We start from the raw sequence: 57,671 nt of genomic DNA on the forward strand, positions 1-57,671 counted from the left end.
CCGCGATTCACCAGAGCCAATGAGTCAGAATACAGTCACAACTGTCCATACCACATTATCCGGATACTGTAGGGTCCCGGGCGGTGCCAACCCGTTCAACACGGATCCGGCTTGGTATCAGACCGAGTTAATGACTTCCTACGACTGACTGCAGTGTCCTGTACTCGACCATACTGACCAACTAGACTGCGCGGGCATCTACTCCCGAGGTAGGAGGTTCTTACCACCATCCTATATTGATAACTTAAGTTAAGCTAACTGCCTCCAAGTATCTCTAATTGGTAAATAAAACAGGGCAAACTTACTTCGACTGGTAGCATCAGTAAATACGGGACCTCCACCAGCGGTGAGTGTGATGAATACCGAATCGGAGCAAAGTAATGAGTTACTAACGGAAGAAGCGGAGGGAGAAAAAGATCGGAACAAACCACTAGACGGGGACCGACAAGGTACGATTAACCGCAGGGAATATCTCAGAGCTGGTGCTGTCACGGTCGCCGCGCTCGTTGGTGCGAACAGCGTTACTGCAACCGAATCGTCACAGCAGACGCAGTATATGACTGATTTCAGTGAGTACGCGCTATGACTGAAGACATAACCGAACACGGTGCGGTAGCGAACCCAGACGACCCCTCGTTCGACGCGGCGAAACGTAACTGGAAAGCAGTGCTTGACGCGGCAAATGCCACCGGGGACGGCGGCGAGATTTATGTCCCTGAGGGAACGTTCTACTTCGCCCGTGATAGTCGGTCTTCGTTCTTTGAGTTCGGCGGGCAAGAACCCGCTGGGATCTCGATCACCGGTGCTGGTCCAGAGCGCTCAGCGTTAGGGGTGAGCAGACACACTGACTCGTCATCCCACCCAATACAGACAGGGTTCTACTACGACGATGGTGTCGATCACGGCACGGTCACGATCCGTGATATACGGCTGGACGGAAACTACGAGAACCTACCAGACCTTCGCAGTGCTGGTGGGGGTTCTCGATGTATGAATATCGCTGGTAGTGGAGATGTACACTTCTCGAATGCACATATCCGTGGCTGGTATCAAGAGGCAATCCTTGGCCGGGACGTGCTACGGACCGTTGACCGGTGTACGTTTGAAGAGAACGCCATAGCGGACCACAATTATTCGGGCGGCGGACACATCGGCCACCACATCACTACCCATGCAAGCGAGGGTAACCCCCTCAAGGTGACGAACTCACATTTCATCGACTGTTCAGGGAGCGCAATAGATGTTCGGTTTAACACCGGCGAGATACGCATGCAGGACTGTTACGTGACAGGGACCGGTGCCAACCTGTGTAAATTGAGTGCTTCCTCGCTGTTCGATGTCCGACGTGTCTATCATCGTGCCAACACCCCATCACTCGAATCGAAGCTCGACGAAAAGACGGGTGAGAACTTCTATGGCCGATGTTTCATCAATAGGCTGTCCGATCGCACTGGTGGCGTGCCGACAGTGTATCTTGAGGATGTCGAAACCAGAGACCACATGGGATACGCTATCCAGGCTGCCGAAGGGCAACTGAACCTTCAGGGAGACAACTTTGCAATCCACAACGCAACGTTCGAACTAGCTGATGAAGTGTTCCGTGACCGTGACGGAGCACACTTCTCCGATGTGGCTCTCGACCGCGTGTCAGTGCACAATTGCGAGCAAGCATTGTTCGGCACGCAGGACTCGGACGGGGCTATCAAAACGCTCGCGCGTGATGGGAACGGCGGTCTTGGCGATACCGGCGCGATCACAATAGAGGCTGACGAGCAGGGTGCCAGCCCGCTCACACCCAATGTTCCGGCTGCATCTGATGTCGGTATCAACTCAGCGTCCGATGACTCTGGGGGGGACACGACCACTACCTCCGAGCCACCGTTGTTCGATCACTGGACACCGCAGTGGTTCAGTTCCACGAGCGATTGGGGCGTTGATACCGGGTCGGAGTTCGCGGGAGAATCTGCCCTCGCTTTCGAGAACACTGACGGGAATCGCACTAGATATGCCATATCCGCGGACGATGTCGGCCAACCGGGCGACGTTGAGGTACTGGATAAGTTTCGAGTCCCCTCGTTCGCCACGAACGCGGAATACGGGTTCCACGCTCGGGTGTATCTCCGTGCCTCCACGGTCAACCGAAGGGCCAACGGCTACTGGATAGAGATAGAAGATCGTGCAGACTCGTTCCGCCTCGGCAAATACACCGACGGGAATACAACAACGATAGCTCGGTTCGGCACGCCACAGGAGAATGAGTACTTCTACAGACGGTTCCGTGTGGAGGGGTCTGAGCTGAAAGCCAAAGTGTGGCCCGCTGGGACTGACGAACCCACTGAGTGGGACGTTGTCGAGACCGACAGCGACCACACTGACGGCTGGGTCGGACTGGGATCGTTCGACCCGCAGCGCGTCGAAACGGACGTCTTCAGCGCTGTGACTGGCGGTGCCACCGCTCAATTCCCAGACTCCGAGACGACAGAGACGGCACCGTCCGTCTCCTGGGCAACGCCGACCGACGGTGAAGTAACAAGTGGCGAAGTGACGTTACAGATCGCAGCGAGCGACGAGGAGGATACTGCAGACGCATTGACCGTAGAACACCGTATCGGCGATGCGAGCTGGAATGTGGCCACTTACAACGCTGAGACGGGATATCACGAGAGCACGTGGGACACGACGGGAGTTGATGGGGGCGACTACCAACTCGAAGCGCGTGTAACAGACTCTGCTGGAAACAGCGCTACGGCCTCAGTCACCGTAACCGTAGACAACGGGACGGCTTCGAACCCCCCGAAGATCGAGACGATGGATGTGACCCGGACCGATATTGATGACTGGTCACGATTCGATGTCGACTGGACCGTAACGGACGCCGATGGGGACCTCGATATGGTCGTCACGACGCTCCTCTCTCAGGGAACAGTGGTGGCTGCCGATAGCACCCGTGTCAGCGGGGACCGGGTCAGTTACACGCACCGATTGCGAGACCGCGGTCAGGTCGACGAACTTCGGATCACGGTCAACGATGTCGAGAACCAAGTGGATAGTCTGAGCGAAACGCTGTAGTCCACCTCCCGTTGTATTTAGCTCCCCGTTTGCGGGGCGAAGTTGCAGTGTATATCCTCAAACGGTTCGTCACTCTTTGTAGCCGAGTTTGCGGAGTTGGAGTCGGACGTTCTCGGAAATCTCGCCATCAGTAGCAGCAACTTCGGCGTTTGTCACCGACTGCACGTGGTCGTCCAGAGCGCCAGCTAGCCTGTCGTAGGCGATAGACTCAGTCTCGTCTGGTTGGTTGATTTTCTCTGGTTCGGAGTTGCGCCTACAAAAGAGGTCCTCGCCCGTCTCCAGATCCCTGATGAGCTTATACTCTCCATCAGTTCCCATTAGTCCGCCGTCTTCGTGATCGTAGCTCTCAGTGAAAACAATCCTGTCACTGGTAGCGTCAAAGTCGTACCCGGCGATATCGCGCCCGTCAACTGACTTGGGTGCCTCGATACCGGCTCTGTTCAATATCGTCGGGACAAGGTCGATATGTGAAACCGGGCTTTCTATCTCGCCACCACTGATGTCGGGTCCATCTATCATCATCGGAACACGAATATTCTCCTCATAAAGAGCGCTTCCCGGATGAAAAACACGTCCCTTCTCGTTGAACGCTTCGCCATGGTCCGACGTGAACACAAGGAGTGTCTCCTCTGAACCGATCGTCTCGTCGAGTCGCTCAAGCAGGTTACCAAGTTGCCGGTCGAAATACTCGATTTCACCACGATACAGACGCTCAAGGGTGTCTATATCGCCCTCGGCGGCCTCGGACCGTTGTTCGTTGACTTTATGAAACAGTTTTACCGCCCGCCTCCGGCTGATTCCCTCACTGACTGTCCCTTCATGTGGATAGTACGGATTGTGCACATCCATATAATGAGCCCAGATAAACACGGGCTTAGACTGCCGTTGGGTCCAGTTGACGATATGTTGATTCAACTCTTCGGCCGGCTTGTAGAGGTTACTACCAAGCTGAATCCCTAACCGTTTACCGGCGTTCTGGTAAGTCCAGTAGATGAGATCTGAGAGTTCCTCGGTAGCGACAGCCCGTTCCACAGCCGTATTAAACAGTGATGTGAGCCGGGACTCTGTGTCTCCATCGTCTCCACTGTCCCGACCCAGATAATAGTCGAACCCTCTATCGTAGTTGTATGTCGGGCTCAGATATGTGTTCGAGTGGAAGCCACCCGTGGCGTACCCCTCTTCAGACAATCGCTCCGCAATATGCACTCGGTCCGGGTCAAATCCTGTCTCCGCTGATTCGAACGTCCAGGGATAGCTCCCGCTCAGAATTGAGAGAAACGACTGCTTCGTGTATGGTGCGTTTGCGTACGCAGTGGAGCAAGTGAGCCACTCTTCAGTCATCCGTGGAAGCGTTTCGAGCGAGGCAGGAGCTTTCGGGCCAGAAACATAGTCAGCACGCAGCGAATCGACAGTAATGAAAACGATATTTTTCATTGCTATCGCCTCCACTGGGGGGAGCTGTATCCCTCGAATCGAATCCGTTCACCCTTCGATAAATAGTCCTCCGTGTTGCCCCAATATGGATCCAGCATGAGCGACTTAACAACTTTTAAGAAAATAATTATATGTTTCCTAACCGAGTTAAACTTCTGCTTCGGTGCTATGTCTATCTGATAATACTGTAGATCGGTAGCTCCTCTTACTCTTCAGTCGTATACACCGTATTTACTGGTTCAGTGTGGAGTCAGTTCGGACCCGTTGTTGCTCTGTCAGTCGCGGTGGCATTAACGAGGTACTGCGTATAATCTCCGTTATCATACAGTCGGTTGACCGTCTGGTCCCGTTCAAGTTGATCGAAATCACCAGGTGTGTATCGCCACCGGTCGCGGTAACCCGGGAACAGCTCTGGATACGTGATGCGGCCCTTGCGCGTGATTGTAAGGTAGTGGTCGGACTCGTAACTACTCCCGAGATACTGTCGCGTGGTGTAGTTGAAATGACTCGGCGGTGTCCCTTCGTCGAAATTGTCCGGTGTCTGAACACCGTTCCGATAGTCGTGGTGTCGGTGAAAAGTGATTCCGAAGCGGTCTAGATTTTCGGTGGCCTCTCCATGACCCATCAGCCACGCGCTCCCCTCAAGTTCCATCTCGGTTACCTGTGGATTCCGTTCAGAACTGAGCGGTGATTTATACACGCTAAACGTAGAAAGACTTGCGAGCAGTAGGAGAATCACCACAGCTGCCGGCCAGAACCCTCCAGTCCGTCCGATCCGTCTCTCGCTCCAGTCGATCTTTCTCCATCCGACATACAACAGCTGCCCGACCAAGATGATAGCGCCGATCTTCGCGATCTGGAAGGGTCGGTTTGGCGGGACGATGAGGTCTGAGACTAAAAATAATAACCCTCCGAAACTGAATACGACCACCGTCCCGATAAGCATCCCAAGGTGTGGTGTAGGGGTATATCGGCTTTTCCAGACCAGAAACGCTGCAGCGACTGTGAATGCGAACCCGAGACCGAACAGCATGAACTCCACGCCGTACTTGAATGTTATCACCCGGAGGATATCAATGAGGGCCGGCGACGACTCTTGAATGGTGCTCTGATAAGCGGCCACTGGCGGTTCTCCTTGGTTGACACCGAACAGGGTAGCGTAGATTCGCTTGAAGCGCAAAAGGATACCCGCGTACTGCGTGTACCACACTGCAAACAATGCCACTGAGAGCGAAAAGAGGTTTTTTGTTGTGGGGAGGGTGCCGTCCATACTCGGAATGTGATTGCTGCCGCGATAGAGGACAAATACTCCAATGACAAAAAGCGCAGTTAGCGGGTGATAGAAGGTCTGTGCGAAGAGTGCGATCACGAATGCGGCTCGGGTGACAGGTGTTGCGCTTTGATCGCTCTTGAAGAGAAGATACAACGAGAACGGTATCAGCATGATACTCAGTGCGAAGGGGCGGAACCCGAGATGTGCGAATCGAAGCACAGGGAGCATGACGAACGGGAGTCCGAAGAGCATCTGTCGTCGGGAATCGAACACGGTCCGCAACAGATAGAACATCGCTCCGTAGTACAGCAGAGAAAACATGGGTGACAGAACCATCACGACCGTCGTCCAGTCGAGACCCGTTGCATTGGAGACAGTAACGGCCAGAACGTGGGCCGGCGGGTAGATATTGGCGCCAATTTCGCCGGTGACGACAAAATCACGCATGTACCCGAGATGCGACATCGGGTCTTCCCGCCCATACATCTGATACCCACGCAGGAACGGCATGAGAAAGAGGATCAAATTAGAGAGGACCATGAGCACGAGCGCCGGTCGCCACGTCGTATCCGCAGGTTCAGCTGCGCTCAAGAGTATGACGAGACCGCCCACGAACAATGCCCCAACAATCGAGACCCAAAAATACGACGGGAGCGTTCCGTAGATAGATATTTCATACTTGGTTGCCGATGGCATCGCAGAAACGACTGCGACTGCGATCATGAGCAGCCCCGTCCCAAGGAGCGTAAGCAATTCGAGGTGCCGGGCTCGACTCATTGATGTCGCTCCATGGAACATCGCTGGAAGAGCCACATCGTCGGGCGAGAGGAATCTCCTTGATCAAGAGCATCAGATGATCCTTTACTTGATCGTGCTTGCATATGTTCCACTTTCCGAATTGCATACATTGTTATGCGATCATTTAGATGTCTCCACAGGGCCGCCTGAAGAATACGAGGTCCGACCCGCGAGGGATTCCGCTCACGTCCAGCGTGCTTATTTGATGATGCTTGAACCCACGGACTGAAGCCCTGACTGCTTCTGCGTGTCTGTCTATCCACGGACAGGAGGATGCCGCTCCGCCGCAAAGTACCAGTTTCGAATCAACGGATAGGTGATTACTGAAGCTACGTGAATCAATCAGAGCATGATTCTCCGTAATATACCGTTATCAACCGATGTCCCATATGGAAACAGACGATCAGCGCTGGTAGATGGGATGCTAGCGACGAACGTCCTCAACGGCAGAGCATGGACGACAAAAACTTGCTGGCAGATCACATCGCATCCTCCGTCGAACTCCAAGAGCAACGGATTACAGTTATTCTGTGCGAAGCCATTCCGTCTGCATCACTGACTGTGACCTGGTCTGTATCGCCATCTCTCCAGGTCTGAAATGAAAACGATAGCAGCGGTTCAGTTGATAGGATGGCGCAGTGTCCGGTTTCCTGACAGTGTGTATTCGCTGCCATATGGCAGTCGTGAGCATTCAGGTACCGGAAGCAGGACCGTTGGTTACCTGCTGTCGGAGGGAGGCAATCGATTCATAAGACCACTTCCCACCCAGCGACGCGAACAAATGTGGATACACTGGCCAGTACAAAGGGTTTGCCAGCGCGGATAATAAAAAATACTTCCTGGCTTCCTTGTAGCGGTCGGCTCTAACTGCAGACCGTGCCAGCGAGCGGCGCATTGTGGCTTTGAACATCCGCTCGTAGTAAATTCCGTACTCCGCCGCAACCCAGTCGTGCTTCGAGATGAGCATTGGATACGCCACATCTCGCTTCTGTTCATATTTTTTTGTAATGCTGCCAGGGAGTCCAGTCTGACGGTACGTCAGCGTCTCCCGAACTGGCCGGAAGTGTGTGTGCTGTGCAAGGCGGAAGAACCACTCACGATCTTGCCAGGCAGGCAACCTCTCGTCGGGTAATCCTGCAGTTTCTATGACTGTTGTGTCGACCATAACCGAGGAAAACTGACCAAAGTTCGTGCCGGTCAGGAGATCCTTCATTACGTCGCCCGATGCAACTGGTGTCGACACTGTTGTGCCCTCCGGCCCGTCCTTCCGAACGCCAGTGTACACAACACCGGTCTCCGAGTCAGACTCCTGAAATGCTTGAACCTGCTTTGTGATCTTCGTCTCGTCCCACTGGTCGTCATCGTCCAAAAATGCGACATATCGGCCGTCAGACGCTCTAATTCCCGTATTTCTAGCAGCGTTCGCTCCTTGGTTCTCGTCATGGCGAAGGATACGAAACGAGTTTTCCACCGTCGGATCGAATGAGTCCAGCGTTTCCCTAACAGGGGTCGGAGATGCGTCATCGACGACGAACAACTCAATGTTGTCATACGTCTGCTCTAGAACACTCTGGATGGCGCTCGATAACCTTTCGTTCCGGCCGTACGTCGGTATGATTGCGCTCACGAGCGGTGTTGTCGCTTCGTCAGTGTCCACGGACTCATTCATGTGGCTTCAGTATCGGTGGTCGAGACCGACGGTGTTCACTATTCGGCGCCTACTATTGCCGTCAAACGGGAAGACACTGTTTGGAGATCTCGCTAGTACCGGCCGATAAATCTCACCTGCTGGAGAAGCACCCCCGGAATCAAGAAAAAGGTCCTAACCGAATATTACGCACACGCCTGAAAGCGATACCGATACTGGAGTTGACGAGGCCGTTAGATGTGTTCCGTCTGATGAAGAATGCTACTCCCATCATCGGATGTAAAATGGGGTTAAGAAGGGAATAACAATGCTGTCAATCACGGCATATGCGAGTATGCTTACTAGGACCGTATCAAGTGATGTGCTCTCCGCTGGTACATAACTTGGTCTACACGTGCAAAAACAATGACTGATGACTCAGGGTTGGCGTCGCAGATCGGCCGACGGAAACTCCTTGCCCTCCTTGGATCAGCTGCGGTCACTGGCGGTGTCGTCCATGAAGTGTTTGGGAGTCGGTTTACTGGGCCCAGTGAGGAGCCGCTGGTCAGCGTGGAGGGGACGCCGGAGACAAAACCAGATGGAGAAAATGCGCCAGAACCGAATGGGGAAAACATCAGGGATCACGGTGCGAAACCGAATCCGACTGATCCGGGCATTGAGGCCGCAGAGCGGAATCTGAATTCCCTCCAAGCTGCTGCTCAAGCGGCTGGTGCTCACGGGTCGATCTACGTTCCAGAGGGAACGTACTATATTGGCCGTAGAGGAGCGCAGTACGAACCATTTAATCGGATCGGTGCCGACGGGGATATGCCACCCGGCATCTCAATTTATGGGGCCGGCCCACAAGCCTCGGAACTCGCTATTACCGAACGACTTCAGGCCGGGTCGCACCCGGTTCAAACGGCCTTCCGTTATATGGATGATGTGAACCACGGGACGGTCGTTATTAGGGATATACAGCTCAACGGGAACTATGAGAATCTCCCAAATCTTCGCGATTCCGGGGGCGGATCCAGGTGTATAAAAGTCGGTGGCAACGGGGACCTCCACATATCGAACACCCACATCCGCGGCTGGTATCAAGAGGCTATCCTTGGCCGTGATGTGCTACGGACTGTCAACCGGTGTACCTTTGAGGACAATGCCATTGCCGATCACAATTATTCCGGTGGCAGACACATCGGTCACCACATCACCACGCACGCGAGCAATGGTAATCCACTCAAAGTGACAAACTCCCGTTTCATCGACTGTTCCGGGAGCGCAATAGATGTCCGGTTTAATGCTGGCGAGATTTCTGTCAGAAACTGCTATGTGACTGGCACTGGTGCGAATTTTTGTAAGCTGAGTGCCGCATCTCTACTGGATGTCCGCCGTGTCTACCACCGCGCAAACACGCCCTCGCTTGAGGCCAAGCTTGATGATACCCCCGGACATGAATTTGATGGCCGACAGTTCATTCAGCGTATATCCGCCAGAGCGGACACTCCACCGACGGTACGTCTTAATGATGTCATTACAACAAATATGACAGACTATGCGCTCCAGTGTCGGATTGACGAGATGACCATCGAGGGAGATATGATAGCAATCGCTAAAACGAACATGCGGGAGGACAATGAGGTTATTAGAGACCGGGGCCCTGGATTGTTCTCGGATATCGATATCGGCCGGCTCTCAGTCCATGAGTGTAATGGCATGGTGTTCGACCTGAACTCATCAAGTGGCACTATCCGGACATTGGCGCGGAACAATAATCAGGGAGGACTCGGCAACACAGCTGATCTCACGGTCGAAACGGATGCAAAGGGACAAGAGCCGTTCAAGCCATCAGTGCCGTCGCCATCGGCTGTCGGAATCAACACTGCGTCACACTCAGTTGTCTGGAGGTGAATTAGTATGACCGGACACAGACTCACCGCCAGTCACCGAACAGATACCGTCCATAATTATCAGACAACACGATCATGAATGGGTCAGACACCGGGATCAAAGGCTTGACGCTCGCATCACCAAAATCGGACACGGAGCCTCGGCTCCGCCGTTTTCTGCTGATTTATGTCATCGTACTCATATTGCTTTCGCTGGCGATGTGGTGGGTCGGATTCACGACGTTCAGTGTCTACTATGTCCTCGCCTTCCTGTGGTTTCTGGTCCTGAGCGTAATCCTGATTTCACCGGAGGCCGATATGAAATGGACCCACGGTCTTCGATGGGCCAAGTGGATCGGTTGGGTACTGCTCATGTATGTACTCTTTAGACGTGTAATGCCCATTCTGGGATGATTCAACCCCTTTTTTATAGGGGGAGAATCGGCTCGAAATCCAAAATAAACAGCTGGCTCAAGACGTACATAGTTTTATTTGTTATTGTCTATCTTCTAATCCGTACATCGAAGAAAGTCCGAGTACCGGATGCATACTTAATGAGACCCATTGCCAGTTAGCATTCATGTACGATGCGGTCATAAGCGCGATGAACCACCCAGACCCCTTTAATCCCTACATGGGGTTGTTCAACTTCCGTTCCATCAAGGCGCTCAGTACGACAGACGCCAGTCTGGATGTCGTTACTCCTCGTCCGAGAGCGCCCCCGGTGGGCCCCTATTCAGAGTTCAGTGATATACCGAGTCGACATGATTACAGTTCTCACGAGGTCCATTATCCTAGATTCCTCTACTTATTACCACAGAAGATATTTAAATACACGCTGTCATCTCGTTCGTTTTCGGAAATGCTTCCGAAATATATTTCAACGAACTTTGAGACACCAGATATCTGCCATGCTGGCCACATTCATTACGATGGTTACGGGTTGATTCCGTATTGTAGGACAAACGACATCCCACTAACAGTCATGGGGCGTGGGAAGATTTTGAATAATTTCTATGACCTCTCACAATTAAGTCGGAAGAAGATCAGAGAGACTCTCAATTACGCGGATGGCATCTTTTGTGTGAGTAAATCACTTGCACGTATCGCTAACAATATCACGGAAGCTCCGAAAGCGACTGTACTCCCCAATGGGGCGAATCCATCGCGGTATCCAACAGATAACGAGGCAGCGATTCGGCGGGAACTGGGAATCGATCAAGAGACTACGCTCATCATGTTCTGTGGCGGGTATACGGAACGGAAAGGGATCAATGAAATTTGTGACGCTCTGGATAGCATTCGTAACGACGACATAGCCTTCGTTTTCGTCGGTCATTACGGTGATCTTCGGACAGACCTCATCGGCGAACTCAAGGCTAGTCACCACGAGAATTATCGGGTCCTCTGGGAAGTCCCGCCACTGGGTCTCCGCCGTTGGTTCGCTGCCGCCGATATTTTCATGCTCCCAAGCCACGCAGAAGGCCGACCGAACACGATATACGAGTCGATGGCCAGCGAAACCGCGGTAGTAGCCTCTGCTGTGTCCGGTATCCCAGAACAGGTTGTGGACGGAGAAACAGGTCTCTTGATCCCGGAGAAAGACTCCAACGCACTTACTACTGCTCTGAACAGCCTCATTGACGATTCAAAGGAGCGAGAACGAATGGGGACAAACGGTAAGCAGCGGTTGATATCGAAGGGCTGGACGTGGGAGGCGCACGGTCAACGACTTGCGACTCTCCACGAATCAATCATCAATGACGGCCAGCTTCCCGCGTCCGAAGTCCTGGGCTAGTACATAACAGGTAGTGCTGTTAAGATGTGAAGACGTGCTCTTCTAAGAACTGCTCGTACGCATCAAACACGGGTTTCGGCGAGAAGTCGTCGGCGCGGGACCGCAACCGATCAGAGTCGGGCGGGTCAGCGAGCGTGTCACAGACTGCGTTGGCTAACCCATCAATATCGTCCATTGGGACAAGTGTGCCGTGCTCTCCATCGGAGAGAATTTCTCTGGGGCCGCTTGGACAGTCCGTCGACACGACTGGGCATCCAACCGCCAAACACTCGATCAGGACCGTCGGTAGCCCTTCATACCGGGACGAGAGGAGAAAGACATCTGACTTTCTCATATATCGATACGGGTTATCGACGAATCCGGGAAGAGACACGGTGTCTGACAACCCCAGTCGCTCGACTGTCGCCTGAACTTGCTCTCGGCACGGTCCTTTTCCCGCGATGATTGCACGTGCGTCGGGGTTCTTGTTGACAATCTTCTCGAACGCACGGACCCATCCATCCAGATTCTTTTGCCGTGCGTGTCGCCCAACAAATAGGACGACATCTCGATCGTTGCCTTCTACCCACTCGTGTTCGACTGGTTGGCTGGCCCGCTCACGAATCTGTTCGACATCCACAGGGTTGTATAGGACTGAAATATCCGATCGTTCGACTGGTGTTCTGTCAGTGAGGCTGTCCGCGACGCCTTCAGAAACACTGACTATTTGATCCGAAGCGGGGTAAAGCCGGGGAACGATTCGTCTGACAATCTGGTCTTTCGGTGTCGCCTCGACTTCGTGTCCGAACGCAGAGTGTTGCGTCGGAATCACAGCAGTATCGGTGTTGAGGAACCGATTGATAGCGAGTGAGACAATGCTCGGGTGTTCGAGATGTGGAAATAACGCTGCCGGCTTGCGTTTATTCAAATATGTAGCCAGAAACGGCAGGTGTGCGGCCACCCCGACCACTGGCGTCGTCGATGGTGGGAGCTCGACGATAGACACCTGTTCTGATAACTCTGATCGGAGTTCACCGCTTGCCCGTGACAATAGAAGATCAATGTCGTATCCTCGGGTGGCCAGTCCGTTCGCAATTGTGATTGCGACCTGCTCTGCACCGCCGACGGAGAGGTCTGGAATGAAGAATGCCAGCAGCGGTCTGTCGCCATCTGTCGCAGTTGAAGTGTCTTGTTCGGGGACTGTCGAGACAGCAGAACCAGTACCGTCTGAAAGCGTCGACTCGTCCATTATCGTGTTGAACCCGTCAGATAGCCTTTGTTAATCACTGGGTTCCAGAGTTGAATACTAAAAAAATATCTTCAGTTCACGGATATTGTTTCGGTCAGTTTCCGCCGCAAAGAGATTGCCGCCCTGTGGCTCCACTCCTCTCCTGTGCAAGCGAGCAGATAGGGATGGACAGGACGATTGAACGAGTTGGCACGAAAGGCCAGTAAGAGATGCTTACAAGATTCATCGTACCGTCCAGCATATATTGTGACTGTGCCAGCGAGCGTCGCATGGACGCAAGGAAACATTATAAGATATGGGCCGACAATGTCAGCCACTGGTAACGTTAACCCAGATATGCGTACGGCGATACGCGTTCTCGGGGCGGGGATTCGACTCAACAGGTGCTTCGCCCCGATAGAGAAGGTAAGAAACTCGAATGCCATCACCGACCAGCGTGGGTGACATTTCATGAGGCCGCTCAAGAGTTTCACCGGCCACAACGCGGCTCCTGAACCGGTCAATCCGCGCGGTAGCTAGGACATTGCCGTTCTTGATTCTCTGAGCGACGACTACAACTGTGTAATTTAGATCTTGTCCTTCATGATTACCAATGGTGACTTGAACGGTCCGGGAACTACCGAGTGCAATTTGTGACGGATACTCAGACGCAGTGGACTCCCCGTTGTTGGATTCAGTTACCAGCGCAAATTCGGTAAACTGTTCACCCCGTTCAGTCGATATGGCCGCGTAACCGATCCCAGTACCGGAGAGAAGGAGCCCTAATACAAGCAAAATGTGTAGCATTGAAACACTCGCAGTCGGCGGTAGAGATGCTCGGCTCCTGGCAGTTGTCACCCACCGCAGGGGACTGAAACGCTCGTCTGATGGTACTCGCAGCCGTCGAATCGTTGCAGCAATCGTGAGGAGCACTGTCGTGACGCCGATAGAGAGTTGGTACGGCCCTGTAGTCCCACTAGACGAAACCAAGACTACACCCAGCCCCAATAGCGGGACTATACAAACACTGCTCCCGACCGCAAGGACAAATCGTTCGCCTGTGGAAATTCGCCTCTCCCAGTTGCCAAACGAGCTATCTGTCTCGGAGGAACCGCGTGGGAATAGAAGCGCAATCAGAGCGTATCCCGGCGCAATAAGCACCGCCCCCAGCCCTAAAAGAACTCTTGCGGGTGACTGTCCAATGTACCCCTGGGTGGCGGCAAGCTGCCAGAGGCCGAGGAGTCCGACCAGCAGAAGATCGATCGGGAACGACTCCGTCTCGATGTTCGTATCTACATCAGTAGCCATTATCGCTTGGTGAGGGTGAAGTAATAAAATTAGACAGTTACTACCTGTGCAGACAGCCGGGTAGTGTTGAGAATGGTCGTCGGTTATTTGATCTACCAGTTTGCTCACTGGCTGACGAACAGACTGTCGTCAGTCAATGGATTGCTACTGGAAAAGCAATTGTGCAGAACACGGCCGTTTAGTTGTACGTGATTGAGTCGTTATTCCTTTATCCATAGTCAAGCGAATCGTCAGAGACCGGTCAATTCAATTTCAAGAATTCAGACTCACTATTGAGGGGCGGTGCTTATTGCTCCAGTCACTCGGTGGGTGTCACTGCTTCTCTGGCGGGGAGTTCCGGAATCGTATCAACAATCTGAACGGCGGCTGTCCCATCTCCAAAAGGCGTTTTCCAGTCCCCAGCCTTTCCACGCATTTGTGTCGCCGCCGCAACGATAGCGCTCGGCTCCCGACCGGCAACGCAGTTCGCACCGACGAACGCCGTCTCGGGCCGTTCGGTCCCGTAGCGGAGCGTTACACACGGCGTCCCGAGGATACTTGTTTCCTCCTGAACCCCGCCTGAATCGGTGAACACCACGTCCGCTGTACTCTCCAAACGGAGGAAATCAAAGAACCCCAGCGGCTCGACGAGTCGAATCCGGGCCGGGACCGCGATACCGAACTCTTCGAGGCGGTCCTCTGCCCGGGGGTGTATCGGATAGATGACCTCCTGGTCCGCTTGAGCGCTCGCCCGAGAGACGCCGCTGAGAATTCGCTCGAACGCGTCACGGTCATCAACCGTCTCTACACGGTGGGCGGTCAGGAGATCGAACTGCCCCTCAGTGAGGCCGAGTTCGCTCAGAATCCGACTTTCGCTCGCGGCTCTATCGTCGTAGGTCTGGACTGCATCCACAACCGTGTTCCCGGTAACCGTGATGCGGTCTTCCGGAATGCCCTCGTTCCGGAGTAGCGCCGCCGTCTCCTCAGTCGGTGGGAAGAGGTGGTCGGAGATGTGGTCGATGATGACCCGATTGGTTTCCTCGGGCATATCGTCGTCGAAGCTCCGAAGCCCGGCTTCAACGTGGGCCACATCGACGTCCACCTTGCTCCCCACGAGTGCGCCCGCGAGCGTCGAGTTCGTATCCCCCTGAACGAACACGACTGCCGGTTCGATGTCGTGGAGTTCCTCCTCGATGCCGGCGAGCATGGCTCCGGTCTGGGCCCCGTGATCATCGGAGCCGACCTCCAGATTCGCATCCGGCGGCGATAGCCCGAGCTGTCGAAAGAAGACCGCGTCCAGCGAGTCCGAGTAGTGCTGCCCGGTGTGGATTACGTGCGTGTCAACACCGCGCCGGTGACACTCCTGGATTACCGGTGCTAGCTTGATTATCTCCGGACGCGTTCCGAGCACGAAGCTGACGTTGCTTCCTGTCATTGTGGTCCCCGGTTTCGCAGGTCAGGCGTCCGATACCAGTCGCGTCCAGTCGGTTCCATACCGGTTTCGTAAGCAACTAACAGAATTGTTATAAGCTTCCTACGCCGTCGGTTCTGCGCGTCACTGCATTGTCTGTCGGGGATGTGCCTAGCTCAGATTGTCCGGACATCGAATCCATGATCGGTCCACCGCTCCGCGTCGATAACGTCGACCGGGTCGATCACGGTCCGTCCCGACATCTTCGAACCAATAGCTTCCGGGTCGAGGTCGCCGAACTCGTCGTGTGACGCCCCGAATATCACCGCATGAGCGCCGTCGACTGCCGTTTCGAGCGAGACGAGTTGCAGCCTCGAATCCGTCGCTCGCGGGTCGTGGATGGTAACCGAGCTCTCGCCCCACCCGCCGTCAACGGCTGTACGAGCCTCTGTCGTGATGTCTCCAAGCAGTTTCGCGACCTCTAGGCCGGGGCTGTTCCGAGTGTCGCTGACGTTCCCCTTGTACGTGATTCCGAGGACGGCCACAGTCTTGCCGTGTAGCGAGCCAACGGCGTCTTCAACCATTCTGACGACGTGTTCCGGCATCCGGTCGTTGACCTGACTCGCCACGTCGAGTAGTTCCGTCGCACCTGTCCCGTCGCTCAGGAAGTGCGGGTCGACGGGGAGACAGTGTCCGCCGACGCCGGGTCCCGGATTCAGGATGTCGACCCGCGGATGGTTGTTCGCGAGACTGATGGCAGACCGCACGTCGACGCCGTAGTTCTCGGCCAGTAGTGCAAGCGTGTTCGCGTACGCGATGCTGACGTTCCGCTTCGCGTTCTGTGCGAGTTTCACGAACTCGGCGGTCGTCGGGTCAGCGCTGACATGGATCTCCCCGCTGGTGAGCGACTCGTAGAGTGCCTTGATCGTTCTGACAGACGCCTCGTCGACGCCGCCGACGATGCGGTCGTTCGTGCGGAGTTCGCTGAGCGTGTTCCCCGGCATCACTGTTTCTGGCGTGTATCCTAACTCTACGTCGTCTCCGACGTCGAGCCCCTCTCGGGAAAGAATCGGGGCCAGGACTTCGGTGGTCGTTCCCGGCGGGACCGTCGACTCCAGAATTACGGTGTCGCCTGACCTGAGTACGCTTGCCACGTTCCGTCCGGCGTCTTTCACGTAGGTGAGGTCCGCTTCGCCGTTCATCTCGTCGTACGGCGTCGGCACACAGATTACGTGTACATCGGCTGGTTGCGGCTGGCGGCTCAGCGCCAAGTTCCCCTCCAGTGCGTCCTGCACGTACGATTCGAAATCCGGTTCGCTGACTGTCGGTTCGCCCTCGCTGAGACGTTCAAGCACGTCTTCATCGACGTCGAAACCGATGACCTCGGTACCGTTGTTGGCGAAATGTGCCGCGGTCGCGAGCCCAATGTATCCGAGCCCGTGGACGCAGATAGTCACCTTTCCGAGGCCTCCCGTGGTTCCCCGGATGATTCACGGCGCTGTCCTCGTTCCAGACAGTCCGGTTTGGGTTCGTGTCCCATTGGCCTACGAATGAGATACGGTACTCTTTGTTATGCAGAAGTTGTGTACGGTCGGCGGCCACAGGCACCGGGTAAACACTGCCTGACAGACAGTGAGGCACAGGGTAATAGCTGGCCTGCCGTCGCGTCGCCGGCTACTGCCGGTACAGTTCCAGAGAGTGGAGAATGATTCCGGTGAAGGAGGCAAGGATGCCGGTGATGGTGAAGGTAGTGCTCGCCAGCGCGTGCCCGAGTGGGAAGGTCCCACTCTGGAAATAATTGAACATTGTGAGGTACGTGAACACGAATCCGGCGAGAACGAAGCAGACACCGGGGACGCTGAGCAACATAATCGGGTGTTCTCGCTCGACTGTCCGGATGATGTTCCCGACGAGCGTGAGTCCGTGCTCGACCGGACCGAGGTTGTTGGACGCCTCCACGTCGTAATCTATTGTCGTCGGCACCTCCGCTATCTGGTAGCCGTTCGAGTGGGCGTGATACAGGATATTCGTGCTCGCGTCCATCCGGTCGCCGATCGAACTGTCCGAAGCCAGCGAGCTTATCGCCGTCTGGCTGTACGCCCGGAAGCCGCTCTGCGTATCACGTATTCGATTGGTCGGCGTGAGGATTCCGAGGCTGAGGTTGGTCATGATATTGACCGTGAACAGCCCGAACCGCCTATACAGCGGCATCTCGGTCTCGGTGGATTCACCGAACCGGTTCCCGATGACAATCTCCGCCTCCGATTCCCGCTGCCGTTCGACCAACTCTGGGATGTCGCTCGGGTCGTGTTGACCGTCGGCATCGAGGACGACCAGATGGTCGGTGGCGTTCCGGTCCGCCTGTTCGAAGATGCTCTTGAGCGCACCTCCGTACCCGACGTTGCGCTCATGTTCGTACACCGTTGCGCCGGCTGCCTCTGCGACTTCGACGGTTTGGTCAGTGCTCCCATCATCGACGACCAGAACGGTGTCGGCGTACTCTCTGGCCGATTCAACCACGGTCCCGATTGTCCCCGCTTCGTTGTACGCCGGAATTCCGACCATGACGGTCGGCTCCGGGTCGGTGACCGGTTCGATGCGGGCATCGATAGTGAACGTCTCGGCACTGTTCAGCGCCTCACGGCTCGCCGGGAGACTGACCGACCCATCCCCCTCGCCGTGGTACACGAGGCCCGGATATCCCGCTTGTCTAGCGTACCGCCGCAGTCGCTCGCGGGGGGTATCAGTTTGGGGTTGACTCCCGGACGGGTCGACCACCTCCGCATCGAGCCAGCGGGCAAAAGTGAGCGCCTGCGGGTCAGCGTCGACGGCCGCCGTGACGATTACCTGATGTGCCCGTGAGTGTATGCGGAGGATTTCGGCCGCTATCCACTCGGCGTTTGACTCGGTTGCGACCAGTCCCACCGCTGGCAAGTTCTTCGAAACCTCGCGAATACCGTCACTCGCGGGCGGTTGCTGGATTCTGTCAGACATTTCAGCCCAACTCTCGAACCGCACTCGGCAGCGGTCGCTCAGTGTGGTCGTCCACGAGCTCCGGTACGCGTATTGGCATCATTGTGTCGGGTAGTGGACTCCGTTGTGCTCCGCTGTGTACGAGTTGACATATTGTTATTCCCAGCTTTCGGCTGGCAGCGTTATTCTGCGCCATCCGCAGTGAGCAGATAACAAACAGTAGTACTACTCAGAGCAAGCCGGCATATCCCTGCGGTAGCCACAGCCCAACTCAGACTGGTGTACAGCCTGTGAGACACATTTTCCGGTCGCAGAAGACGACCGTATGCGTACGAATAACTTAAACCGTGAGAACCGCGTCTCCGAACGACATGTCTACAGATACCTTCAGCGGCCGTCGGGTACTGGTCACCGGAGGTGGTGGCTTCATCGGGAGCCATCTGGCGTCGGCACTGGCTGTGGACAACCATGTGCGAGTCCTCGACGACTTCTCGACAGGGCGGCGGGCGAACCTCCCCGATGACGTGACCGTTATCGAGGGTGACGTTCGGGACAGGGAGACGCTCGATGCGGCGATAGAGGGCGTCGACGTCGTGTTTCACGAGGCGGCGATGGTCAGCGTCCCAGAGTCAATCGAGCAACCGGTCGACTGCCACGAACTGAACGGCACGGCGACCGTCAACGTGTTCGACTGCGCTCGGCGACAGGACACGCGGGTGGTGTTCGCGTCCAGCGCCGCCGTGTACGGCGTCCCTGACGACGTTCCCATTGGGGAAGACGCGCCAACCGAACCAAATAGTCCGTACGGCTTCGAAAAATACCTAGGGGAGCAGTACGCGCGGTTTTACACCGAGGAGTACGGGCTACCGACGGTTCCGCTACGGTACTTCAACGTCTACGGTCCACGCGGGCTTGACGGAGAGTACGCCGGTGTCATTGGCACATTCGTCCGTCAGGCCCAGGCCGGTGAGCCGCTCACGGTCGAGGGCGATGGGACACAGACGAGGGACTTCGTCCACGTCGACGACGTTGTGCGTGCGAACCTGCTCGCAGCTACGACAGACGCCATCGGCCGGCCGTTCAACGTCGGGACCGGACGGAGCATTAGCATAAACGAACTCGCCGAAACGGTCCGAGACGTCGTCGGTACGGACATCGCGGTCGAGCACGTCCCCGGTCGCGCGAACGACATCCAACAGAGCGAAGCAGACCTCGGTGACGCACGCGAACTGCTCGGGTACGAACCGTCCCTGCCCCTCCGGAAGGGGCTCGAAGTGACGCTCGACGCCGAACAGACGTGAGTCACTTTTCGACGATCACACCTGTATCGCAAGGACGCTGCGAGAAACCCCATACGCCGACCTCCTCGAGTGCAATGTCTTGTTAGGAGTTTACTTACGATAGCTGTTCGAGGAGGCGATTCCCAGCGGTGGAATAGAATCCAGCTAACGGCTTATAAGACGGTCTTTACCACGTTCGCACATCGAAACCATTCCTTCGGCTGGAGGGGACACACTCACTGCAGACCGGAAAAACCTAATCGATTAGCCGGATATTGGCTCGTTTCAGAGGAAAACTCATCCGAGAAGCTACGTCCTACCAATTTCGAATCACAGTAACCCTGCTGCCGAGTGCCTGTCCGCGTTTTTGGCCGTCTATCCATGAAATATAGACGCAAGTACCGGATGGAAACTAGTATCCGTTCCACGACCACACCTGTATATGAATTCTAACTATTTATTGGAACCATCGAACACTGTTATCCACAGTCTTGCCTGCGACTACCCGACGTAGAACGTTCGATATCAACAGGTGTGGTGCGGAAAACAGTGGAACCCACGACTGAGCCAGACTTTTACTGGTCTGGTCGGAAGCAGTCGTATGATTCGCAACCGAGCCGAGGTCGTTGGTAATCGTGTCCACGAGGTCGCACTCGATTGTATCGAGGCCGCCGTGGACGCGGCCGCGCCTGAGGCGGCCACCAAGTCAGCCATCGGCCGCGAAGACCAGACGCTGACGGTCGGCGGGAGGACATACGACCTTGACGAGTACGGCGAGGTCGTCATCGTCGGCGGCGGGAAAGCCGCAGGCGGTGTGACACGGGCGCTTGAATCTATTCTCGGGGACACACTCAGCGGTGGCCACGTGGTCGTCAAGCAGGCTATTGACACCGAAACCGTCCGGAGTTCTGTCGGAGATCACCCGTTACCGTCGGACCAGAACGTTGCGGCGACGGCCGATATTCTCGAAACCGTTGACGAGGCCGATGCGGAGACGCTCATCCTGTTTGTTCTGACCGGCGGAGCCAGCGCGCTTCTATCGGCTCCGGCCGGGGACCTGACACTGGAGGACCTCCAGACAACGACCGACAGGCTCCTCAGTGGCGGCGTCCCGATTGCGGAGATCAACGCGGTTCGGAAACACCTCTCAGACCTGAAAGGTGGGCAGATAGCACGGCGCGCGGCTCCCGCCACTGTCGCTGGGCTACTAATCAGCGACGTTGTCGGAAACGACCTCTCAACCATCGGTAGCGGTCCCTCAGTTCCGGACGAAACCACGTACGAGGACGCCCGTGACGTGTTCGAACGATACGACCTCACGCCACCGCCGGCCGTTTGCAATTATCTCGAATCCGGGCGAGATGGCCGAGTATCGGAGACGCCGTTTCCCGATGACACAGATTTTGACCGGGTGACGAACCATCTCATCGGGGACAACGCAACCGCACTTGACGCCGCCGCGGCCGTCGCACGGGAGGCGGGGTACGAACCACTCGTGCTCACGTCTCGCCTGCGCGGCGAAGCCCGCGAAGTGGCGAAACCGCTCGTCGCAATTGCCGAAGAGGCAACAGCGACGGGAACACCGGTCGAACCGCCGGCCGTTCTCCTTGCCGGTGGCGAGACGACCGTCACCGTAACAGGGGACGGCGGACAGGGAGGTCCGAATCAGGAATTTGTTCTCTCCGGTGCACTGGCCCACGACGGCGACGCGGTCATCGCGGCCGTCGACACTGACGGCGAAGACGGAAGCTCCGATGTGGCCGGTGCTATCGCGGATGGGGCCGCCATTAGCGACCGCGAACGGGCCCGCGAGGCGTTGCTTGCAAACGATGTCGGCTCGTACCTCTCAGAAATCGAGGCGACAATTGAAACCGGACCAACCGGGACAAACGTCAACGACGTGATCGTGCTCGCTATTCCGGGCCCAAGCGAGTAACGGAGGCCCCGGTACACGGTGGTTGCTTTCGGGTGGGACTACCGAACTGCTGAGTGACGATAGGGGTGGCAGCCGCAGTTTGGACCGTGGGTCACGTTTATCAGTAGACGGACTGATATGCCGCGTATGAACGCATCAGATCAACAGATCGCGGCGGACGCACTCTCGGTCCCGGAAGAGACGATCGTCGACGCCTGCGACGATCCACCGCTCCCCGAATTCGGTATCATCGAACAGAACTGGGAGACAGACCCGATAACGCCAGCCCATGTCGCAACACACGCAGCCCGAGCGGCCGAATCCCTGTCCTTTGCGGACGTGCCTGACGGCGGTGAAGTCGCGCTGGGTGTCGGCAGTCGCGGTATCGCGAATCTGCCTACTATTGTCGCTGGTGTCGTCGACGCAGTTTCCGACGCCGGCTACGAGCCATTCGTCTTCCCGGCGATGGGAAGCCACGGTGGCGCGACCGGCGAGGGGCAACGAGCAATGTTGAACGAACTGGGCGTGACCGAGTCGACCATCGGCTGTGAAATCCGGTCGAGTATGGACGTGGTCGAGGTCGGACGAACACCGGACCGTGACGTGCCTGTCGTCGCTGATGATAACGCTGTGGCGGCTGATGCAATCATCCCAATCAACCGCGTCAAGCCGCACACGGACTTCGACGGCCCCGTCGAAAGCGGGCTCTCGAAAATGCTCGTCATCGGCATGGGCAAGCAGCGCGGCGCACAGATTGCCCACAAGTGGGCCGTCGACTGGTCGTTTCGCCAAATGATTCCAGAGATTACTGGCCGGCTGCTCAAAGAGTTGCCCATCGTCGGCGGCGTCGCAATCGTCGAGGACCAGCACGACGAGACAACGCTGATAGAGGGCGTGCCGCCGAGTGGCTTCCTCGACCGCGAAGAAGAACTGTTAGAGACCGCCTACGAACTGATGCCGACGCTCCCGTTCGAAGAGCTGGATCTCGTGGTGTTCGACCGTCAGGGGAAAGAAATCAGCGGTCAGGGACTCGATACAAACGTCATTGGCCGCCGACCGTTCTCGATAAACGAGCCGGCCCCAGAGACACCGGATATCAAACGCATCTTCACACGCGGGCTGACAGAGAAGACCCACGGCAACGCGATGGGCATCGGCTCAGCTGATATCATCCATGCTGATATTATTGCGGAACTTGACGCGGAAACGTCGCTGATCAATGCCCTTACTGCAAGCACGATCCGTGGCGTGAAACTGCCGCCGGTGGTCGAAACCGACCGCGCCGGCATCGTCGCTGCGCTGTCGACGATAGGGGTCGTCGACACCGACACCGTTCGAGTCCTCCGTGCAGCCGACACGATGCATCTCCACCAGCTCTACGCATCGCCGGCGCTGGTCGAGGCCGCACGCGACCGTGACGACCTTCGTGTGGTCGAAGACCCGTCACCGATTGAGTTCGATAACGGACAGCTCGTCGCGCCGTCGCTTCGCGAGTAGCTGCCGGTAGCGGACCTGTGGACTTGCACTGCAGAGCATGAACAGGACAAGCAATGGTACATAAAGGTCGTAAGAGTACGGATGCGCGACCTCAGATCCCGGGATCCAATCCGACGTACGCCCCCGACATACAGATGGATATAAGCACGGTATAAATAACGGGCGTACACCCGTTAGGTGCAATGTTTCCTGCCTGCACGCAAATAACAAGCCGCAGCGGTCGCTTACGTCGCCAACAGTTCGATCGGATGGCGCGGCTGCCGCTCCAGTAGCGCGTCGATCTGCTCCAGACAGGAGGTCCCACTGGCGACGACGGGCCGGTCCTGTACGCCGTCGTCTTCCAACTGGGTCCGGAGCCGGTCGCCAACGTCCATGCTCAGTTCGTAGTAATCGGACTTGTACCCGAAGCTCCCGGCCATGCCACAGCACTCCACGTCGGATGTAACAACGTCGTAGCCACATTCTTCGAGGACAGCGACGGTATGAGCTTCAAGACCGAGTGTTCGCTGCTGGCAGTGGCTGTGATACGCGATTTCCGCGCCGGTGACGGTCGAGAGTGAATCGACGGATGCGCCGTTGTCGAGTAATCCGAAGACGTATTCGAACACCTCGTAGCTGTTCGCCGCGATGTCAGTGAAAGACGACTCATCAAGGAGTCGCTCGTATTCGCGGGTGAACATCGCGTGGTCGCTCGGCTCGATAACGACCACGTCGCGGCCGTCTGCGATATGTGGTTCGAGGGCCTTTGTGACCCGCTCAGCGTGGTCTGTCGCCGTCGCAACCATACCCTGTGATAGCGGCGCGCGGCCGCTGGACGGAGCCGGCGGCACTACCACGTCGACACCCAGCGACTCAAGCACCCTTACCGCGGCTTTGCCCCGCTCTACCTGCACGTGATTGGTGTACAGGTCCGGATACAGCACCGCCCGGCGCTCGGGATTTGTGACCTGTGAGTCACGGTCGCCAGCCCAGTCAACGAGCGTCTCCCGTTCGAACGCTGGAAGGTCTCGGCGCGGGTCGATGCCCAGAACTCGGGACATCGTTTGCCGAGCGAGTGTCGTGTCCGCCAGCCAGTTCGACACCGGCGCGGTGGCGCTGCCCAGTTTCGCCACGGTCTCGAAGTTACCGAAGAAGCGCTTCTGCAGTGGTGCGCCGTCGTCTTCTTCGTCAGGAGTGAGGCCGTCGACGAGCCACTCTCCAGGGGCCTCTTTGTCGCGATTGATGCGGTCCCGGACGACAGTGTTGATCCAGGGAATATCGATACCGACGGGACAGGCATTCACACAGCGCGTACACCCAGTACAGAGGTCATTGAACTTCTCGGCCACGTCCAGCCCTTCGATGCCAGCCTCCCAGCCCGTCGCAATGCCACCCGAATACGTCTCCCCACCGAAGGCGTGGCCGCCGACGCTCTGAAAGTTCGCACACGAGTTCGAACAGGCGGAACATCGGATGCAGTACAGCGTCTCCCGAAGCTGCTCGTCATCTCGCATCTCCAGTCGGCCGTTGTCGATCAACACAAGATGGAAATCGCGGTCGGAATCGAATTCCGACAGCGGTGTTTCGTCGTCGGTGAAATCGACGACCGGCGTGTCAACCGGAGGGGTCAGCAACGAGACGTACGATGTAATGTCCTGCCCGGTGCCCGACCGACCGATGAGTTCGATGAACGGGTGGAGGTCTTCAACTGTCGGAATGACTTTTTCGACGCCAGCGACGGCGACGTGTGTGTCCGTCGCAGCCACCGTTTTGCGAGCGTTGCCCTCACTAGTGACCAGCGCCATCGTCCCGGTATCGGCCGCGATGAAGTTCGCGCCGGTGATCCCGACTTCTGCGTCGATGATCTGCTCACCCAGTTTCTCGCGGGCGAAGTGGGTCAGTTCCGCCGCTGTCTCTAAAGGCTCGTCGGGGTCGAATTGTTCGTTGAATAGCTCCGCGATGCTCTCGCGTGACTTGTGAATAGCCGGGGCGACGATGTGAGAGGGGGCTTCGTCGGCGATCTGCAACACCCACTCGCCCAGATCCGTTTCCACTACGTCCACGCCATCTGCTTCGAGCGCTTCGTTGACCTCGATCTCCTCGCTGGTCATCGACTTACTCTTGACGACCCGGTCAGCCGCGCGCTCGTCGGCCACATCACGGATGTACTCGTTCGCGTCAGCGGCGTCGTCGGCGATGTACACCGTTCCGCCGTTGGCTTCGACAGTCTCCGTTAGCTGGTCGAGAAGCTCCGGTAGCTCCTCGATGGCGTCCTCCTTGATACCCCGGGCCGCTCGCTTGAGGTCCTCGTAGTCCTCTAGATCTCCGACAGAGTCGTAGCGTCCCGTGTTGAACCCCTGCGTGTTCTCCGCGATTGCCGCACCTTCGGTCCGCATCAGTTCGCGGATTTCATCGGCAGTCGCCATTGTCAGTCCTCCTCCTCGACGATGATGACGTGGACCTCTTTGGGACCGTGTGCGCCCTTGACCAGCGCGCCCATGTCAGCCGTTGCACTCGGTCCTGTTGCAATAATCGCACTCCCGTTAGTTTCGGTAAACCGCTCGTCCAGTTCTGCCACTGCTGCGTCCATATCGGGCTGGATGTCTTCCTCGTAAAGAATGGCGACGTGGCGCTCGACAAATAGGCTCACGAGCTCACTAGCCTGTTCAGTCATCGAGAGGACGAGTGAGCCGTAATCGCCGACACCGAGTTCGGCCCCCGTTACGCCGGTGGTCGCCTCGCGGAGCGCGGCCGGCGTCGGGTCGACGGTGATCGGCGTCTCCACGAGCGAAAACGTCCCGTCCCCAACCGTCTCGTCGAGCGCGACCCCGACTGCAGGCTCCGTGACTGCTTCCGTAACAGCGGCTTCGAGTTCAGACTCAGAAGTGCTTGAAACTGTCACACCCAGTGCTTCGAGAGCACCCTCGAACGACGCGCGTTTGCTTTCCATCTATACGCGAACCGAAAACCTACATCATCATTTAGTTTTTGTCTGAAACGGGTGACTCATCAGGTGGCCTAAACTGGTTGCACTGTTGATGAACTTGGCTTCTATTACGGTCGCTGCTCATAGAAACGACACTCAGTATATAACCAAATTTTGGTATTCCGTATAGAGATATTCGATAAGTAAATGTGGCAATGATGCATCCACTGCCAGATGATGGCTTAATCACGGTATAGCAGCTTCACCGGTGAGTGGTTGTTATCAGATCGGGCAATAACCGGGAAGCAAGGGGTTTTGTGGGTTCTCTGAGAAGCACCGACAACGGACCGATGGACGACCAACCCAGTGGACCTCCAGAGACAGAGATTGCGACATTACTTGAACAAGGGAACGAAGCTGACGCAGTTGCGGCACTTGAGCGGCTTTCGACAGCCGGACCGGCTACCCAACAGGCGTGCTTGCGGTCACTCAAAGCGGCTGCCGACGAGCAGCCGGAACTGTTCGACGGCGTACTGCCATCGCTCACCGATTTTTTACAGGACAGCGGGCGGCCAACACGGCTCACGACAGCGAAATTGGTCGTCACGATCAGCGAGGGCGCGCCGGACAGCGTGGTTCCGGTTGTCCCAACGCTTGCCGAGCGACTGGCGGATGAGTCAGAGTTCTACTACGTTCGTGCTCGGTGTGCAGAGGCGCTGGGCTACGTCGCCGTTGACCATCCCGACGCCGTCGTCTCGCCTGCGGTCGTGGCAGACCTTCGTATCGGTCTATAGTTCGACAAACCAGAAGTAACAGAGAAATTAGCGAAGGCGCTGGCCCACGTTGCCTTGGGTAGTCCCGAGAGACTCCGTTATCAGGTCGACTCACTCGCCGAGCATCTTCACTCGGACAGTGAAGTTGTCCGATATCACTTAAGCACAGCTCTCGTCGTTATCGGGTCTGCGTGCCCCGAACGGCTTGCAGACGCTAGGGAAGCACTCGTCTCGTGTCTCGAAGACGAAAGCAGATACGTCCGTGGGCGAGCGGCCGAAGCGCTGGGGTTGCTTGCCGGCACTGATAGCACAGAATCGTTTCCGCAAACACAACTTGACGATCTCACCGTTGCCGAGGAATTTGTTGCAAAACGAGCGCAATTCGCTCTGTCCCGGCATCGCGGGACGGAATCTGAGAATGGATTCACAGGCATAGCCACGAGAGATGCAATCCGCACGCAGACAGCCGAGATTGTTTCGGAAATCCGGACACAAGAAGGAGATGATGGATGTCCACACTGCGGGCTCTCACTCCCCGAATCCGGCCCTCCGCTGTGCCCGGGCTGTGGCACCCCATTGTGAGGATACGGTCGGTTTTCCTGCAGTTTACACAGAAATCGCATGTCTCAGTCTCTGGTAGGGCCACGGTTGCAGTAGGTTCTCTGGTGCTGCGTCGTCCCGTAGCGGGACACATCAGATACATCTACTTCCGTGGGAGACCGGACATCGCCAGTGGACATACCGACTTGGATAAGACAAATATATATCTAGCATTTCTATACTCAACTTCGGGACATATGTCCTGAGCCTACATGATTATAGGTTTATATTTGATGAGAGGGCGAAGTTAGGGACCAATAGCCGCTGTGTAGCTGGTTCGGCTGTCCTCACGTAGCACCTTGCTATTCAAACCTGCTGTGTGTTCTGCTATAGAGAACAGCACGCGATTGACAGCAGTGGCATTCACACGGTGATGCTTGATCTCACAGTCAGTGGAAGGGAGGATAAAGTAAGCCACGATCCCTTGGCGAGATTGCGTCTGATGCCGAGGTGACCGCGAACGACCCTTTCAACGCATGAAGATCAGGCGTCGCCGGTAGCGGTGTGTAGCAGTGAGGTCGTTTGTCCACTTCGATGGCGGCCACCAATAGAATAACAGTGGTACGTCCGTTATTCCAGAATCTCTTAATTCGATGTAAGGGCCACCTGAATGGATTTTGTCGTGCTGAGGACTTGCCCAGTGATATCTTCCCTGAGGTATCGGCCGTTCAGGCGTTCAACAGGGCCAGCGATCCCCAGCGCAGCGACCCGATTGCCACTGACATCAGGGAGCGGGGCGGCAACACCGATGATCCCTTCGTACTGTTCTCCTCTGCAGAACGCTATGCCGTCGTCGCGGATTCGGCGCAGTTCCTCGGCGAGTTCGTCCTGATCTACGATCGTGGCGTCAGTCGGCGCAATAAGTTCCGTCTCATCGAGAATCGATTCGACGCGGTCACTCGGAAGCGACGCCAGCAATGCCTTTCCCATGGCGTTGACGTGGAGTGGCAACCGTTCGCCCGCGTGGAACGGGGTTGACCAGCCGTCCTCAGGTTCGGAGATCGACACCGGGACACCGGACGTTTCTTCGAGGACAAACAGCGTCGTTGTCTCCCCTGTCGCCGTCGCGAGGTTGTCCAGTTGCTGCTCCGCTGCCTGATAGAAACTGAGCCCGTCACGCGTTCGCTCACCGAGAGCCAGCGGGCGGAGCGATGCCTCATACTTCTCTGCGCGCTTGACAACGTATCCAGCCGCACGCAACGTCGAGAGATGGTTGTGAGCGACGCTCTTGGATACCCCGACGGTATTGGCAACCTCTGTCACACCGATGGGTCCCGTCGCGTTGACAAGCGCTTCGAGGATAGCAACGGACGTTTGGGTTGCTTCGACCGCATACTGTGGTTCGTCAGTCATTGGGTATCATTTCAACTTATGCTGTGAAAAGTCTGTTCACTAGAGCAGAACAGTCATGGTTTTGTGAACTAGTAACACAAATTATTCTACATTATCTATTGGCCCAAACGAGATTGCTACGATGTCTAACTGCCGAAATTTATTCGTTCTGCTCTACAGAACAGATGTGTTCAGCTCGCAGCTAACTCACGAACGCGTAGAAACATTCGCTTCAGGGCGGCCAGGCTACTCCAGGTGCATCAGAGTCGTGGACGGTTCCGCGGAGCGCGGACACAAAAGCGGCTGGGTCCGCAGTCTGCCAGACGCTGCGTCCCATCACTAGACCGCGGGCCCGCAGGTCTTCAAACCCGACGATTGCGCCCATTCCGAGACCGTGGTCAAGCGCCACGACGACCGCATTTCCGGACGCAGTATCAAGGAAGGCGTACTCGCTCACTCGGAGTCCCCTGGAACGACTACTTTCTTCAGTCCCTCAGCGTTGCCCATCCGTTCAAACGCTGCTGGGAGGTCGTCAAGCCCGATACGTTCGGTGATGAGCGTCTCTGCGTCGATGCGTTCGTGTCTGAGCAGTGTTATCGCTCGCTCGAAGTCCTCGGTCGTCAGGGAGAACGAACCGCGGTAGTCGACCTCGTCGAAGAAGACATCGAACGGACTGACTTCCATCGTCGCTTCCTGATCCGGGACGCCGAAGATGAGCGTCGAGCCGCCGGGCGCGGTCACAGCGTTAGCCTGCTTGATTGTCGGGACGAGCCCGATGGCCTCAGCGCCGACGTTGACCGGTCCACCGGCCGCCGCCGGGATCGCTTCCTCGGGATCTTCTTCGTTGGGGTCGATGACGGCATCTGCGCCGAGGTCGGCGGCCAGCTCTCGCCGTTCGTCATCGAGTTCGGAAACCACGATTGGGGCAGCGCCCGCGTTGCGGAACGCCTGCAGGAGCAGCAATCCAATCGGGCCAGCGCCGATAATACCGACACTGTCTCCCGGTTTGATGTCAGCCTGCTCGACGCCGTGGACACAGCAGGCGAGCGGTTCGGCGAGCGCGGCTCGTTCGAAGGACATCTCGCCGATGTCCTCGACGTTGATAGCCGGAACGCGGACGTACTCGGCGAAAGCACCGTCAAGGATGGTGTCACCGGCACCGCCGATACTCGTGTTGTTCTCACAGAGGTGCGTCTCCCCCTTCTTGCAGTACGAACAGGCGTTACAGGGGACGGTGGGGTTGATTGCGACACGGTCTCCGACCGCAAAGCGATCAACGTCGGCACCGACTTCGGCGACGGTCCCGGCACCTTCGTGGCCCAGGACCAGCGGTGTTTCGGCGGCGAAGGTGCCGTGATACATGTGATAGTCGGTCATGCAGACGCTACAGGCACCTACCTGAACGAGAACCTCGTCATCCGCAGGGTCCGGTCGGTCGCGGTCTTCCACAGTAATTTCGCCGACATCGGTCAACGTGCTGGCGCGCATCAGTCGTCCTCCAACGGTCGGATCGCGGTCGTCACTGCAGCAGTACCTCTTTCGTGAGTTGGTGTGGGTCGGGTCATGGGTGGTCTGGGCCGTAGCCCGTTGTCACTAGTCCAACTGAGCTGGACACACAGCGGACTTGGCTACGATCCGTACTCCCGATATTTTCGGACCGCGTATTAAAATCTTGCCACGGTTCCCCGTACTCCGGAGACAGATGAGTTCGTGGATGGGGGCTTCCGTACTGTATATCGTCTGTTCTCGCCCAGTGAGATGGGTATTCTACCTTACAGATGATTACCTTTATTATGCATCGGTATTTCGATAGTGACGAGGCAAACTGGCATGACCAACTCCAACAGGCGGAAGTTCCTGAAAGCGACAGGTGTCGGACTACTCGGCGGCCTCGCTGGCTGCACACGAGGCGGCGATAGCTCGGGCGGCGACGGGAGCGACGGTTCGAGCGATGGAAGCGACGGAAGCGGTGGCAGCGATGGCGGAACCAGCACCAGCGGCAGCGACGGTGAACTCGCAATTCCGCTCAGCGAGTACGAGGACGCCGATATCGACTGGCGACAGTTCGAGGGGTCCTCGATCAACATCGGAGCCGTCCAGCACCCCTGGGTTTCGGCCATCAAGCCCGCAGTCCCCGTCTTCGAGGAACTGACCGGAATCGACGTCGTCTGGAACGTCCTGCCCGAACAGCAGTTCCGAACCAAGCGCCAGACAGACGTTAGTACCGGCGCCGGGCAGTTCGACGTCTTCTACATGGACCAGGTCGTCAACCAGTTCCGTGAAGAGGGCTGGATACAGCCGCTCGACCCGTTCTTTGACGACGACAGTCTCTTCGACGAGGACTGGTACGAGCCCGACGATCTCTTCGAGGCGTCGCGCTGGCAGGCCCACGGTGGCGGCTACAGCGACACGTGGACCGGGATGCCGATTACCGTCGAAGTCCAGACGCAGTTCTACCGCAAAGACCTCTACGACAAGCACGACCTGGAGGTCGCGGAGACGCTCGAACAGTTCCGACAGAACGCCCAGACCATCCACGAAAACGAGTCGGACGTCGTCGGCACCGTCGGCCGCGGCGACAAGGGCTACGGGATGAACATCTACATCCTGAACACGTTCCTGCGAGAGTTCGGCACCTCGCTGTGGACCGAGTTCCCGACAGACTCCGGCCTCGACTCCGACGGCGTCATCAACGCCGCCGAGTGGTACGTCAGCCTGCTGCAGGACTACGGTCCTGAAGGGGCCTCAACCCAGACCTGGTCGGACGTGCTCTCGACGATGCAGGAAGGGCGCGCCGGCCACATCGTCTCCGACGCAAATCTGTTCTGGCCCGGACTCACCGGCTCTGACTCCTCGGTCGCCGACAACATCGGTATCGCGAAGGCTCCCAGCCCGGCTGACGGCCAGTTCTCGCCCAACGCGTTCAACTGGCAGATTTCCACGTCCAAGAACGCACAGAACTCCGAGCAGGCGTTCCTGTTCATGGTGTGGGCGTCCTCGCAGCCGACCAACACCTGGATGCACGTCGAGGGCGACGCCGCCTTCTCCGTCCGACAGTCCGTCTGGGAGAACGACGAGTTCCGCTCTCGTGTCGGCGAGAATTTCGCACAGGTGACCCTCGAGTCCCTGCAGGAAGCCGCACCGGACCCGTTCGACCGGAAATACCCGCAGTGGGGTCAGCGCTACTCCGAGGAACTGCAGCGCGCCATCGCCGGGCAGAAGTCCGCCGAGGAGGCGATGACCAAGGCGGCGTCCGTCGCAGAAGACATCTACAGCAATTAAGTCTCAGCCACACCTGCGCCACAACACATCCCACAAATGAGTACACCAACGCAAACGGAAACGACACCCCAATCGACCTTCGCCAGGCTGCGGGACCTGTGGAACGACTACCTCCCGTACTGGTTCATGGCACCGATGGTGCTGGTGATGATCATGATCACCTTCTTCCCCGGTGCCTACGACCTATATCTTAGCCTGATCGCAGAGTCGACACTCGACGTATTCGCGGCCGAGTTTGTCGGACTGCGTAACTTCGAGACAGCGTTCACCCGCGGCGGCGCGATCCACTCGTTCGTCATCACGATTACCGTCGTCGTCAGCGCGCTGCTCCTCGAAACCGTCCTCGGGTTCGTCCTGGCCGCGCTCGTCGCCGGCGTCGGCTCCGGCCGGGCGAAGTCGTTCTACCGGGTGTTGTTCATCATTCCGATGGCCGTCGCCCCCGTCTCGCTCGCGACCATCGGCCGGATCATGCTGAACAGCGAAATCGGCATCATTCCGTACGTTATAAACACCGGCACGCCATTCGCAGCGCCGAGTTTCCTCTCTGAGGTCCCGCTGCTGACGGTGATCCTGCTTGACGCGTGGAACTGGACCCCGTTCATGTTCATCATCTTCTACGCCGGCCTCTCGTCGGTGCCGAAGACGCTCATCGAAGCGTCGCGCGTCGACGGTGCGCCGATGTGGCGGCGCTACGTCCACGTCATCATCCCCTACATGAAGCCGGTCGTGTTCGTTGCGACGCTCATCCGGTTGATCGACCTGTTCCGGACGTTCGGCGTGGTGTACGGGCTCACGGGCGGCGGTCCCGGGACGGCAACCCAGCTCGTGAGCATCAATATCTACGAACAGATGTTCATCAACAACCAGATCACCGTGGCCGCAGCAATCGCCATCGTCTACCTCGTCCTCGTCGTTGCACTGTGTAACGTCATCATTGCGAAGGTCGGCTTCGAGGGGGTGTGGGACTGATGGCGACGACGGATAGCGACTCCGCGACCGCGTCACAGCGACTCGACAAGGACACGCGGGAGAAACTCATCACGGTAGTTCGACACACTATTCTCCTGACGTGGTCGTTCATCGTGCTGTTCCCGCTGTACTGGCTCGCTTCGATGTCGCTGAAACCGCCCGGAACAGCGAATTCGTTGCCGCCTGACTGGATATTCCTGCCGACGGTGTACAACTACATCCAGCTGATTCAGGACTCGGGGTTCGTCGCGGCGTTCGCCAACAGCCTCGTCATGGTGTCGGCGTCGGTCGTCCTCGTGCTGTTGATCGGCGTTCCCGCCGCCTACGTACTCTCGCGGTATGACATCCCGATGGAGCGGGACGTTCTCGTGTGGATACTCTCTTCACGGATGCTCCCGCCCATTGCCGTCGTGCTCCCGTTCTTCATCATCTTCCGAGAGCTCAATCTGTTCGACACCCGCGTCGGGATGGTGCTGATGTACGTCAGCATCAACCTCTCGCTCGTCGTCTGGGTGATGAAGGCGTTCTTCGACGGCATCCCCGAGACCTTAGAGGAGGCCGCCCGCGTCGACGGCGCGACCCAGTTCCAGGGCTTCAGGAAGGTCGTCCTGCCGGCGGCCAAGCCCGGCATCTTCTCGGTCGCCATCATCAGCTTCATCTTCGCGTGGATAGAGCTACTGTTCGGACTCGTGCTGACGAGCTTCGAGGCTGTGCCGGTGACGCTGTTCGTCTACTCGTTCATCGGCTCGCGCTCGATCGAATGGGGAATGCTCGCGGCCGCCTCGACGGCGATGATCGTTCCGGTCGTCATCTTCCTCATCGCGGTCAACAAGTACCTCGCGGCCGGGCTCAGTTTCGGCGTGGTGATCAAAGAATGACCACGCTGTCCACACCTCGACAGGTATCGCTCGCAAACGACGCCCCTGCGGCGGCGGTAGCTTCACTTAGCCGCACATCGGAGAGAAAATAATGGCAAAGATCACAATCGACGACGTTACGAAGCGATTCGGTGAGGGAGATGAGTCAATCATCGCGGTCGACGACGTCTCGCTGGACATCCGCGATGGCGAGTTCATCGTCTTCGTCGGTCCGTCCGGGAGCGGGAAGTCCACGCTCATGCGCATCGTCGCAGGGCTGGAAACGCAAACGGAAGGCGACATTCACATCGGCGACGACCTCGTCAATCAGCTCGGCCCGCGAGCCCGGGACATCGCAATGGTGTTCCAGAACTACGCGCTATACCCCAACATGACCGTCGAAGAGAACATGTCCTTCGGGCTGAAGATGTCGACGGACATGTCCGCCGACGAGGTTGAAGAAGCCGTCACGTCCGCCGCCGAGATGATGGACATCGACATGCTGTTGGACGACAAGCCCGGCGAACTCTCCGGGGGACAACAACAGCGTGTCGCGCTCGGCCGCGCTATCGTCCGTGACCCGAACGTCTTCCTGATGGACGAGCCGCTGTCGAACTTAGACGCGAAGCTTCGGGCGGAGATGCGGACCGAGATCAACCGGCTCCAGAACGACCTTGACGTGACCACGCTGTACGTCACCCACGACCAGACAGAGGCGATGACGATGGGCGACCGGCTTGTCGTCCTCAACTACGGGGAACTCCAGCAGGTCGGGACGCCGCTGGAATGTTTCTACCGTCCGGCCAACCAGTTCGTCGCCGGCTTCCTCGGCTCGCCGTCGATGAACTTCTTCGAGGGCAACGTCGAGGGCGGAACGCTCCGCGCGGACGGCTTCGACTTCGACCTGACCAAGCGGATGCAGTCCGCTGTTAGCAGTCGAAACGAACTCGTCCTCGGTATCCGGCCGGAAGACATGACGCTTCACGACCGGGCGAACTCGGGCCACGAGTTCGAGGCCGTCGTCGACGTCGTCGAACCGATGGGGAGTATCTCCTACGTCTATCTCCGGGCGCGGTCACAGAGCCACGACCAGACGTTCATCGTCGAGACGGACGGCCAGCGCCCGATCAGCGAGGGCCAACACGTCTACGTCGAGATTCCGGATCGGGACGTACACCTGTTCGACGCCGCCAGCGGCGAGACGATCCACCAGCGCCAGCTCGGTGACGACGCGGAAATGGCGCTCGAAGAGCAAATAAAACCCGCCGAGTGACGGCGATACCCGTCGTCGCCTCACTCGCCGCAACCGACAGTTATCGACACACAACACATGACAGCTCAAGATATTCCACACTACGAGACGCGTAACGCTATCTGCGAGTACGGCCGGAGCCTGCTCGACGACGACCTGACAACCGGGACTGGCGGGAACCTCAGCGCCCGGCTCGACGAGAACCACATCGCGATCAGCCCGTCGGGAATCCCCTATGGAGAGATCGAACCGGAAGACGTTCCGATCGTACACACGGACGGCACTGTCGTCGAGGGCGACGTCGACCCGTCGACGGAGCTGCCGATGCATCTGGCCGTCTACCGCGAGCGACCGGCGGTCGGCGGCGTCGTCCACACCCACTCGCCGTACGCGACGACCTTCGCCTCGCTGGGCGAGCCGATACCGGCCTCGCATTACCTCCTCTCGTTTACCGGGACGGAGGTCCCCGTCGCCGAATACCGGACACACGCGACCGAAGAACTCGGCGAAGCGGCCGTCGACGCGCTGGGCGAGTCGTTCAACGCCACGCTGTTGCGCAACCACGGCGTCCTGACGGCCGACGAGTCGCTGGACGACGCCTACACGGTCGCGCTGATGGTCGAGTACTGCGCCCGCATCCACCATCAGGCCCGGGCCATCGGTGAACCGGAGATCCTCCCGGACGAAGAGATCGACCGGCTCGCCAATAAGCTCGACAGCTACGGACAGTGACCATCCGTGCGAACCACACCTGAGAACATCCCATGAACCACGTCGCAATCGACATCGGCGCGAGCGGCGGGACAGTGTTCCTCGGCGAGGTGACGCAGTCGTCCTTCGCTGTGCGGGAGGTCCACCGGTCCGATAACCGACCCGTCGAACGGAACGGCCGCTACGTCTGGGACGTCGACGCGCTTGTCGATCTCATCAATGACGGTCTCCGGGCTGCCGACGACCAGGCCGACCGCCTCGATACGGTCGGTATCGACACGTGGGGGCTTGACTTCGGGCTCCTTGCTGACGGCGAACTGCTCCGAGACCCGGTCTCTTACCGCGACCCCGAGTCGACGGCCACGCGCGAGCAGGTTTTCGAGGCTGTCGGGAAGCGGCGGCTGTTCGACGCGACCGGCATCACGAACTGGAACACACCGAACACGCTGTGGCAACTCCACACTATCGCCGACCGCGAGCCCGAACTTCTCGAAGAAAGCGACGGCTTGCTCATGATGCCACAGCTCCTCTCGGCACGGATAGGGGGACAGCCGGCGGGCGACGTGACGATTGCCTCGACCACACAGATGGTCGATCCCGAGGCGCGGACGTGGGCCACCGACCTGCTCGACGAGCTGTCGGTTCCGATGGACCTGCTCCCGGATCTGTCCGAACCCGGTCAGCGCCTCGGTCCCGTCGACGACACCGTCATTTCGGGCCTGTCTTCGACGCCGGAGGTCGTGATGCCGGCGAGCCACGACACGGCGGCGGCCGTCGCCGGCCTTCCGCTGGCCGAGGACGCCGCGTTTCTCAACACGGGGTCGTGGTTCATCCTCGGCGTCGAGCGAGACGAACCAGTACGGACAGACGCCGCCTTCGAGCACGCCGTCTCGAACGAACTCGGCGTCGACGGGACCGTTCGGCTCCTGAAGAACATCAACGGGTTCTTTCTGCTCGAAGAATGCCGCAAAGCGTGGCGCGATGCGGACGATCCAGCCGATTACGATACGTTACTGTCGGCAGCCGAAAAAGCCCCGGCGCGGACCGCACTCGTCGATACGGACGCCGACACCTTCGGCATCGACGAGCCGATGCCTGACCAGATTCGGGCCTACTGTCGACGAACGGGCCAGCCCATGCCGACGGGGCAGGGCGGTATCGTCCGCTGTCTCCTCGACAGTCTGGCGGCGAAGACGGCGCTGGAACTCGACGCGCTCGCGGCAGTCGTCGAGGACCCACCGTCACGTATCGTTCTCGGCGGCGGCGGTGTCAGAAACGAGCTGTTCTGTCAGTTGCTGGCTGACGCTACCGACCGCCCAGTGTCGACTGGCCCAGTCGAGGCGACAGCTGTCGGCAACGTCCTCACACAGGCTGTCGCGGCCGGGACAGTGCCGGACATCGAAACCGGGCGGCAGTTGGTCGAGTCGGCGTTCGAGACGACGACCTACGAACCACAGGCTGGTGGCGAGTGGGACGACGCCAAAGATCGGTTGGCTGCACTGACCGACGATTCGTTGTCCGGGGCCTGACGCTTTTACCGCGAGGTGTAGCCGCCGTCCATCACGACGGTCGACCCCGTCATGTACGACGAGGCGTCCGACGCGAGGTAGACGACGAGCTCTTTCAGCTCCTCTGGTCGACCGAGACGGCCCATCGGCGTGTTCTCCAGCCAGGTCTCCTCCATCTCCGGGTTCTCTTCGAGCACCTCGTCGACGAGTTCGGTCCGCATGTACCCGGGCGCAATAGCGTTGACGCGGACGCCCTGATCGCCCCACTCGACCGCCAGCGACTGGGTCAGCATCCTGACGCCGGCTTTCGTCGTGTTGTAACTGGCCTGTTTCTGTGGGACGTTCACGTCGAACCCCGACATTGAGGAGATGTTGACGATGCGTCCCTCACCGCGGTTGAGCATCTGTTGACCGACGTGTTTGGCACAGAGAAAGACGCCGTCGAGGTTGACCGACACGACCCGCCGCCAGGACTCGACGCTCGTCTCCTCCGCCGGGGAGTTCTCGACGATGCCGGCGTTATTGACCAAGACGTCAATTGGCCCCAAGCGGTCGGTCACATCCTCGACCATCGCCTCGACCGAGCCTTCGTCCGTCACGTCGACCTCCGTCGCGATGACGTCCGTCTCGCCGTCCAGTTCCGAGGCCGTCCGCTCCGCTTTCTCAACGTTCACGTCCGCGATAGCGACGTCGGCCCCCATATCGGTGAGACCGGTCGCCATCTGTTTGCCGAGCCCCTGCGCCGCACCGGTGACGATAGCTGTCTCTCCGTCGAGGGAGAAACTGTCAAGTACACTCATGCGTACGCTTGGTGCTCTGGTAGCCTCCAGCATAAATGTACGGCTATCTCTGCCACACCTTTCCGCGGCCGATATCGGCAGCCAGTCATTACAAGTACTCCCTCACAGATAACATAGCTATGCAAATCACCGACTTCGAACTGTTCGCCGTGCCACCGCGGTGGTTGCTTCTAAAACTGGAGACTGACGAGGGGATCGTCGGCTGGGGTGAGCCCATCGTTCAAGGCCGGTTGGAGACGGTCCGTGCCGCTGTTACCGAGCTTATCGAGGCGTATCTCCTCGGGGCCGACCCGCTCCGAACCGAGTATCATTGGCGGAAGCTCTATCAGAGCGGCTACTTCCGCGGCGGCCCGATACTCATGAGCGCGCTTGCGGGTATCGACCACGCGCTCTGGGACATCAAGGGGCGACACTACGGTGCCCCGGTGCACGAACTACTCGGCGGGCACGTCCGCGATAAGCTACTCGTGTACCAGTGGCTCGGTGGCGACGACCCCGAGGATGTGGCTGTCGCCGCAAGAGAGGACCGGGAACGCGGCTACAGAGCGTTCAAGTTCAATTTCGCCCGGGAGTTTCGGCCGATTGAGACGCCGAATGCTGTCGATCATGCGGTTGAACGGGTGGCCGCAATCCGTGACGCCGTCGGTGACGACGCCCTCGTCGGCGTCGACTTCCACGGCCGCGTCTCGAAACCGATGGCCGCAGATCTCGTCGAGCGACTCGAACAGTTCGATCTGACGTTCATCGATCAGCCACTGCTCCCCGAACACGACGACTCGTTTGCCAGTATCGCCGAGCGGACGACTGTTCCGATAGCGACTGGCGAACGGTTCTATTCCCGCTATGACTTCAAGCGCCTCCTCGTCGACGACGGGGTGTCGATACTCCAACCCGACGTGACCCACGTCGGTGGCATCAGCGAGATGCGCAAGGTCGCATCGATGGCGGAAGCGTTCGACGTGGCCGTCGTTCCGCACTGCCCGCTCGGCCCTGTCGCGTTCGCAGCGAGCCTGCAGGTCGGGTTTTGCGCCCAGAATGTCGTGTTGCACGAACAGGACCTCGATCTACACGACCCGGCGACGAGCCAGCGACTCAAGGTCCTAGAGGACCCGGAGACGTTCCAGTTCGAAGACGGCTACGTCAAACGGCCGACCGGCCCCGGACTCGGTATCGAGATCGACGAGGCTCTCATCCGTGAACTGGCACAGACGGAGGTCAATTGGTACAACCCGGTCTGGCACCACGAGGACGGAAGCGTCGCGGAGTGGTAACTGGACACGGTACGAATGGGGCGACCCACCCTGTGTATTTTTATGGCTCTGTTCCGTGCCACCAAGTATGCGAACTGCTGTACTGGTAGAACCAACTGAGTTCGAGCTGGAGGACCGTCCCAGACCGTCGCCCGGCCCCGATGAGGTACTTGTAGCCGTGCGAGACGTGGGTATCTGTGGCTCCGACGTCCACTACTACGAACACGGTCGTATCGGGGACTACGTCGTGGAAGACCCGCTCGTCCTCGGGCACGAGAGCGCCGGTAAGGTCGTCGAAGTCGGCGAGAACGTTACTGATCACGAACCGGGGGACCGCGTCGCGCTCGAACCCGGCGTTCCGTGCCGTCGCTGTGCCCACTGCAAGCGCGGCGACTACCACCTCTGTGAATCAGTTCGGTTCATGGCGACGCCGCCACACGACGGCGCGTTCACAGAGTACGTCTCGTGGCCGGCCGATTTCGCCTACACGCTTCCGGAGTCCGTCTCTACAGCTGAAGGGGCACTGTGTGAACCGCTTTCGGTCGGAATCCACGCCTGCCGCCGCGGTAGCGTCGGAACCGGAGATACAGTGCTGATAACCGGAGCGGGACCTATCGGGCTGATGGTGCTTGAGGCCGCGCGCGCCGCAGGCGCGACGGACATAATACTGACCGACGTTGTCAAGGAAAAACTAGAGTTCGCCGAAAAGCGGGGAGCAGACCTGACAGTCGACGTTACCGAGACGGATCTCGATACGGCAGTCGCCGAGTACACGGACGGCGTCGGTGCTGATGTGGTCGTCGAAGCCTCCGGTGCGGAGCCGTCGATCAAGTCGACAATCGACGTGGTCCGTCGGGGCGGCACGGTCGTTCTGGTGGGTCTGGCCAGCGAAGCGGAGGTCCCATTCGACGTGCTGGAACTCATCGACAACGAGGTCGACGTCCACGGCTCCTTCCGGTACAAGAACACCTACGACGCGGCTGTCGACCTGTTGGCCGACGGCGAAGTCGACGTCGAGGGCATAATCGACTTCGAATCCGAACTTGAAGACATCGACGACGCGTTCCGCCGATCCATGGAGCCGACTGTGGTCAAGGGCATGATATCACTTGATTCGTAACCGGCACTGCATTGGGAAGGTTGTTCCCAAAGAAGCGTGATATAATAGCTATACAGATATTACTGAGCATTGGAAGGAATTTCAGCAGGTTCGTTGTACGCACGACCCCGCGACGCGACTCTGAAACAATCATTGAGGCGGTGTATTATCTGAATTGACGGCTTGATATCGCTAAAAGCCCACTGATTTGGGATTCCAGAGGGTTTCGGAAGGTACCCGAGAGATAACTCTCCGACTTTCACACTGCCCAGAGATAGCCAGTAGAGCGAAGTAAGGTATTCTATTTGAGAGAGGCTTTCGCAGAACAGTTGGTTTCCTAGATTTTAGTTATACCCTGGCGGGACGTTCCATCACAGTGGTGTGCCCGAGTGAGATAGCCACGCACTGTGAGTAGCCGAACGGTTAAACCTCGCCACCGTTGTGGGCGGATATGGACCTCTCAATCGTTGACCTCTCTCCGGTCCCGAATGACGGAACTGCGACTGACGCGTATGCGAACACCGTCGACGCAGCCCAGCAGGCCGAACGCCTCGGCTATTCCCGGTTCTGGGTGGCGGAACACCACGGGATGGGGGATAAGCTCGCAGGAACAACACCCGAGGTACTGCTCGGCAGCCTCGCCGCCGAAACCGACTCAATCCGCCTCGGATCGGGAGCGGTCCTGCTCAATCACTACAGTCCGTTCAAGGTCGCAGAACTGTTCGGTTCGCTCGACGCGCTCGCGCCGGGACGCATCGACGCGGGGCTTGGGCGGGCCAACGGCTCTCCGGCCGTCGACCGGGCACTCGGGACGAACCGACGTGTCCGGAACCCCGACGAAGACCACGCCGAAAAAATCGAAGCCGTCGTTTCGCACCTCTACGACGGCTACCCGGATGGACACGCGTACAGTGATCTTGAAATCCCCCGGTCAGGTGGGGAGCCACCAGTCCCGTGGGTTCTCGGGTCAAGTCCGTCGAGCGCCGCGCTGGCCGGCGAGCTTGGTCTGCGCTACTGTTTCGCCGCGTTCATCCGACCGGGGTTAGCCACCCGTTCCTTCGAGGAATACCGAACCCACTTCGAACCCTCGCAGTTGGCCGGCGGCGTCGACGAGCCACAGGGAATGGTCGCGGTAAACGCGGTCTGTGCCGAAACCGACGAGGAAGCGGCGCGGCTCCGCGCCGTGGCGGAAGCGTCATTCAAGCGGATGGAACGCGGGGTTGTCGGCACGACACCATCTGTCGAGGAAGCAATCGACGAGCTCGGGGCTGTGCCCGAACCGACGCCTGCCACGCTGGATGCCGGTGAGTGGCCGCGGGCGATTTCCGGCAGTCCAGAGACACTCAGCGACATACTCGAACAACTGTCTGACCGTGTTGGCGTCGATGAGGTGATGATTCAGCACGTCGTCGGCAACCACGCTGACGCACTCCGCTCCCACGAGTTGCTCGCAGATGGTGTCGGCCTCACACCACGCTAACCACTTCTATTGGAGTGGAACGGGAACAGGTCACTGTGTTATCATCCCGTACATCTACTTTGTACCAGTAAAACGCCACTCAAAAGCCCGATTTGGGTTTTCTATACGTTAGTTACCGAGTTCGAGTGTATACGCACCCAATTTGAGAATAGTCGGTGGTATAATCCCCGTTCAAAGCGAGTTATAGGTTGAAATTTTATTATATAGATATAAAATCCGCTTTCGAAGGACTAACTGGCTCCAAACGGGTTCAGATACAGCCTGTTCCGACCGACTCAGTCGTCTGCGACTGCAGTGGCGGTCGGTTCTGCTGGGTCAGCTTCGGACACCTCAGACACGGTCGACCACTCCAGATCGCGCTCGTACTCGAAGGCATGGTGGTCCTGCGTGGGGTCGACAACGGTCAGCGAGAGCCAGTTGTTGTCGAGCAAGGTCGCCAGTTCCGCGTGGTCAGCGAGTACGTCGGTGACACGGTCGACCGGAGCGTGAATAACCGTCGAGAGGCGGAGCGGCTGATGGTGCGGGTCGTCGTCGGCCGCCATGAGCGACTGTAGCGGGAGGCCGGTCATCAGGTCGCCGCCGTTGCCCTGGTAGACGCCGACGTTGCCGACAGGGTTGTGAGTCACCTTCGACCCGCTCCCGTAGACGGCGTTATCGACTGTCGAGAAGTAGTACTGGGTGTTGATCCACTGCGTGACGACCATCGGCCCGGTGAGTATCGCCTCCAGCGCCTCGCCGTCAGGGTCGGTCGACCAATCGTAGGAGTGGAGGAAGGCGCGGCCGTCAAGGTCGACATCGCTCGTCAGTTCGCGGGGGCCGATAACGAAGCCGGCGTTGCCAGCCAGGCCCCACTCGGGGCGGGTCTCTGCCCAGTCGGCGGCGCGGCGTTGCGTTTCGCTGACCCCCGACGATGCATCGCTCCCCATTGATTCGGCACGCTCTGCAGCCGCGTTCTCGCGGGCGGTGGCGAGGTTGGCGCGCAACTGCTTGAGGTCGTCGGCGTGGCTCTCAGGCACCTCGCTGTCGTACAGCTCTACTTCGTCGGTCGTCGTGTTGTGTTCGCCGGCCATGAAGACGGTATCTTCAGGGATTTCGAAGCCGCGGTCACGAAGCGCAGACTGGACTTCGGTGTCGTTGCAAATCGTCGCCAGCACGCGGGCGTTCGGGCCGCCGGGGTTGCCGGCGCAGGCACCACAGTCCAGACTCGAATCGTAGGGGTTGTTCGTCGTCTCACTGGCGTGCCCGGTGAAGACGACGAGGCGACTGAACGCCTCCCAGCCCATCAGGTCGAACGCGGTGGCGGCGTACTCGACTTTCTCGTCGGTGGTCAGCCCCACTGGCAGATCTCCGGTGTAGGTGTGCTGGTGATGGACGAGCGGGTCACAGAACTCGTGGTCGTCGGGCACCGAGCGCCCAGCCGCGTCAAACAGGTCCTGCACGCGCCCGGGGACAAGCGTGCGGGCCGCGAGCGCGAGGCCGTACCCGCTCCCAGCAGTTTCGACGAAGCCGTAGGCCGTAGCGGCGTTGGCCTCTAGCGTCTCGATGATTTCGTCGGCGGTGTCACGGATGCCCGACCAGCGGTCGTGGCTCTCCTGCGTGTCGTCGTCGATCGGCACGTCGGTGACGTGGTGCTGTGGATCGAGAATCGGGGGGCAGGCGTCGACCGACACATCGGTGTCGTAGCCCTGATACTCCATTGGAATGCCGAAGAAGCCGGCGTACCCGTGGGTCTCGTAGTCGCCCGTGGCCTCGATGTGGCGGCGGATGATCTCAGAGCGGGTGTCAATACAGAAGACCATCTGTGCGTCCGGGCGGCCCGAACTGTCGCTGTCAGCCAGCGACTGGCTCTCCGCGGCAACGGTCTCGACGAGGTCGCCGCGGTAGCTCGCTTCCCAGGCACGCAGGAACGCCCCGGCGAGTTCGGCAGCCGGGTCCGGGTCGATGCTGTCGTTCGAGGGAGCGAGGGCAGCACCGACGGCGTCTAGCAGGGCCAGACGCGCCGCGAGGTATCCAACCAGTGAAATCGGGTACGTCGACTGCCACGCGCCCTCGTCGTCGGCACGCTGCTTGATGAGTCCCGTCCAGCCAGGGAGAGCGGCCAGTTGCTCCTCGAAGATGGGCACCCACTGATTCTCCGGGTGGGATGCAAGTACGGTCTCGATAGTTTCAATGGGCGATTCAGGCAGCTCAGCGATAATTCCTGCATCCGGGATTTCGCTGTCGTGCTCGGCAACCCCACGGAATGCAGCGTAGAACCCCGCTTCGCGGTTCGGCATCGACCAGTGGGCGCTCCCCTCATCGAGGAATGCTGACAGCCATTTCGTCAGGACCTGATCGACGTGGTCGGTTGCGGTGTCGGAGTCACTGTCCGCGGCATCGGTCGCTTCGGCCATTCGGTCGAGCAATATCTCGGGTTCCTTCTCGTACCCGGCCTCGGAGAGTTCCGCGTCGAGAATCTCCGGGTCTATCTGGCCGCGCTGCAGCGCTGCACGGAACGTCCTCGTGCTGGGGTAGCCACGGCCGCCCAACAGGTCGGCTGCCTGTGTGACCGCCTCGCTGAACGGCTGGTCCTCGAACCCCGCGAGGGGGTTTGCCGTCACGAACGAGTGGATAGGCCAGAGGGAGCCGACGGTGGTCGCAGCGGTGTCGATACTGTCGTGGATGGTGGGTTCAGTACTCATTGTAGTCCTCCGTCGTGGTCAGCACGGTGTCGGCCGATGGCTGGCCGGCGTTCAGCAGCGCCACGTAGAGGCGCTGGCTGCGCTCATGGATCCCAGTCTCGATGCCGATGTAGATGCCGACGAAGAAGACGGCGATTATGCCGTGGAGCAGCGTCAGTTCGGTCGTTATGGGGCCGACAGGCATGAGCCCCGAGACACCCGTATAGACAACAGCATAGACAACGATGGCCGGGAAGAAGACCACTGGGACGGCCCCGTAGCGGGCCGCCGTCGGAAGCGAGGTGTGCTGGACGGCGTTGCGCGCCGCATGGAGGGTCGTAAACACCACGAAGAAGGTCAACAGGAGCCCGCTGTCGACATGCGTTCCCTTCCCTGTCAGCACTGTAAACACCGCGCCACCGGCGATGCCAGTCAGCAGCGTGACGACGCCGCCGACGATGCTCGTCGTCATTCCGATAGTGTGTGGCGTCCCCTCACTCGGGGTAGTGTGTTCGACCTGTCCGCCGGCACTGAGGAACTGGTAGGCCTTGTAGAAGCCGTGCAGGATGAGATGGGTGATAGCAGCCCCAAAGAAGCCGAGGCCGGCCTGCATAATCATGAATCCCATCTGACCGACAGTCGAACAGCCGAGCTTACCCTTGATGTCCGTTTGAACTGATTTCAGGAGTTTTCCGCCAATGGCGCTAGCACCGCCGACAGCAACGATGCCGAGCATGAGCGCGGGGTCGACGGTGATGACCGGAGCAAAGCGAGTCAACAGAATGCCGCCCGCATTGACGAACCCGGCGTGCATCAGCGCGGAGGCAGGCGTTGGTGCGGTCATCGAGGAGAGGAGCCAGCCGTGGAACGGAACAAGTGCGGACTGAATCATTGCGGCGAGCACGAGTGCGCCTGCGGCGACCAGCCACACTGGACCGGCAAGCGTGTCGGCAGCCGCCGCAATTCCGGAGACAGTAGTCGCGCCAGTCGCCCACCACAGTGCCGTCAGCGCGACGCCGAGAAGCGCGCTGCTGGCGATGAAGTACTTGCGGGCAACCGTCGCAGCCGCCTCTGCCTGGTCCCAGCCGCTGACGATACCGATGAGTTTCGCCATCAGCAGCCCCATCGCGAGCCACAGCACGCCGAACAGGGCGAGGTGGTCAGCCGCGACCAGTCCCATCACAACCGCCGTGAAGCCGAACACGGTGGCGAAAAAGCCGGTTTTGAGGCGACTGCCCGCCAGATAGCGGCGCGAATAGCTGTGAACGATACCGCTGAAGAAGGTGACGACCACCCACATCAGGACTGTCAGTCCGTCGACGGCGACAACGCCGGGTATCTCCCACGCGAACCCAGTTCGGATTCGGACGGCAAGCACAGCAATGCTCGCGGCAAACATCGACCACACGAGCCATGTGAGTGCGACGGGCACGAGCGGCGAGTCAGCCGTCGTGTCCGGGAGTGATCCAACCGTCTTCGGTGAGTTGCGTCCTGACATCGTTGTTCGTGGCCGATCACGGTAATCACGGAATGTGATCGACCGATTCTGGTTGTCTTCACCCCTACTGCGAACGTACTGGTTATTAAATCCTTCTATACTACCAATTTGTTCCAAAAAAAGTAGATTATAGAACATTATGTTTTTGCGTCTGATGCTCCGGCGATAAGCACTACCGTGGTAGCAGCCAGGTACTTCACAGCCTGTGTCGGCAATCTTCTTGGACAGCGGGTCCATTACTCATGTGCACACAGGTTCGGCTCTCAGGAGCGAATTGGATATCGAAAAGGGGCGAGATTACCAAACTGTTCGTTGGGGCAGCTCGAAAATCAGGCGGTGATTGAAGCGCGGCAGTTATTTCGATAACGTGTCAGGCCGTGTATTCCCATGGGCGCAGTCGTCCGACAAGCACTCCGCAACAGCAGCAGCCCCGCTCGCAGCTAGCTCTCGTTCTCGGAATCGAACTTACCGAAGGGCGTCGTCTCGTGACTCCGGACAAGTACTTCGTCGGCCACCGTCAGGCCCATATCGAGAAGTGCCTGCGCAACGGGCGTGATATCGCTATCCGATTCGCCGACAGCCGTCACAAGGAGGTTCTCCTCGCCGGTGACCAGTTCCTGTACCGATACCACACCGTCGATATCGAGGATTTCGGGGATTAAATCGCCTCGCTCGGGAATCGACGCAGTACAGTAGAGCAACATCCGGAGCGGGTAGCCCGCCTGCTGATAGTCAACATCAGCGCTGTAGCCTTTGATTACCTCGCTTGACTCCAGATGGTTGATGCGCTTGCGGACGGTGCTGTCGGACGTATCTGTTCGCTCTGCGATGTCCCCGGACGACATATTTCGAGCATCTTCCTGTAATGCGTACAGAATTGCTCTGTCCACGTCGTCAATTTCCTCGTCAGCCATACTAGTGTGTCCACAGCAAGGACACTTTACTGTTGTACGTTCCCCCAATAGCGCTGTTGTGGCTGGTACCACTGGCGAGGAGATTTCGACGTCCCTTGACACATTGTCAATCGATGGGTCAGACCTGAGTCTGGTATGACAGCACGGAGATTGTACTGTCCATGAGCAGGTCTGAGATGAAAGCGCAGCAAGCGACCAGCAGTTGGGATGGCTGGGCTAAGTCTGTCGCAGGCTTTTGTTTTCAGGCGCGCCTAAATTCCGAAGCAGTTATGTATTTTTAGGCTGGCCTAACATTTATGTCGAGATATGACATGAATCGCGAGGGTCCGACGAGACGTGACTACATGAAGTACAGCGGCGCGGTGGTGGGTGGGAGCTTGCTAGCGGGCTGTGCAGGTCAGTCCGGATCAGAAGCAGCCCCGACACAGACAGGCACAGGAGACCAATCAACGGCCGAACCAACGACGGCTGAGGATAGATACGCTGTTACGATGTCGCCCATGGGAACCGTCGAGTTCGAATCGGTTCCCCAGAGTGTGTTCACGATACTGGGCCACCACGTGGATATGCTGGTCGCACTCGGTCGAGGGGGTGCGATCAACGCAATGCACGCACCCGAATACCACCAGTCGCTGTATCAGAAGTTCCTCCACCGACTGGAAGGCGTCTCAATCGACTGGGAGGGCCTGTACTCTTCGTGGCCACCGTCAAAAGAGAAGCTGTACGAACTCGATAGCGATGTCCACGTAGCTGACCCGGCGAAGATTGCGACAGCGGAGGGATGGGACAACAACAGCCTCCAGGAGATAGAATCGAACGTCGCCCCGTGGTTCGGCAACACACTCAGTGGCACCCAGCAGGAACCACCGTCAGGGTGGGGCGATGCGTACAAATACTACACGCTCTGGGAAATCTTCGGAAAGATAGCACAGGTGTTTCGGGAGGGTGCCCGGTACGAGGCGCTCGCCTCCGTTCGCGAATCGATGCTGCAGACTATCAACGCGAGCCTGCCGTCGGAAAGTGAACGGCCGAGCGCGGCACTGGTCCTGTTCTCCACATCCGGGGAGAAAATCTGGGGCTATAAGATGAACCACCCGGGCTACTACGCTGCTCACACCCGCCCGCTGGGTGCGACCGATGCGTTAGCCGATGCTGTCGGTGACGGGTACGGCGACGACGGTCGGAATATTACACTCGACACCGAACTACTTCTCGAAGCTGATCCAGACGTACTGCTCGTCCTCGGGCCAATGGCGGGGTCCCACAATCTCGACGATATTCGGTCACAACTGGCGGACAACGAGGTTACAAGAGAAATCACTGCTGTCCAAGAGGGGCGGATATACGCGCAAGGTGCCCGTCGGCAGGGTCCGATTCTGAACCTGTTCCAGACTGAGATGACCGCGAAACAACTGTACCCCAACCAGTTCGGCGAGTGGCCGGGCTACGTCGACGGTGATCCGTACCCCGAAATCCCCGCCGAGGAACAGCTGTTCGACCGCCAGCGGGTCGCTGACATAATCACGGGTGCGGGACAGTGACTGACGACGAGAAAACGCCGCATGAACGGCCGACACGTAGGGACTATATCAAGGGTGCTGGGATAATTGCGGGCGGCAGTTTACTCGCCGGGTGTGCCGGCGATGCAGTCTCAGAATCCACCGCTACCGAGGATAAAGCGACAGCCACGGCGACCGAGACGGAATCATATACCGTCTCCATGGAGCCGGCTGGCGACGTTACGTTCCAGACGGTTCCCGAGCGATGGCTTCCCTACGGTGGCGCCTACGCCGATATGGGCGTGGCCCTCGGACAGGCCGATGGCCTCACAGGTATCGGCGGGGGAGATCGCTATTACACGTACGTCTACGATGAGCTTCCCGGTGTTTCCGTCGATCAAGAGACGATTGACGCGAATCCGGAGGTCCGAACGAAAGAGGAATTTTACGAACTCGACAGCGACGTACACCTCTATGACCCACAGATGCTCGTCAACTGGTTCGACTGGTCGCAGTCGGACATCGACGAAATCGCCGAGAACGTCGCTCCGTTCATCGGGAATCTGATATTCCGTCGTTCGGATAACTGGCACGACTACCGGTATTACACGCTCTATCAGGCCTTCGAGAAGGTCGCGGAGGTGTTTCAGGAACAGGCACGGTACGAGGCGTTCAAACAATTACACGACGACTACATCGCGGACCTCCAGAGTCAACTCCCGCCGGCCGAGGAGCGTCCGAACGTCCTCCTCACCTACGAGGGTACCAACGAGCCGGAGTCGTTCTCTCCCTATCGACTGAACGACAAGGGCACGAGCAAGAAGCAATGGCGTGACCTCGGCGTTACTGATGCGCTTGCCGGAACCGATATTGAGAACCTCAGTACGACCAATCGGGGCGAATACGACTACGAAACGCTTCTATCGGTCGATCCAGACGTTATCCTCATCCGCGGCCACGAGCGGAAATCAGCGACTGAATTCCGAGAGACCATCTTGCAGTTCATGCAGAACCACACCGTCGGCAGTCAATTAACTGCGGTACAGAACGAGCGCGTGTATCGCGGTGGCTACCTCCGACAGGGGCCGATTCACAATTTCTTTTTGACCGAACGGGCGGCCCAACAGCTCTACCCCAATATCTTCGGCGACGTGACCTCGGATACCGAACTGTTCGACCGGCAGCAAATCGCCAATATCGTCACGGGTGATTTCGAATGACTGATCCAGATAGAGCGGCGTGCGAATGGCCGACGCGGAGAGATATAGTCAGAAGTAGCGGGGCACTCGCTTTCGGCGGCTTCCTCGCCGGTTGTTCGGGCGAGAGTGGTCAGGAGTCTTCGGTGACCGAGGGCAGCGACATGACCACAGCTACCAGAGCGGGCGGTACTGAGACCGATCCAGCGACTTCCGACGGGGCATATTCAGTGACGATGGAGCCAGTCGGAACCGTCGAATTCGAAACGGTGCCCGAGACAATCGCCCCGTTCACAGCGGACTACATCGATATGCTAGTCGCGCTCGGTCACGGCGACGCAGTACAGTCGATCTGGTACCGCGGTCGGTACAAAACGCTACACTACGAGGAGCTTGATGGAGTGTCTATTGACCTTGACGGGCTCACACAGCTCTGGAACGACGGCGTCTCGAAGGAGCCGTTCTACGAGATGGACGCGGACCTGCACCTCATTGATCCCAACGCGCTTATCGACTGGCTCGGGGCGTGGGATCAGTCGGACCTCACAGAAATTCGGGAGAACGTCGCACCGTTTCTCGGGAATCTCATCTTCCGCCAGACTGACGACTGGCACGACTACCGGTACTACTCGCTGTACGAGGCGTTCGAGAAGGTGGCTGAAATGGTTCAGGAACGGACGCGCTTTGAGGCGATCCGTTCAATCCACGACGAACTGGTCGAAACGGTGCAGGCTCGGCTCCCGGCGCCAACGGATCGGCCAAACGCCGCGCTCATGTTCGCCGGCGAGGAGCCGGAGGCGTTCACGCCGTATCGGATCAGCGGGAACGGGGCCAACAAAGAACACTTCCAGACGCTCGGCATTTCTGACGCCTTTGCCGATACCGGAGTTGAGGGGTACTCCGGCTCGGAGTCGCTCGATTACGAGACGTTACTGGAGATAGATCCGGACTCACTCCTTCTGCGATACCATCGCGAAGGGAAGACCCGGGAGGAATTCGAGAACTCCGTACTCGCCTCTATGAAAGACCACGAAGTGGGCAGCCAGTTGCGGGCCGTCCAGAATGACATGGTGTTTCGCGGCGGCCCGATCTACGCCGGCCCGCTGCATAACCTATTCATGATCGAACGGTACGCGAAGCGCTACTTCCCAGAGGAGTTCACAGAGACGCACCTGTTCGACCGAGATCACCTCGCGACGATTATCACCGACGGTAGAGACGAATGACGGCACCGTTTTCCAGCACAGCCCGTTACAGGCGTCTCCCAGTGGCTCCGCCGTCGTGCGAATAGACTTGGAAAGATTTTTACACAGATTCGAGTTCAATTTTACATAGATGTCCACAGCGACCATACGTAACGTCCTCCGCGGTGACGGCGACCGGTTCGTCTACATCGTCTCCGCGTTAGCCGCATTGAACGGACTGTTGTTCGGGTTCGACACCGGGATCATCTCGGGCGCGTTCCTGTTCATCCAGGACTCGTTCGTCATGTCGCCGCTTGTCGAGGGGATCATCGTCAGTGGCGCGATGGCCGGGGCCGCGGCCGGTGCAGCCGTGGGTGGCCAGTTAGCCGACCGCCTCGGTCGCCGTCGACTCATCCTCATTGCGGCCATCGTATTCTTCGTCGGATCGTTCACGATGGCCGTCGCGCCGACCGTCCCCGTCCTCGTCGCCGGTCGGCTTATCGACGGCGTCGCTATCGGCTTCGCGTCGATTGTCGGTCCGCTGTACATCTCCGAAATCGCACCACCAGAGATCCGTGGCGGACTCACCTCGCTCAATCAGCTCATGGTTACCACCGGAATCCTGCTCTCGTATTTTGTCAACTACGCGTTCGCCGACGCTGGCGCGTGGCGCTGGATGCTCGGTGCCGGGATGGTCCCGGCCGTCGTGCTCGCTATTGGTATTCTGAAAATGCCCGAAAGCCCACGCTGGCTCTTCGAACACGGGCGGACAGACGAGGCCAGAGCCGTGCTCAAGCGAACGCGGTCCGGCGGTGTCGAGCAGGAACTCGACGAGATTCAAGAGACCGTCGAAACACAGTCCGAAACCGGCATTTGGGACCTGCTAGCTCCATGGCTTCGCCCAGCGCTCGTGGTCGGACTCGGACTCGCCGTCTTCCAGCAGATCACCGGTATCAACGCGGTCATCTACTACGCCCCGACAATTCTCGAGTCCACTGGCCTCGGAAATGTGGCCTCGATCCTCGCGACAGTCGGTATCGGGACAATTAACGTCGTGATGACGGTCGTGGCAATCATGCTCGTCGACCGCGTCGGTCGACGCCGACTCCTGCTTGTCGGTGTCGGTGGAATGGTTGCAACCCTCGCCGTCCTCGGCACCGTGTTCTACCTGCCCGGGCTTGAAGGCGGCCTCGGTATCATCGCCACGATCAGTCTGATGCTGTTCGTGTCCTTTTTCGCGATCGGCCTCGGTCCAGTCTTCTGGCTCCTGATCTCAGAAATATACCCGCTTTCCGTTCGTGGGTCGGCGATGGGCCTCGTCACCGTCGCCAACTGGGGTGCAAATCTCCTCGTGTCGCTGACGTTCCCCGTCCTGACTGACGGCGTCGGAACCTCTGCGACGTTCTGGCTGTTCGGCCTCTGCAGTCTCGCGGGACTGGTGTTTGTCTACCGCTACGTCCCCGAAACCAAGGGCCGGACGCTTGAGGCAATCGAAGACGACCTCCGGCAGAACATCTCACTGGCTGACTGAGCCGACCATCGGAACGGCCGGCGAAGCCACCGGTTGCGTCTGTGTCACATTCCGAGACGGTCTAACGCACGTTCGAGCCTCGGGAGTTCGTCTTCGCCGAAAAACCGGACGTTCTCCAGCGCGTGAAAGGCGACATACACGTCGCGTCGCTCTTCGAAGTATCCCGCAGAGATGTCGCGGTGTTGTCGGTATTCATCATAAAACGCCGCCCCGATCGAATCCAGTCGGTCGACGTACGCCAGATCAACTTCAGCGTGACCGAAATAGATCGCTGGATCGAGGACGGCCCGAACAGTTCCGTCAGCCACCACAGCGTTTCCGGGGTGGATGTCGCCGTGCAGCAAGGACGGCGTGGCCGGTTCGACGAGGCGAGCGTCGAGCGTTTCCGCCAGTCGCTGCACTCGGTCGAACTCGCCGGCTGGCAAGGCCCCTTCGTTCCGTGCTGCTGTTGCAAAAGGGAGGAGCCGTTGCGCACGGAAGAAATCGATCCACGAATCGGTCCACGGGTTCGACTGACTGAATGGGCCCGAAAGGGTATCGAAGGGAAAGCCGAACACGTCAGCCGAAGTGTCGTGAAGAGCCGCAACGTGTCGCGCGAGGTCGCGTTCGGCCCGCTCGTCGAATCGGCCGTCGCCGCGAATAAACGACAGTACGAGCAGTTCCGGTTCGACGTGGAGGACTTCCGGAACCGGGAGAGGCGTGTCACGGTCGAGGGACTGAAGCATTGCCGCCTCGATTCCGAGCGGCGAGTCGTCGACTTTCACCGCCACATCAGGACGGTCGTGAAACGACACACGGTAGACCGACCCGACTTCTCCGCCGTCGAGCGCCGTCGCGTCGTGAGCGTCGGCGTTCAGTACGCTCGAAACCCGCTGTAGGACTGTCGCCTTCGTTCGTTTCGCGCCCGTCCCGTCGTCCATATTCAGCGTACGAAAAGCGGTCCAATAGGTCTGTTTGTCTCTGTCTCGGCAGGGGAAACAAAGCTGTCCGAACCTGACTGCAGACTTCCGAGAACAGGCAGTGCTCGAAACGGCTGGATATTACACGGACCGGTCAGCGCTGGCCCCAAACTGCACGACGAGTCGCTCCGTGGCGAGAGCGTACACGGTCATCTCCGTCCCCTTCTCCGAGTACCACGTTTCTGCGGGTTCGATAAGGTCAGCTTCACAGAGGCGGTCGAGGTGATAGGAAACGCTCTGGAGCGAGCGGTCGACTGCGTCCGCGATATCCGATGCTGTCCGCGGGTTATCCCTGACCGCCCCAAGTATCTCCTGAGCGGCCTCAGATGAAAGGATCTGGAGGACATCAGTCGGCTCGGTACCGTTGACTACGACGTTCGTCTGCTCTCGGGGTGCATAGTCAACCGGCGGGTGGTGGGGGAAGACGCTTGCCATGAATTGTAGGGTGGGTAGTGACGGTCGTTTCTATTTGTTCGGCTCAATCCGAACAAACCAATCAAACAATTTAATACTTACGGAAGCAATAGGCAGAGGTATGACGCAGCAGGGTACGTGGCAAACAGGGCAGCCAGTTCGTATGCATGAGTGATGCTGACAGTTCGGTCGCACGAGAACGCGTCATCGAATCGATGGAGCAATCAGCCGAGGTGTACGGCCTCAGCCGAAGTTCTGGGCGTATTTATGGCGTGCTGTACTTCGCTGCAGAACCGCTCTCTATCCCAGAACTGGTCGACGAAACTGGCTACGCGAAATCGACGGTGAGTAACGTCACACGGACGCTGTCGCGTGTCGGCCTCATCCACCGCAAGTCGTCTGCAGGCGGCGGCAGACGCGTCAGGTTCGAGGCCGAACGCGATGTCTGGTTCATCCTGCAGGACGTGTTCCAGCAATACATCCAGCGGGAAGTCCAGACGACGCTCCGGACCATCCGCCGAGCGGAAGAGCAGGTCCCCCCAGATGCTCGCGAGCAGGAGCATATCCAGAACCTCCGCGAGACGTACGAAGACCTAGAAGAAATCGTACAGCTCGCGTCGGACTACTCGGCCGCCGAACTCCGCGAGGCGCTCGAAGCGTACGAGCAGTAGTCGCCGCGTTACCAGTAGACCGTATAGGTACACACATCGTCCCCGTTCCGGCGACACGTGTCGCCCGTCTCCTCGATAAAGACGAACGCGTCGACTGGCGCGTACTGCTGGGCAACCCCACGGATGAGGCCACGGTCGAACGGACACGGATACGGGTTCTCACAGGTCACCTCGCCGGTCCGGTCGCCCACGGATTCGAAGCGGTACTGCCCGATGTCTCCGCCACGGTGATTCCGCTGTTAAGCCTCGTCTATGGACTGGAGGCCCGCCGGAACAGTATCAAAGTCGTCCGGCCAATCCGCGACGTGAGGGATCTGTTCGCCGAGTCGGTCGAGGACGTGCGGTTGCAGGTCATCGGCAATCGTCTCGAACGCGTTCAGCCAAGCCTGCTGTGGGTACCACTCGTCAGCCGCTGGTTCGGTGATTCCCTCGGCAGCGAGCGCCGTTAACGCCCGTTCCCGGTACTCATCCGAGAACTTCCCCATCGCCGCCTCGACTATCGTGAGTACCGTTTGCCCGTTGATTTCGACGGCCGGGTCAAACGCGTCGTAAGATGCCATGCTGTCCGGGCGTTCACAGGGAGAAAAATAAAAACCGACCATACACACGGCAGAATCGCACTTTCAGCTCGTGGAGAGAACGCCGAAACGCAGTTGCCACCCTGCTGCCTGTATCCCCAGTCTCGACAACGCCTCGTCGTCACTCTCGCACGGTTCGCAAGGGCGTGACGGCACCACACAGACCGTACGAGATAGCCTTTCCGTACGATGCGCCCCGTGACTGTCCGGCCTCCGCTCCGGTTCCGACCTCGGTGACCCACGCCGGCCGAGTCACTGTTGTCTCGCTCGACTCGAACTGGAAGGAGATGTCGATCGTTTTCGGGTCATCACCTGTCAGTCTGGCCAGAGCAAATTCTGCATACGTCCCCGCGGGCCTCGTCTGGTCCCACGTAACCGTCGCGGAGCGAACGGCAGTCGTGTCACCGGCTGTTCGCACTGTGCCTGTCGCTTCGGTGATGTGGTACGTTTCTCTCCCCTCGTACCAGCCGTTTTTCGGGTTGTAGACGGCCGTCGCCTGAGAGGTGTCGGTATCTCGTTCGTATCCGACGGGGTACAGGCTCATGACGACTACTGACGCCGCTCCCGAGACCTCGTCGGCCACATTCTCTGACTCCTGCTTGACAATAAACGTGACAGCCCCCTCAGTCTGGTTCACCCGGAGGAGTTCTCGATCGGTATCGCTCTGGATCTGCGCTCGTCGGCGGTCGGTACTGCCGTCATCCTCGACAGTGATACGACTGTAGACCGGATCGTCCGATGACGCTTGATACTGTTCTGTTCGGACAGCACCTTCGTCAATGGACAGGTAGCGCCCGCCGTCAGCAGTCACAACACCCTCGAATTCGAGCGCGGTCACACTGTCCGCAACAATCGCTCCCGTCGCCCGGTACTCGTCGGCCTCAGGCACTGTAAACCGCTCATCGACCGGTTGCTTCGAGTGCGGATCGACAGTGGTAAACGGATACACAGCGGCGAAGACAAGCGCGAGACAGCACAGCGCCAGCGCACCGTTGAGTAGCCTCGCGGTACGACGGTCCATATTTCAGTGCCAAGACTGATCAAGTAAAGCTATTCGAAAACCGCAGTGAGACCGCTGCTGTCCGTTCGGATTATCCCAGCCGGATTATGGCACACAGACAACGGCAAACCCGATGATGATGGCGAGTCGGTGCTGGGGCCGGAGTGGACGAACCCAAGCGGCCACTCACGCCTGCTGATATCGCGTCGACCATTTGGGTAACGACCGACGGTAGAGGGCGACGCCGACAACAGCCATGACGCCACCAGACCCCCCGAGGGCGGCAAGCAGGGTCCCAGACAGCGGCGAGATGGCGAACCCAGCGATAAGGATCGGGACTAGCGGGAGGACCATTGCCGCGCCGAAAACAGCGAACAGGGCCGTATCGAAGAGGAACTCGTTCGGAGAAAGGCCAGTGAGGTACACGGTGGTGCCGAAGATGTAGCAGGCAACGCCGACGAGCAGGACGCCTCCGACAGCCGCCTCGGCGACCGACCCGCCACGCCAGACGAGTGCGAGTCCGTAGAACGCGAGTCCAACTAGCGGGCCGAGCAGGAGGAACGCCCGGAATTTCCCCACAAAAACGGCTTTCACAGAGAGTGGATGGGCGAAATACAGGCTCACGTCATCGGATTGTGTGAGCCAGTTATAGGTTGTAAACCCAGAGAGCCCGAGAATCGCACCGAATGAGATACCAGTGGACGGCGGCACACCCGTAATCTGTCCGGCGAAATCGACCAGCGCGGCGGTGACACCGAACAGAATCGCCGCCGAAAAGAGGACTTTCCCGAACCCGCCAGCGCTCCGGTGGATGTCAAGCAGGCTCTTGGTCGCAACTGGGTCACCGATCCGTCGCCACCAGCGGCGGAAGGCCGGTGTGACCGTTCGAGCGGGGCGGGGGGCGGTCGCATCGAAGGTCCCGGCGCTGAGCAGAAAGACGACGAGGATACTGGCACCCGTAGTGCCGGCCCGCACAGGGGTCTGGGCGAGAAACAGACCGTAGGGGGTGTAGAAGACGATATCGACACCACTTGCCAGCGCTGCACCGACGGCGACGAATGGAGCCGCGAGTAGCGCCAGTCCGGGAACGCCACGGCCAGCGAGGCCGAGGGCCGCAATCGTCGTGCCCATTCCGAGGACGAACGTCAGTGCGAGGGTCGTCCACAGAAGTGGGACCGTCTCAGCTACGAGGAGAGGCCCGGCGGCTCCGCTGACTGCAAGCACCGTTCCGAGGGAAATCGGCAACAGGAACAGCACTGCGTAGTAGACACTGTCCTTGACGACGAAC

The 57,671-nt window shown here is 58.7% G+C and carries 41 protein-coding genes and 2 pseudogenes (1 of these 43 running past the window's edge); 21 read left to right on the plus strand and 22 right to left on the minus strand.

Annotation, left to right across the window (positions count from 1 at the left end):
* The first annotated feature begins 582 nt into the window (after window positions 1-582).
* Window positions 583-3,069, plus strand: coding sequence for an Ig-like domain-containing protein (locus RR_RS02285; protein WP_011222501.1), 2,487 nt, complete (start codon window positions 583-585; stop codon window positions 3,067-3,069).
* A 69-nt stretch (window positions 3,070-3,138) separates the two neighbouring features.
* Here the strand turns inward: RR_RS02285 and RR_RS02290 are convergent, their stop codons facing one another.
* From RR_RS02290 to RR_RS02300, 3 genes are all read right to left on the minus strand, one after another.
* A complete protein-coding gene (locus tag RR_RS02290; RefSeq protein ID WP_137440601.1) occupies window positions 3,139-4,518 on the minus strand; it encodes a sulfatase in 1,380 nt (459 codons plus the stop codon).
* Window positions 4,519-4,753: 235 nt separating this feature from the next.
* Window positions 4,754-6,499 (minus strand): hypothetical protein, encoded by a 1,746-nt coding sequence (locus RR_RS02295; protein WP_137440602.1) that lies wholly within the window; start codon window positions 6,497-6,499, stop codon window positions 4,754-4,756.
* Between the two features lie 766 nt (window positions 6,500-7,265).
* The gene (locus RR_RS02300; protein ID WP_011222504.1) at window positions 7,266-8,243 is read right to left on the minus strand and encodes a glycosyltransferase family 2 protein; all 978 of its coding nucleotides are present in this window, start codon (window positions 8,241-8,243) and stop codon (window positions 7,266-7,268) included.
* A gap of 384 nt (window positions 8,244-8,627) precedes the next feature.
* Between RR_RS02300 and RR_RS02305 the strand changes: the two genes are divergently transcribed.
* Both RR_RS02305 and RR_RS02315 read left to right on the plus strand, forming a co-directional pair.
* The gene (locus tag RR_RS02305) at window positions 8,628-10,115 is read left to right on the plus strand and encodes a right-handed parallel beta-helix repeat-containing protein (protein WP_011222505.1); all 1,488 of its coding nucleotides are present in this window, start codon (window positions 8,628-8,630) and stop codon (window positions 10,113-10,115) included.
* A gap of 558 nt (window positions 10,116-10,673) precedes the next feature.
* Window positions 10,674-11,891 (plus strand): glycosyltransferase family 4 protein, encoded by a 1,218-nt coding sequence (locus tag RR_RS02315; protein WP_011222507.1) that lies wholly within the window; start codon window positions 10,674-10,676, stop codon window positions 11,889-11,891.
* Window positions 11,892-11,910: 19 nt separating this feature from the next.
* On the opposite strand, the gene RR_RS02320 is transcribed toward RR_RS02315, so the two are convergent.
* The 5 genes from RR_RS02320 to RR_RS02340 all read right to left on the minus strand — a co-directional run bounded on the left by RR_RS02320 (window position 11,911) and on the right by RR_RS02340 (window position 18,790).
* The gene (locus RR_RS02320; RefSeq protein ID WP_011222508.1) at window positions 11,911-13,119 is read right to left on the minus strand and encodes a glycosyltransferase; all 1,209 of its coding nucleotides are present in this window, start codon (window positions 13,117-13,119) and stop codon (window positions 11,911-11,913) included.
* A gap of 309 nt (window positions 13,120-13,428) precedes the next feature.
* Window positions 13,429-14,406, minus strand: a complete 978-nt coding sequence (locus tag RR_RS02325) for a DUF1616 domain-containing protein (protein WP_011222509.1) — start codon at window positions 14,404-14,406, stop codon at window positions 13,429-13,431.
* A 298-nt stretch (window positions 14,407-14,704) separates the two neighbouring features.
* On the minus strand, window positions 14,705-15,820 hold the full coding sequence (gene wecB / locus RR_RS02330) for a non-hydrolyzing UDP-N-acetylglucosamine 2-epimerase (RefSeq protein ID WP_011222510.1): 1,116 nt from the start codon (window positions 15,818-15,820) through the stop codon (window positions 14,705-14,707).
* Window positions 15,821-15,972: 152 nt separating this feature from the next.
* Window positions 15,973-17,253, minus strand: a complete 1,281-nt coding sequence (locus tag RR_RS02335) for a nucleotide sugar dehydrogenase (protein ID WP_007188531.1) — start codon at window positions 17,251-17,253, stop codon at window positions 15,973-15,975.
* 217 nt (window positions 17,254-17,470) lie between these two features.
* Entirely contained in the window at window positions 17,471-18,790 is a 1,320-nt protein-coding gene (locus RR_RS02340; protein ID WP_011222512.1) for a glycosyltransferase family 2 protein, read from the minus strand.
* A gap of 350 nt (window positions 18,791-19,140) precedes the next feature.
* Between RR_RS02340 and RR_RS02345 the strand changes: the two genes are divergently transcribed.
* The 3 genes from RR_RS02345 to RR_RS02355 all read left to right on the plus strand — a co-directional run bounded on the left by RR_RS02345 (window position 19,141) and on the right by RR_RS02355 (window position 23,461).
* Window positions 19,141-20,070 carry an NAD-dependent epimerase/dehydratase family protein gene (locus tag RR_RS02345; RefSeq protein WP_011222513.1) on the plus strand — a complete coding sequence of 310 codons (930 nt, stop codon included), beginning with the start codon at window positions 19,141-19,143 and terminating at the stop codon, window positions 20,068-20,070.
* Between the two features lie 580 nt (window positions 20,071-20,650).
* A complete protein-coding gene (locus tag RR_RS02350) occupies window positions 20,651-21,985 on the plus strand; it encodes a glycerate kinase type-2 family protein (protein WP_011222514.1) in 1,335 nt (444 codons plus the stop codon).
* Between the two features lie 126 nt (window positions 21,986-22,111).
* Window positions 22,112-23,461 carry a DUF362 domain-containing protein gene (locus RR_RS02355; protein ID WP_049938521.1) on the plus strand — a complete coding sequence of 450 codons (1,350 nt, stop codon included), beginning with the start codon at window positions 22,112-22,114 and terminating at the stop codon, window positions 23,459-23,461.
* Window positions 23,462-23,685: 224 nt separating this feature from the next.
* Here the strand turns inward: RR_RS02355 and RR_RS02360 are convergent, their stop codons facing one another.
* Together RR_RS02360 and RR_RS02365 are read right to left on the minus strand one after the other, a co-directional pair.
* On the minus strand, window positions 23,686-25,866 hold the full coding sequence (locus RR_RS02360) for an LUD domain-containing protein (RefSeq protein WP_011222516.1): 2,181 nt from the start codon (window positions 25,864-25,866) through the stop codon (window positions 23,686-23,688).
* A 2-nt stretch (window positions 25,867-25,868) separates the two neighbouring features.
* The gene (locus tag RR_RS02365) at window positions 25,869-26,390 is read right to left on the minus strand and encodes an LUD domain-containing protein (protein WP_004965893.1); all 522 of its coding nucleotides are present in this window, start codon (window positions 26,388-26,390) and stop codon (window positions 25,869-25,871) included.
* 326 nt (window positions 26,391-26,716) lie between these two features.
* Between RR_RS02365 and RR_RS23055 the strand changes: the two are divergent.
* Window positions 26,717-27,721, plus strand: a pseudogene (locus RR_RS23055) (HEAT repeat domain-containing protein).
* Between the two features lie 603 nt (window positions 27,722-28,324).
* Here RR_RS23055 and RR_RS02375 read toward each other — a convergent pair.
* The 3 genes from RR_RS02375 to RR_RS02380 form a co-directional block, all read right to left on the minus strand.
* Window positions 28,325-29,092, minus strand: coding sequence for an IclR family transcriptional regulator (locus RR_RS02375; protein ID WP_004965889.1), 768 nt, complete (start codon window positions 29,090-29,092; stop codon window positions 28,325-28,327).
* Between the two features lie 211 nt (window positions 29,093-29,303).
* The gene (locus RR_RS22665; RefSeq protein ID WP_004965887.1) at window positions 29,304-29,528 is read right to left on the minus strand and encodes a hypothetical protein; all 225 of its coding nucleotides are present in this window, start codon (window positions 29,526-29,528) and stop codon (window positions 29,304-29,306) included.
* Window positions 29,525-30,559 carry a galactitol-1-phosphate 5-dehydrogenase gene (locus RR_RS02380; protein ID WP_011222518.1) on the minus strand — a complete coding sequence of 345 codons (1,035 nt, stop codon included), beginning with the start codon at window positions 30,557-30,559 and terminating at the stop codon, window positions 29,525-29,527. Before RR_RS02380 ends, RR_RS22665 begins: the two co-directional genes overlap by 4 nt.
* A 342-nt stretch (window positions 30,560-30,901) precedes the next feature.
* Here RR_RS02380 and RR_RS02385 point away from each other — a divergent pair, with 342 nt between their 5' ends.
* The 6 genes from RR_RS02385 (at window position 30,902) to RR_RS02410 (ending at window position 37,671) form a co-directional block, all read left to right on the plus strand.
* Window positions 30,902-32,353, plus strand: coding sequence for an extracellular solute-binding protein (locus RR_RS02385; protein ID WP_011222519.1), 1,452 nt, complete (start codon window positions 30,902-30,904; stop codon window positions 32,351-32,353).
* A 36-nt stretch (window positions 32,354-32,389) separates the two neighbouring features.
* Window positions 32,390-33,322, plus strand: a complete 933-nt coding sequence (locus tag RR_RS02390; protein WP_011222520.1) for a carbohydrate ABC transporter permease — start codon at window positions 32,390-32,392, stop codon at window positions 33,320-33,322.
* A complete protein-coding gene (locus RR_RS02395; RefSeq protein ID WP_011222521.1) occupies window positions 33,322-34,200 on the plus strand; it encodes a carbohydrate ABC transporter permease in 879 nt (292 codons plus the stop codon). Before RR_RS02390 ends, RR_RS02395 begins: the two co-directional genes overlap by 1 nt.
* A 91-nt stretch (window positions 34,201-34,291) precedes the next feature.
* Window positions 34,292-35,452 carry an ABC transporter ATP-binding protein gene (locus RR_RS02400; RefSeq protein ID WP_011222522.1) on the plus strand — a complete coding sequence of 387 codons (1,161 nt, stop codon included), beginning with the start codon at window positions 34,292-34,294 and terminating at the stop codon, window positions 35,450-35,452.
* Between the two features lie 57 nt (window positions 35,453-35,509).
* Window positions 35,510-36,163 carry a class II aldolase/adducin family protein gene (locus RR_RS02405; RefSeq protein ID WP_011222523.1) on the plus strand — a complete coding sequence of 218 codons (654 nt, stop codon included), beginning with the start codon at window positions 35,510-35,512 and terminating at the stop codon, window positions 36,161-36,163.
* 32 nt (window positions 36,164-36,195) lie between these two features.
* Entirely contained in the window at window positions 36,196-37,671 is a 1,476-nt protein-coding gene (locus tag RR_RS02410; RefSeq protein ID WP_011222524.1) for a rhamnulokinase, read from the plus strand.
* Between the two features lie 5 nt (window positions 37,672-37,676).
* Here RR_RS02410 and RR_RS02415 read toward each other — a convergent pair whose 3' ends face one another.
* Window positions 37,677-38,450, minus strand: a complete 774-nt coding sequence (locus RR_RS02415) for an SDR family NAD(P)-dependent oxidoreductase (protein ID WP_049938523.1) — start codon at window positions 38,448-38,450, stop codon at window positions 37,677-37,679.
* 119 nt (window positions 38,451-38,569) lie between these two features.
* Here RR_RS02415 and dgoD point away from each other — a divergent pair, with 119 nt between their 5' ends.
* The 3 genes from dgoD to RR_RS02430 all read left to right on the plus strand — a co-directional run bounded on the left by dgoD (window position 38,570) and on the right by RR_RS02430 (window position 42,279).
* Complete coding sequence (gene dgoD, locus RR_RS02420; protein WP_049938525.1) at window positions 38,570-39,721, plus strand: galactonate dehydratase; 1,152 nt, start codon at window positions 38,570-38,572, stop codon at window positions 39,719-39,721.
* A gap of 67 nt (window positions 39,722-39,788) precedes the next feature.
* Entirely contained in the window at window positions 39,789-40,820 is a 1,032-nt protein-coding gene (locus RR_RS02425) for an NAD(P)-dependent alcohol dehydrogenase (RefSeq protein ID WP_011222527.1), read from the plus strand.
* A gap of 430 nt (window positions 40,821-41,250) precedes the next feature.
* On the plus strand, window positions 41,251-42,279 hold the full coding sequence (locus RR_RS02430; protein WP_011222528.1) for an LLM class flavin-dependent oxidoreductase: 1,029 nt from the start codon (window positions 41,251-41,253) through the stop codon (window positions 42,277-42,279).
* A gap of 275 nt (window positions 42,280-42,554) precedes the next feature.
* Here RR_RS02430 and RR_RS02435 read toward each other — a convergent pair whose 3' ends face one another.
* The 3 genes from RR_RS02435 to RR_RS02445 form a co-directional block, all read right to left on the minus strand.
* On the minus strand, window positions 42,555-44,960 hold the full coding sequence (locus tag RR_RS02435) for a DUF2309 domain-containing protein (protein ID WP_011222529.1): 2,406 nt from the start codon (window positions 44,958-44,960) through the stop codon (window positions 42,555-42,557).
* The gene (locus tag RR_RS02440; RefSeq protein ID WP_049938526.1) at window positions 44,950-46,437 is read right to left on the minus strand and encodes a proton-conducting transporter membrane subunit; all 1,488 of its coding nucleotides are present in this window, start codon (window positions 46,435-46,437) and stop codon (window positions 44,950-44,952) included. Before RR_RS02440 ends, RR_RS02435 begins: the two co-directional genes overlap by 11 nt.
* Before the next feature lie 440 nt (window positions 46,438-46,877).
* On the minus strand, window positions 46,878-47,351 hold the full coding sequence (locus RR_RS02445) for an Lrp/AsnC family transcriptional regulator (RefSeq protein WP_004965861.1): 474 nt from the start codon (window positions 47,349-47,351) through the stop codon (window positions 46,878-46,880).
* A 311-nt stretch (window positions 47,352-47,662) separates the two neighbouring features.
* Between RR_RS02445 and RR_RS02450 the strand changes: the two genes are divergently transcribed.
* From RR_RS02450 to RR_RS02465, 4 genes are all read left to right on the plus strand, one after another.
* Window positions 47,663-48,892 (plus strand): ABC transporter substrate-binding protein, encoded by a 1,230-nt coding sequence (locus RR_RS02450; RefSeq protein ID WP_394297559.1) that lies wholly within the window; start codon window positions 47,663-47,665, stop codon window positions 48,890-48,892.
* The gene (locus tag RR_RS02455; protein WP_049938527.1) at window positions 48,889-50,070 is read left to right on the plus strand and encodes an ABC transporter substrate-binding protein; all 1,182 of its coding nucleotides are present in this window, start codon (window positions 48,889-48,891) and stop codon (window positions 50,068-50,070) included. The genes RR_RS02450 and RR_RS02455 overlap by 4 nt, the downstream gene beginning before the upstream one ends.
* Window positions 50,067-51,272, plus strand: a complete 1,206-nt coding sequence (locus RR_RS02460) for an ABC transporter substrate-binding protein (RefSeq protein ID WP_011222533.1) — start codon at window positions 50,067-50,069, stop codon at window positions 51,270-51,272. Before RR_RS02455 ends, RR_RS02460 begins: the two co-directional genes overlap by 4 nt.
* A 109-nt stretch (window positions 51,273-51,381) precedes the next feature.
* Window positions 51,382-52,761, plus strand: a complete 1,380-nt coding sequence (locus tag RR_RS02465) for a sugar porter family MFS transporter (RefSeq protein ID WP_011222534.1) — start codon at window positions 51,382-51,384, stop codon at window positions 52,759-52,761.
* 44 nt (window positions 52,762-52,805) lie between these two features.
* Here the strand turns inward: RR_RS02465 and RR_RS02470 are convergent, their stop codons facing one another.
* Together RR_RS02470 and RR_RS02475 are read right to left on the minus strand one after the other, a co-directional pair.
* Window positions 52,806-53,681: a fructosamine kinase family protein gene (locus RR_RS02470; RefSeq protein WP_011222535.1), complete on the minus strand. Its 876-nt coding sequence runs from the start codon at window positions 53,679-53,681 to the stop codon at window positions 52,806-52,808.
* A 120-nt stretch (window positions 53,682-53,801) separates the two neighbouring features.
* Window positions 53,802-54,155 (minus strand): ArsR/SmtB family transcription factor, encoded by a 354-nt coding sequence (locus RR_RS02475; RefSeq protein ID WP_007188516.1) that lies wholly within the window; start codon window positions 54,153-54,155, stop codon window positions 53,802-53,804.
* Window positions 54,156-54,301: 146 nt separating this feature from the next.
* Between RR_RS02475 and RR_RS02480 the strand changes: the two genes are divergently transcribed.
* Window positions 54,302-54,805, plus strand: coding sequence for a GbsR/MarR family transcriptional regulator (locus RR_RS02480; protein ID WP_007188515.1), 504 nt, complete (start codon window positions 54,302-54,304; stop codon window positions 54,803-54,805).
* A gap of 8 nt (window positions 54,806-54,813) precedes the next feature.
* Here the strand turns inward: RR_RS02480 and RR_RS23060 are convergent.
* From RR_RS23060 to RR_RS02495, 3 genes and pseudogenes are all read right to left on the minus strand, one after another.
* Window positions 54,814-55,365: pseudogene (locus RR_RS23060) on the minus strand (hypothetical protein).
* Between the two features lie 139 nt (window positions 55,366-55,504).
* Window positions 55,505-56,404, minus strand: coding sequence for a hypothetical protein (locus RR_RS02490; RefSeq protein WP_007188513.1), 900 nt, complete (start codon window positions 56,402-56,404; stop codon window positions 55,505-55,507).
* Between the two features lie 165 nt (window positions 56,405-56,569).
* A protein-coding gene (locus tag RR_RS02495; protein ID WP_011222537.1) for a hypothetical protein crosses the window boundary here: on the minus strand, window positions 56,570-57,671 show its 3' portion. 332 nt of this gene lie beyond the right edge of the window; 1,102 of the gene's 1,434 nt are visible here — the last part of the coding sequence; its start codon lies beyond the right edge, outside the window; it ends in the stop codon at window positions 56,570-56,572.

The organism is Haloarcula marismortui ATCC 43049 (assembly GCF_000011085.1).
Lineage (GTDB): Archaea > Halobacteriota > Halobacteria > Halobacteriales > Haloarculaceae > Haloarcula > Haloarcula marismortui.

What these genes read in the sequence shown, in the direction of transcription:
- RR_RS02320 (WP_011222508.1), bottom strand. Translation starts at nt 13,119, where the DNA reads ATGGACGAGTCGACGCTTTCAGACGGTACTGGTTCTGCTGTCTCGACA.
- RR_RS02400 (WP_011222522.1), top strand. Translation starts at nt 34,292, where the DNA reads ATGGCAAAGATCACAATCGACGACGTTACGAAGCGATTCGGTGAGGGA.
- RR_RS02460 (WP_011222533.1), top strand. Translation starts at nt 50,067, where the DNA reads ATGACTGATCCAGATAGAGCGGCGTGCGAATGGCCGACGCGGAGAGAT.
- RR_RS02405 (WP_011222523.1), top strand. Translation starts at nt 35,510, where the DNA reads ATGACAGCTCAAGATATTCCACACTACGAGACGCGTAACGCTATCTGC.
- RR_RS02305 (WP_011222505.1), top strand. Translation starts at nt 8,628, where the DNA reads ATGACTGATGACTCAGGGTTGGCGTCGCAGATCGGCCGACGGAAACTC.
- RR_RS02440 (WP_049938526.1), bottom strand. Translation starts at nt 46,437, where the DNA reads ATGTCAGGACGCAACTCACCGAAGACGGTTGGATCACTCCCGGACACG.
- RR_RS02415 (WP_049938523.1), bottom strand. Translation starts at nt 38,450, where the DNA reads ATGAGTGTACTTGACAGTTTCTCCCTCGACGGAGAGACAGCTATCGTC.
- RR_RS02380 (WP_011222518.1), bottom strand. Translation starts at nt 30,559, where the DNA reads ATGCGCGCCAGCACGTTGACCGATGTCGGCGAAATTACTGTGGAAGAC.
- RR_RS02445 (WP_004965861.1), bottom strand. Translation starts at nt 47,351, where the DNA reads ATGGCTGACGAGGAAATTGACGACGTGGACAGAGCAATTCTGTACGCA.
- RR_RS02435 (WP_011222529.1), bottom strand. Translation starts at nt 44,960, where the DNA reads ATGAGTACTGAACCCACCATCCACGACAGTATCGACACCGCTGCGACC.
- RR_RS02375 (WP_004965889.1), bottom strand. Translation starts at nt 29,092, where the DNA reads ATGACTGACGAACCACAGTATGCGGTCGAAGCAACCCAAACGTCCGTT.
- RR_RS02285 (WP_011222501.1), top strand. Translation starts at nt 583, where the DNA reads ATGACTGAAGACATAACCGAACACGGTGCGGTAGCGAACCCAGACGAC.
- RR_RS02390 (WP_011222520.1), top strand. Translation starts at nt 32,390, where the DNA reads ATGAGTACACCAACGCAAACGGAAACGACACCCCAATCGACCTTCGCC.
- RR_RS02425 (WP_011222527.1), top strand. Translation starts at nt 39,789, where the DNA reads ATGCGAACTGCTGTACTGGTAGAACCAACTGAGTTCGAGCTGGAGGAC.
- RR_RS02355 (WP_049938521.1), top strand. Translation starts at nt 22,112, where the DNA reads ATGAACGCATCAGATCAACAGATCGCGGCGGACGCACTCTCGGTCCCG.
- RR_RS02300 (WP_011222504.1), bottom strand. Translation starts at nt 8,243, where the DNA reads ATGAATGAGTCCGTGGACACTGACGAAGCGACAACACCGCTCGTGAGC.
- RR_RS02325 (WP_011222509.1), bottom strand. Translation starts at nt 14,406, where the DNA reads ATGGCTACTGATGTAGATACGAACATCGAGACGGAGTCGTTCCCGATC.
- RR_RS02475 (WP_007188516.1), bottom strand. Translation starts at nt 54,155, where the DNA reads ATGGCAAGCGTCTTCCCCCACCACCCGCCGGTTGACTATGCACCCCGA.
- RR_RS02410 (WP_011222524.1), top strand. Translation starts at nt 36,196, where the DNA reads ATGAACCACGTCGCAATCGACATCGGCGCGAGCGGCGGGACAGTGTTC.
- RR_RS02395 (WP_011222521.1), top strand. Translation starts at nt 33,322, where the DNA reads ATGGCGACGACGGATAGCGACTCCGCGACCGCGTCACAGCGACTCGAC.
- RR_RS02345 (WP_011222513.1), top strand. Translation starts at nt 19,141, where the DNA reads ATGTCTACAGATACCTTCAGCGGCCGTCGGGTACTGGTCACCGGAGGT.
- dgoD (WP_049938525.1), top strand. Translation starts at nt 38,570, where the DNA reads ATGCAAATCACCGACTTCGAACTGTTCGCCGTGCCACCGCGGTGGTTG.
- RR_RS02385 (WP_011222519.1), top strand. Translation starts at nt 30,902, where the DNA reads ATGACCAACTCCAACAGGCGGAAGTTCCTGAAAGCGACAGGTGTCGGA.
- RR_RS02350 (WP_011222514.1), top strand. Translation starts at nt 20,651, where the DNA reads ATGATTCGCAACCGAGCCGAGGTCGTTGGTAATCGTGTCCACGAGGTC.
- RR_RS02315 (WP_011222507.1), top strand. Translation starts at nt 10,674, where the DNA reads ATGTACGATGCGGTCATAAGCGCGATGAACCACCCAGACCCCTTTAAT.
- RR_RS02470 (WP_011222535.1), bottom strand. Translation starts at nt 53,681, where the DNA reads ATGGACGACGGGACGGGCGCGAAACGAACGAAGGCGACAGTCCTACAG.
- RR_RS02465 (WP_011222534.1), top strand. Translation starts at nt 51,382, where the DNA reads ATGTCCACAGCGACCATACGTAACGTCCTCCGCGGTGACGGCGACCGG.
- RR_RS02360 (WP_011222516.1), bottom strand. Translation starts at nt 25,866, where the DNA reads ATGGCGACTGCCGATGAAATCCGCGAACTGATGCGGACCGAAGGTGCG.
- wecB (WP_011222510.1), bottom strand. Translation starts at nt 15,820, where the DNA reads ATGACAGGAAGCAACGTCAGCTTCGTGCTCGGAACGCGTCCGGAGATA.
- RR_RS02340 (WP_011222512.1), bottom strand. Translation starts at nt 18,790, where the DNA reads ATGTCTGACAGAATCCAGCAACCGCCCGCGAGTGACGGTATTCGCGAG.
- RR_RS02295 (WP_137440602.1), bottom strand. Translation starts at nt 6,499, where the DNA reads ATGATCGCAGTCGCAGTCGTTTCTGCGATGCCATCGGCAACCAAGTAT.
- RR_RS02430 (WP_011222528.1), top strand. Translation starts at nt 41,251, where the DNA reads ATGGACCTCTCAATCGTTGACCTCTCTCCGGTCCCGAATGACGGAACT.
- RR_RS02365 (WP_004965893.1), bottom strand. Translation starts at nt 26,390, where the DNA reads ATGGAAAGCAAACGCGCGTCGTTCGAGGGTGCTCTCGAAGCACTGGGT.
- RR_RS02450 (WP_394297559.1), top strand. Translation starts at nt 47,663, where the DNA reads ATGAATCGCGAGGGTCCGACGAGACGTGACTACATGAAGTACAGCGGC.
- RR_RS02490 (WP_007188513.1), bottom strand. Translation starts at nt 56,404, where the DNA reads ATGGACCGTCGTACCGCGAGGCTACTCAACGGTGCGCTGGCGCTGTGC.
- RR_RS02480 (WP_007188515.1), top strand. Translation starts at nt 54,302, where the DNA reads ATGAGTGATGCTGACAGTTCGGTCGCACGAGAACGCGTCATCGAATCG.